Raw genomic sequence first — 57,671 nt, 5'->3', positions numbered from 1 at the left:
TAATCATACCGCAATCCTGCCAACACATTCCACTTTTCCGATATCGCATATTCCATCTGACCAAAGAATGCCAGTCCGCGGTTGTTCGCTTCGGAGGTAGTGATGGAAGAAAAATTAGTCATAGGCGCTCCGATCAATCCGGCATCTTCTCCAAAATAAGTAGCCTGTTTAACCGGCGCCTGCTGGGAAAACAGGTAGGCTCCTGCAGTCCAGTTCAATCGGGATGCAGCAGGTGTATTAGTTAACCTGAACTCCTGGGTCCACACGCTAACCTTGTTATATGCTTTGCCATAATCATTGATGATGGAAACCGCATCCAGGGGAGAAAAATCACCATCCAGCGGAGAATTATAGTACCGATAGTTTTTCTGAAAGGCAGTTTGTGAACTGAATAACAGTTTATCAGAACGATGTTGCACAGCCAGGCTCGCATTCTGGGTATTATCAATCATTTTACCCACCGCATTCTGGCTTAGTTTATAAAGTTCTTCCAATGCCGTTTCCACCCCGTTTACGAGGGGGAAAGCGCCCCAGTTGCGGTTATTCTGATGTTTAAAATTCGCAGTAACAGACCAATGCTGATTCACGCGGTATTTGAGAAAATAATTTCCGCTGATAGTTTGCTGTTCATCAAAACTTTTGTTGTTGAACTCGTTGGTATAATACCCATCCCTACCCTGGATCAAAGCTGTTGCTCCAAAATACAAACGATCTTTGACAACCGGTGTCTGAACACCTGCCGTATACCTGAACTGATCATAATTGCCATTGGTCAGTTCTACAAAAGCCCTTGTTTTGTTCGAAGGCTTTTTGGTAATAATATTGATCACACCGCCCATCGCATTACGACCGTACAACGTTCCCTGCGGCCCGCGCAACACTTCAATTCGCTCCACGTCATTGAGTTGGGGGATATAAGTATCCAGGCTGAACTGATTGACGCCATCCACGTACACTGCTACAGCAGGATCATAGGATGTTGTGGTGATTCCACGTATGCCCACTACATTTCTTTCATCACCGGAATGCCCCGCAAAATAATTGGGTATAATACCCGTGAGCTCCCTCGTATTCCATAACCGATACTGATTGATTTCTTTCGCAGATAAAGTGCTGATGCTATACGGAATAGTAGTCAGTCGCTGCTCCTTTTTCTCAGCACTCACAATCACTTCATCCAGTTGCTCAACCGATTCTGTTAACTGAATAGTCAGGTCTGTAACTGCTTGTTTTACCTGTACTTCTTTGGTTGCGATAGCATATCCAATAGCGGTAACTTCCAACAGGTAGTTGCCTGGCGCTAATTGCCGGAACTCAAACTGGCCGGAGGCATCAGTACTTTGGATTTCATCACTGTTCAATAACCGAACAGTTGCCCTGGCAATAGTTCGGTTATTGATATCAGTTATACGTCCGCTCAATGTAAAAGACTGTTGAGCCTGAACAATTGAAGCAAATAATAGAAATGCGGATAAAATCAAAAAGCCAACTCGTTTCATATCGTATCGGATCAAATAATTAATTACCTGTTAATGTCAATCCCTGCAAAGCCAGGGTTGTAAAGCTGCCTTCTCCGGAAGGCTTGCTCACTATGTAAAGTTTATGAATTTTTCCATCAGTTACTGGTTCCAGTTTTCCTGAAAGCATAGTACCGCCAAAACTTCCTGGTTTTACAGCCGGATGACCTGTGGTTCCAAGCTGTATTGTTCCCAGTAATTTACCATCCGGTGCATCCAGCCTTACTTCAAAACCAATCGCCTGCTTCGGTGTTTCCTGCCAGCCTGCTGTAAGCTGTATACCTTTCACTCCTGTCAGATCAATATCAGGAATTGCAAAATGACCAACACCATTCGGAACAATCATCAGCGTCATTCCATTATAATTCATAACCGAATAATCCTTCATATCAGCAGCTTCTGCAAAATTCAGTATAGGATGCCTGAGTGCTGCCTGTGCAGAGGAAGAAAGCGAACGCAAACCAGGTCCGCCTTTATCTGAATATGTGGCAGAGATTACCAAAGCTCCGTTTGGTTTCACCGGCTTTCCTAATGTCGGCTGCAGGCTTCCGGAAACCGGAAGGGATTTCTGTTTGTTTCCGGCATTCAGGGATTGAATCCAGTTTACAATTTTAGCCGCATCTCCGGGCTTCAGATCCGGATGCGCAGGCATTGCTACCTCTCCCCATACGCCTGCGCCACCTTTGATCATCTTGTTGATCAGGTAACTGGCGGCATCCGCCTGGCCAGCATATTTTTTAGCTACTTCAAAATAAGCCGGACCAATCGACTTTTCATTTTCCTTGTGACAGGATTTACAATCCAGCGACTGAATCAGGCTCTTACCAATGATTACATCTGAAACAACCTGGTGACCAAGATTAGCGCCAGCCTTATCAAAACCTTCCACGTAATCTGCAGATATGTATAAGTCTGTTAGATCCTTACCTGCATTCGGATCGTCCGCATCCTTCACCTGCACTTCATACTGCACAGGAATTCCGGGGAAATAAAAGCGTTGATTTCCGGTAAGCATCACCGTTACCTCAGGAGCAATATTGCCGGCATAGAGGGCCGCACCGGCAGATTTGCTGCTTGCTTTTGCAGGATCACTTACTTCTACTGTTATTTCATAGTCGCCTGCTTTTTCATAGGTATGTGTTATAGTAGGCTCCGTTGTTTCCTTGATAACGCCATTACCCAGGTTCCACTTATAGCTTATTTTATCTTTCTCGGGATCTTTCGCCTCCACAGTAGCCTTTACCGTAAGCGGAAGTTTGCCAGAGGTTTTATCAAGTGTAATAGTTCCCACTTTGGGGGCGCGATTGCCTCCATTGTAGTCGATCCGGCCAAGACCCGCATCCGGGTTCTTGCTGAACCAGCCACTTCCATATTCAATGAAATAGAGTTTGCCATCCGGACCAACTTCCATATCTATCATGCTGTTAAAGCGGATATTGGAGAGGAAAGGTTCCATCTTGTCAAAATCTCCATTGGGTAACATGGTCACCGCTTTTACCCAGCCCCTGATCCAGTCGTAAATAATGAGTTTACCATTATAATAATCCGGCAACCTGGTTTCAGCTGGAAAACGATCGGTGTAATATACAGGACCCGCCATTGCATTTCTTCCGCCAGTCATCACTTGCGGGAATTCCGCAGATGCACCATAAGGATACCAGATAAATGCAGACTGGGGAACCGGCAGTTCTTTAATACCTGTATTGTTGCGGGAATTGTTTAACGGCTTATTTACATCAAACTTTACACCGGTAGTTCCCGAACCATAATCATACTCATAGTAGGGTTTGTTATCGGCAATAAAGAAAGGCCATCCGAAATGACCGGCTTTCCTGGCCTGGTTTACTTCATCGTATCCTCTTGGACCACGAGTATCGAAACTGTCCACCCCCGCATCCGGCCCAACTTCACCCCAGTACAGATAACCTGTTTTCTGATCTACAGAAATCCGATAGGGATTGCGGTTACCCTGAACATAAATTTCGGGTCTTGTACCCGGCGTTCCTTTCGGATAAAGATTGCCATCCGGAATTTCATAACTACCATCCTCTTTTACCCAGATACGCAGAATTTTGCCCCGGAGATCATTGGCATTACCGGAAGTTCGACGTGCATCGTATTGCTGATGTCCGGGACGATCATCCAGGGGCGCATAACCATGGCTTACATAGGGTTGTTTGGGTTCATCAAAAGGTGTAGCGTTATCACCAGTTGAAACATAAAGTAATCCATCTTTGTCAAACGCAATGGAGCCACCTGTATGACAGCAGATATTACGATCAGAATGAAACTCCAGCACTACTTTTTCATTTATCAGCGTGTCTTTTTCAAAAGTGAAGCGGGATAAGCGGTTTACGGAAGCTTCGGCCGGACTGTAAAAAATAAACACGTGTTTATTCTTTTCAAAATTAGGATCAGCCTGTAATCCAAGTACTCCTTCTTCTGCGTTTACTCCCGGTGTTTCCGTTTTCCAGTAAGCATTCAGAAAGAGTGCCTGCTTAACAGTTGAATCGCCGGACTTATAATATAGGATTTCGCCCCTTCGTTGTGCAATCAGGATATCCAGGTTAGGCAACACCGTTAGTTCGGTAGGTTCGAAGAATGTGCCATTTACCAGCATGGTTTTAGTAAAGCGATCTTCATCCGGCACCATGGCTGTTTTTGCTTTGGAGTAATCGAGTTTTTTATTTTTTCCAATAGCATATTGTATGCCTCCGAGTAAATGTTTCAGGAAAGCTTCTTCGCCAAAGGATTCTTTGGTATGGCCCAGCGCAGTATAAAAAGCGCGGCCCCCATCATATTCATGATACCAGGACATCGGGTGATCATCACCGTTTTTACCGCCATTATATGTCTTCTCATCAATCTTCATGATTACGGAGACATCTTTATTCATTTTTTTATAGCTATAGAACTCATCCGTTCGTTTCCAGTCGGCAGGCAGGTGTTTGGTTGCTGCATGGTTATTGTCAACCACTTTCAGCACACCTTCCTGCACGTTGGGAAACGTATCAGTAATTCCGGGATGGTCCAGAAAATATCCTCCAACCATTCTGCCGTACCAACCCCAATCATATTCAGTATCAGCAGCAGCATGCACACCCACATAACCACCACCCGCCTGAATATAACGTTCGAAGGCCGCCTCCTGGTAATGGTTTAATACATCACCGGTAGTGCTTAAAAAAACTACAGCGGAATAATTACGAAGACTATCTTCATTAAAATAAGCAGCGTCTCTTGTGGTATCCACATCAAAACCATTTTCTGCACCCAATTTTTGAATGGCAGCCATTCCATCAGGAATGGAATTGTGATAAAATCCGGCTGTTTTACTGAAAACAAGAATTTTCGGTTTACCGGGACGGGAATTACAAGAGGGAAGAAAAATCAGACCTGATACTACCAAAACCAGGATTCCGGCGAAGAATCGTTGCATGCTGTTAAATTAAATTTGTTAAAGCTACCGAATTGATACAGTATTTATTTATACTTTCTAATTGATTAAATCTATTTTTTTAACTTGTTTGCCCTACCATGACATCTGACAATATTTACAGATATATCCAGATTGATGATCGGTCTGTAACACCCAAATACCAGCAACTCATCAGTTCGCTGCTTAAGGCAGTTGAATCAGGAGGCATTACAACCGATTATCCCCTACCGTCCATTAATGAATTAAGTTATGAGCTGGATATTTCCCGAGATACAGCTGAAAAAGCCTACCGGCATCTAAAGCAAATGGGCGTTATCGGCTCTGTGCCCGGAAAGGGTTATTTCATAATCAAAACGGATATTTCCCAAACCATCCGGGTTTTCCTCTTATTCAACAAACTCAGCGCACATAAAAAAATCATCTACGATTCAATAGTATCCATGCTGGGCGAAAAAGCTGCAATTGATTTTTATATCTACAACAACGATTATAGTCTGTTTAAACAACTCCTTCGCAATCTCAAAACAGATTACACACATTGTGTGATCATACCACATTTTCTGGAGGGCGGCGAACTGGCTTACCAGGAAATCAATGCAATAGAAAATGCTCAACTTATCCTTCTTGACAAAAAGATCCAGGGTATTAACCGTCCTTTCGGTGCAGTCTATGAAAATTTTGAACGCGATATTTTTTCCGCCCTCGTGGAAGCGCTTCCTGCTCTCCAGCGTTATGATACCATTAAAATTATTTTTCCTTCCTACACGTATTTTCCGGATGAAATACTAAAAGGATTTCTTCATTTCTGCAGGGAATATGCTTTCCAGTATAAAGTGGTCGCCAACATCCAGGAAGAGACCATTTCAAAAGGAGAGGTGTATATCAACCTGATGGAAGAAGACCTTGTGGTATTATTGGATAAAATTCAGCAAATGCAATGGCAACCCGGGCAGGATGTAGGTATCATCTCCTACAATGAAACACCTCTTAAACGATTTATACTGAACGGCATTACAACTATCTCTACTGATTTCAAAGCAATGGGCGAAGCAACTGCCAGAATGATTATAGACAATCAACTGAGTGAAATTGAAGTACCCTTTAAACTCACCCTGCGTCCATCACTTTGATTATTTCCTCTTCATCGCTTCAGCAATACCTTTTTCTAGAAGGGGTTCCATGATTTGGTATCCGGCTTCCGTAGGATGAATGCCATCTTTTGCCAGGTGAACCGAAAGTCCCTTGCGTTCATCTGCCATCGCAGCAAAATAATCCACATATACCAGTCCCTGTTTTTTGGCATACTCTTTCAACAGTGCATTCAAAGCAACTACTTTACCCGCAGGCTCCTTGCCCGGGCTCCAGGGAAAATCATAGGCCGGTAGCACCGAACAAAGCACCACTTTGATATTGTTTGCTTTCGCTATCTCTGCCATGGAAACAATATTATCAAAGGTCTGTTCAATTGTCATAGGCCCGGTATTTCCCGCAATATCATTTATCCCTGCCAGGATCACTACTACTTTTGGTTTGAGGTTGACAACATCCGGTTTGAAACGTAACAACATCTGTGGTGTGGTTTGTCCGCTTATACCACGGTTGATATAAGGGCGACCTGAAAAGAAACCGGGGCGACTGTTTTTCCATCCTTCCGTAATGGAGTTGCCCATGAACACGACCCGCTGCTCACCAGCTTTTGGTGCACCAATTGCTTCATTGTCTTTCGCAAACCTTCGGAAATTGGCCCAATCATTTTTATTTAAAAGTTCCTGTTCCATGCTGTTCTTTTTCCAACCTTTATAGTCGATATTGGCTTTCCATCCGGTAGGATTTACAGGCCATAGCCAGCCATGCTCTCCCATCCAGTCAGCTACCCTTTCTATCCAGGTATCGGTATGCAGGTTCTGTTTACGCATTCCGAATCCATGTCCGCCTGTTTCATACATATGCAACTCCACCGGCTGTTTTGCTGCCAGCCATTTGTTGTAGATGTCTACACTATGCGGAGCCAGTCCCAGGTTGTCATTCGAAGCTGCAATAACAAATGCCGGCATTGGAACGGATGGCACAGTTGTTTTACCTGGTAATCTTCCTGTGTACGCATAAACCGGAACAATAAAGTCAGGGCGGTTTTTTTCTTCTGCGTTATACGCAACCGACATTGTAACATTACCTCCTGCAGAGAAGCCCATAAAACCAATCCGGTTTTTCGCAATATTGAACTCATCAGCATGCGCACGAACATATTCCACTGCTTTTAGTCCGTCCTCCATAGTCATTGGAAGTACCGTTGCATAATCGTATTTGTCAGCGCCATTCCCTGAAATAGCTTTCCCCATTTCAATGGTAGGTTCATCGGTAAGGCTTTTGACCAATCTATACTTCAATACAAAGGCAGTAACTCCCTTTGTATTTAACCATTTGGCAACATCAATACCTTCACTGTTAATCGAAAGAGCATGAAAGCCTCCGCCTGGAGCTATAATCACCGCCGTGTTGGTGTTATTCCCCGCAGGTGCCGGATATACCGTGATACTGGGTTCCGTAACATTATAAACCACCGGTGTTTGCCAGGAACTATTTTCGAGGTATTTCTCTTCCCAGTTCCAATTTTCAGAACCGGGAGCTCTCCCACTGTATAATTTTATTACCTGCTGCGCATATCCTATACTGTTAGTACATACAAGTATCAGCAGCAAAACAATCAATCGTTGCATAGTGCTAGTGTATTTTGGCACCTAAATATACTTTAAGTTTGACCGTCAACCGGAATTCAATTTCTGCATTCAAACCAGTACCTGCCGGATCCTATGCGAACCGGTATAGTACTGCCGACAGCACTCAATGGTTCCAGATCTGTCCGACCCAATAAAGACTTGCCGGATTCCGAAATGTCTGCAGCAGAAGTAGCCGGACAAAATACAGTAGCAATTGTGTTAGGAGGTACCACTATTTCCATAATGAAGCGGTCTTCTTCATGCTTCCACCCTGCTGCCAATTCTCCATATGCAGTTTGTAAACTCCCTTTAGCGTGAGTTAGCTTTCCACCCGGATGAGGCCTAACAAAAAACTGCTTAAAGCCAGGATGAGCAGGATCAGCCTGGATTCCGGTTATGTGTTCATACATCCATTCCCCAATCGCGCCATAGGCATAATGATTAAAGGAATTCATACCTGCATTCTGAAAACTGCTATCGGGCTTTTGTCCGTCCCAACGCTCCCAAATAGTAGTTGCACCCATCTTTACAGGGTATAACCAGGAAGGATAAGTTTCCTGCAGTAATAAGGTAAAAGCAAGGTCTTCATGCCCGAAACGGGACAATACTTTACACAGGTAAGGAGCGCCAAGAAAACCGGTAGTAAGGTGATTGTCATACGATTTCACATTTTCTGCCAGTCGGTTGGCTGCTTGCTGTCGCATGGATTCGGGTAACATATCAAACTGAAGTGCCAGCACATAAGCAGTTTGGGAGGAAGATACCAGGCGACCGTTGGGTGTTACATATTCCTGCTGAAAAGCTCTTTTGATTTCGTTTAAGAGTGCCCGGTAGTTGGCGGCATCTTCCTTTTTTCCTAATACTTCAGCCGCCTGCATAGTAAGTTGGGTGCTGTATGCGTAGAAACATTGTGCGATCAGGTATTTATCCGTAATAGCTGCACGACCGTCGGTATCATCATCCGGACGATAAAAAAGCCAGTCGCCAAAATGGAAACCTGTATTCCATAAATTTTTATTGCTCTTACTGCTCATGAATTTAATCCAGGCCTGCATGCTTGCGTACTGTTCAGTCAGTGTACGCAGATCGCCATACACTACCCATTGCTGCCAGGGAATGATGGTTGCCGCATCTGCCCATCCTGCAGAGCCAACAGCCCCTTCACCCAGTACATTGGGAACTACAAAAGGAACCGCGCCATTGGAAAGCTGATCCAGTGAAAGATCTTTCAGCCATTTGGAGAAGAAGGCGCGTACATCAAAGTTGAAAGTGGCGGTGCGATAAAAGGCCTGTGCATCGCCCGTCCAGCCAAGTCGCTCATCCCGCTGCGGGCAATCAGTAGGAACATCCAGAAAATTACCCCGCTGACCCCATTGAATATTTTTTTGCAACTGATTGATCAACGGATTCGAGGTTTCAAATTCCCCGGTTTTTTGCATATCGGAGTATAAAACATAGGCAGTATAATCTGCGGGATCAGGATCCTTCGACAAGCCATCAATCTTTATATAACGAAAACCCTGAAACGTAAACTTGGGTTCAAATTCCTCCAAACCATTACCCGATAATACAAACTGATTTAACTGTTTGGCGGAACGCAGATTCTCGGTATAGAAATTTCCTTTTTTATCCAACACTTCAGCGTGATAAATGGAGATAGTGTCACCTTTGTTACCGCGAACTTTCACACGCACCCAGCCCACCATGTTCTGACCAAAATCCAGCACTTTCTCCCCTTTGGGAGTGGTTATAAATTTCACCGGCTGAAATACTTCTCTTTTTCTGATCGGCTCATTCTGGGTAGCAACCAGTGCTTTGGTATATCCTGGCATTAATTTTACCGGCGCCCAATTATGATCATCAAATCCAGGAGCAGCCCATCCTTTCAGCATTCTGTTATTATCAATGATTTCACCATGATAAATTTCAGAGGAACGAACTTCCGCAGTGGAGCTTTTCCATTTTTCGTCGGACAGGATCCAGTCAGTACTGCCATCGCTATAGGTAATTTTCAACTGGTAGAGCAGAGCCAGTTCTTTGCCATAGAAATTATTTTGTCCGGCAAAACCGATATAACTTCTGTACCAGCCGCTACCCAAACTAACACCGGTTACATTTTCGCCGGGCTGCAATAATTCACTCACTTCGTATACCTGGTACTGCAGGCGTTTATCGTAGCTGGTCCAGCCGGGAGATAAATAAGCATCCCCAATTCGTTTACCATTTAATTGCGCTTCATACATACCCAGGGAGGTAATGTATAAATGAGCGGACCTTATTTTTTTCTTTGCCGTACTAAAGGAACGACGAAGAACAGGACTTGGCTTGCCCTCCTCTTCCTTTACAACACCGATCCATTTCGCTTTCCAGAAGCCTGGATCAAAAGCGCCGGTATGCCAGTAAGCCCAATCGCTCCATTTACTTGTTTTGTTTTGCTGATCCCAAACCCTGACTCTCCAGAAATAGGTTTCGCCGGAATTCAATGCCGCTCCTTTATAGGCAACCAGCACCGAACTATCAGAAGCTTGTTTTCCCGATTGCCAAACCTGTTTACCATTGGTAGCACCCTGCCGAACTTCCAGTTCATAGGCAGATTGACGGATTCCCCGTTGTGTGCCTGTTAATTGCCAGCTAAAACGGGGCTGCGGATGATCCACTCCCAGCGGATTGGTAAGGCTTTCTGTCTTAAGATTTGTAATGGCTACCTGTGAAAAAACAGAGGTGCAAAGAAGGAGTAACAGGAAACTCCCTGGTATTCTGGCAATCATATTCAATCGTTGGCTGATTAATTGGCCTAAGTAACAGGGAAAGCGGCAATTTACCGTCCTGAGCTGTGCTGACTACTATTATTTTTCAGCCCAGTAATCGATCACCAATACCTTTTCCAGATGAGGTTTCAATATAGCGCCAAATGCTTTATGATCGGGATGGGGTAAGTAAATTTCGCGGTCCTTTTCCGAATTAAATGTCAGGAAGAAACAATGTGTAAAGCCTTGAGCTAATCCTTCCGGACTATTATTCGTACCCCACTCAAAACCTTTGATTTCCGGTATTTTAGAAGGAAGGGTCCGAAATGCATCTTCCACTTTTTTTATATCAGCCGCGCTGCTACCCGGCTTAAAAGAGAACAGCACCACATGACGAAGTTGCCTGTGATGCTGTTGTTTCGTTTGTGCCTGTATGTTGGTGTTCATTAATACACTGATCAAAAACAGCGTGATTAGTTTATACATATCGGTTTAATTAGGCATAACTGATGCTTACTCCACCGTCCTTCTCATCTTTCAGTAAGATACCTAATTCCTGTAACTGGTTGCGGATTTTATCAGAAGTTGCGAAATCTTTTTTTGATTTGGCCTCTTTCCGGATATCGATCAGCAATTGCAACACACCATCCAGTTTGCCATCCTGTCCGGCTGCGGCCTGTTCATCCTGCAATCCGAAAATATCTTCCAGGTACACTTTAAACGCCTTTTGCATTTTTTCAATGGTGGCTTTAGAAAGTGCATCAGCCGAAACATGTTTATCCTTCATACCGTTGATTACGGGTACCAGTTCAAACATATTAGCCAGGACTTTGGCAGTATTGATATCATCGTTCATGAATTCATCAAATTCATCTACCAGTTTATTGGCTTTTGAATCCAGATCCGCATCGGTTGCTGATGCGCCTCCGGTTGTAAAGCCACTCAATACCTGGTAGGCATCCCATAAGCGGCGCATGCCTTTCTGAGCTGCCTGCAGGGCTTCATTGCCGAAATCAAGTGTACTTCTGTAATGGGTCTGCAGGATAAAGAAACGAACCGTCATCGGGTGATAAGCCTGTTCCAGAAGGGGATGTGTACCGCTGAAAAGTTCGGTCAGTTTGATTACATTGTTATAGCTCTTACCCATTTTCCGGCCATTAATGGTGATCATGTTATTGTGCATCCAGTAACGGGCAGGAACGTGTTTGTTACATATAGTACTTTGAGCTATTTCACTTTCATGATGCGGGAATTGCAAATCCATTCCACCACCATGGATGTCAAACTCTTTGCCCAGGTATTTGGTAGCCATGGCAGAGCATTCGATATGCCAGCCGGGAAAACCTTCACCCCAGGGACTGGCCCAACGCATGATATGCTCAGGCGGAGCAGCCTTCCAAAGAGCGAAATCCTGTTTGTTTTGTTTTTCATCCTGGCCTTCCAGTTCCCGGGTGGTTTCCAGTAGATCTTCCATCACCCGTCCGCTAAGCTTACCATAGGGATACTGCTCTGCATATTTTTTTACATCAAAATAGACAGAACCATTCCGCTCATAGGCGTACCCTTCCGCGATGATCTTTTTAATCATTTCAATCTGCTCCACGATATGTCCGGTTGCTGTTGGCTCTATGGATGGATCGAGCGTATTGAACTGTTTCATCGCCCAGTGGAAGAGATTGGTATACTTGGTGACCAGTTCCATCGGTTCCAGCTTTTCGATCTGGGCCTTGGTTGAGATCTTATCCTCGGCTTCCCGGCCTTCTTCCTCAAAATGGCCGGCATCTGTAATATTCCTTACATAACGTACTTTATATCCCAGGTGAACCAGGTAGCGGTTCAATACATCAAATGTGATATAGGGTCGTGCATGGCCCAGATGGCTTTCACCGCTTACGGTTGGACCGCAGACATACATCCCAACATAACCCGGTACAATGGGCTCAAATACTTCTTTCTGTCTTGTGTAGGAGTTGTAAACTTTCAATTCAGCCATGATCTTATGGATTGCTTGCAAAAATAAAGGGATAACGCTCTTAGGTGGTAAAAGATTATATATTGGGAATTATTTCACTTTGATAACCAGGTGGAATCCGGAAGACGAAAATCCGTAATCAGAGGGAAATGATCTGAGAGCTGGGGATGCGGATTGCGGCACTGGACAATCTCAAATGCCTGATCAAGCAGGGTATAATCGATACGGAGCGTAGGAGAAATAGAAGAATAGGTTCGTCCCACTCCAAACCCCTTTTTAGTAAATGCATCCTGAAAATCTCCCTTTACCCGATTGTACACATAGGAGTGTGGTAGATCGTTAAAGTCGCCTGTAATAATAGCCGGATAGGGGCTCTTATCCAGTTCCTTCCTTACTTTATTTGCCTGATCCTGCCTGAAACCGTATGCCTGCCTGAATTTCCGGAATATACCAACTGATTTAACAAGGGTACTGTCATCCCCTTTTTTTATGTCTTCCAGGCTTTGAAATTCCGTACCAGTAAAAAGCAGGGATTGCAGGTGGGTGGTCATTATACGGACCATCTGGCCATGTATATTCAAATCAGCATAGATATAACTCTCATTTGCCTTCTTTTCTTTAGGCCCATCAAACTTTCCCCGGAAGGTCTTTTTAATGGGAAATTTGGAAAAGATCGCGACCCCATGTTCATAAGCTGTATCCGGCCGGCGATGATCCATTGCATAATAGAAATACCGGAAACCCAGGCTATCGCGGAAAAAAGGGATGTTTTCAGGGAAGCGTTCCGGATCATTTGATTCAAAAAACTCCTGCATACAGAGGATATCCGGATCCTGGATACGGATATAGGCAAAAATCTGCTTGCGTAGGGTCCGGTTGCGTTTGGTGCCAGGTCTCATCTGGCCAAATCGTTCCACATTCCATTGCATAATCCGAACGGTACCCTCCTGTTTCGTTATAACTGAAGGCGCCATCAGGTGAAAAGCAAAAAAAGCATTGATGGATTTCCAGCTAACCACAAGTACAAGCAGGGGAAGGATAAACCATTTGCTCCGTACAACAATCCAGAAAATCAGAATACCAAATAAAACGAGCAGCAGGAAAGCATAGCCAACTCCAAGCAATGCGATATACCAGTATTTCGAAGGAGGCAGAAAGGCGGAGATACAGGCCAGTCCATAGAGCAGGCTTATTATAAACGTCAGCGCTACCAACAGCTTTTTCGAAATTCTGCGCAATGGGAATGGCATTTCCGAAATTACAATTCCTCTTCGTTTGCCGCCCTTTTCAGAATATCTTTTTCTTCGTCGGTTAACATATGATAGCCCTCCTGGTTGATCTTATCCAGTATCTGGTCTATTCGTTGTTGGGTGATATGAGGATATTTTTTAAAGGGTGCCTGACCACTTACTTTGTAGAAGAAATTATCCTTTTTCTTTTTTGTTTTGCGGGAAGGTTTTTCCGGATTAAAGAGATTTTCAAACCAATCGAAAAACTGGTTGATCCAGGTGCTCCAGTCGCGGCCCCGCCGCATTTGGTAGATAAACATAAAACCTGTTGCGCCTCCCGCAATCTGTGCCAGGTAAATCTCTGGCCTGGAAACCGGCATACCCGCAAAGTTTACAATGATATACACTGCAGTAATTATCCAAAGCGGTATTCCTCCGTTGATCATGGGAAAGATGCGGTAATCAGGAGCTACTGAAGTAGTGGCAACTGCCACGGCAAGAATGGAAGCATTGGCTCCCATCATGGTTATACCTGCCATTTGTCCGGCAGGGTGTGGAACAAGGTAATGGGAGATAACAAAAACAATTCCTCCAACCCAGCCACCCAGCAGATATACCGGAACCAGTTTCCGGTTACCAGTCATATCCTGGAGAATGTAACCAAACATCCATAGCCAGAGCATATTGGCCAGTATATGGAAAACATCCACATGTGTAAACATGAAGGTCAGCAGGGTCCAGGGACGGGTGGCCAGTTTTTCAACAGCAGCAGGCATCCTGAACCAATCCAGAACAGTTGGTTCAAAGGAATTCATATTCATCCCGCTCAACTGGTAGATGACATAAATAAATTTGAGCAGCACAAACAGTACTGCGTTTACCACCACCAGGTTCACCAGTGCATTTCCATCAGCTCCCAGCAGCATTCTTCTGCTGCTTCTTTGTTCCTGCAAATTCATCGATTACCCCCCTCTTAATAAAACGTATTACGATTTGTTTTGTTCCAGATCAAGACCAATATAAAACCAGCCAGCGCCCCGCCCAGGTGGGCCCAGTGCGCCACATTATCACCATCCACCCGTGCAAACGCACCAAACAGATCCAATGCCATAAACCCGGGAATCAGGTATTTAGCTTTAATTGGAACCGGTATAAACATCAGCATCAGTTCCGTGTTGGGAAACAGGTAAGCAAATGCAGCCATAATTCCCATGATCGCACCCGATGCGCCAACAGCCAAATTAAAATTCGGATCAATAAACAGTTGCGCTACGCCGGCAGCAATTCCACAGATGATGTAAAAATTAAAAAATCGTTTTGCTCCCCACAAATTTTCCAGGATTGGTCCGAAAATAAACAGGGAAAACATGTTGAAAAAGATATGCATCAGTCCGCCATGCAGAAACATATAGGTTACCAGCTGCCAGATCTTAAAAAAGGGTGATCCTAACGGGAAGAGCGCCCCGTATCGCTCAATCAGATAACCCTGGCCCTGGAAAAGGTATTGCGCTATAAAGACCAGCACATTTGCTATGATGATATTTTTTACTACAGGTGATAATTGCCTCATACTAGTTTCTCCTTTTTAACTGAACTACATTTTCAATATGGTGCGTATGCGGAAACATATCCACCGGTTGCACTTTTGTTACAATATATCCTTCATCCAGCAAACTCAGATCACGTGCCTGGGTGGCGGGATTACAACTCACATATACCACTGTTGGAGCTCCCATTTCCAGGATTTTCTGTACCAGTTTTTCATGCATGCCTGCCCTGGGTGGATCCGTGATGATCACATCCGGTTGACCTTGTGCCTGAAAAAAAGCATCGTTGCAAATATCCACTACATCGCCGGCAAAAAAGGCAGCATGGTGGATTTGATTGAGCGCGGCATTTTCTTTTGCATCCGCGATGGCATCCTCAATTACCTCAACACCAATCACTTTGGCAGCATTCCGGCTAAGAAAAATGCCGATACTGCCGGTACCGCAATACAGGTCATAAACAGTTTCTTTCCCGGATAGTTCGGCGAAATCCCGGGTCACCTGATAGAGCCGTTCCCCTTGCCGGGTATTGGTCTGGAAAAAAGACTTCGGACTGATCTTAAACTGAAAATCCTCGAGTTGTTCCATCGCATACCCTTTGCCGTGGTACACAATCGGCTCCTGGTCGTGTAAGCTATCGTTGAATTTGGTATTTATCGTATACAACAGGGTGGTTATTCCAGGAACCTGCTGCAAGAGGTGGTTCAGCAGCGCTTCACGCTTTTTTTTCTCTTCCCGGCCGAAAACTAAATTTACCATTACTTCCCCGGTCGTAAGTACTCTTATCAGGAGGGTACGCAGAAATCCTTTATGTTCCCGGATATCATAATATTCAAGCTGGTGAGCCGCAGCATAATCTCGGATGGTATTCTTAATGGCATTTGTAGGTTCCGCCATCAGGTGGCAGGTCTTGATATCAATCACTTTATCAAAAAGCCTGGGAACATGAAAACCGAGGGCATTTTCAGGCAGGATCTCTTCCCGGGTGCGTATTTCCTCCGCACTCAGATAACGCCGGTTGCTGGCAGTAAACTCAAGTTTATTCCGGTAATACCGGGTTTGATAACAGCCCAGAATCGGTGCGATCTCAGGAATAGCTACCTTTCCAATCCTCCTTAATTGCTGCTCAACTTCCTGCTGCTTATATAAAAGTTGTTTTTCATATGGCAACATTTGCCATTTACATCCGCCACAAATCCCAAAATGCTCACAGAAGGGCTCTACCCGGTCGGAAGAGAAGCTGTGAAAATGTTCAGCACGTCCCTCTGCCCAGTCTTTTTTGTTTTTACTCAGGCGCACATCAACCACATCGCCGGGCACAGCCCCTTCAATAAATACCACTTTCCCCTCCACCCGGCTCAATGATTTCCCTCCGGCTGCATAGTCTTCAACTGTTAATTTTTCCAGTCGCAGGTTCTTTTTACGCATGCGGCAAAAGTAAACACAATATTATTGTGGCCAATTCGTGAAATTAGCAGTCAATGAAACCAATGAAAAACTGGATCCTGTGCTTCTGTCTGGGAATTTGCGGACAAGCCCTCGCACAATCGGGCAATGCTACCGCTTATGAAATCAAGGTAAGCCTCAATGCCTACCAGAATCAATACCTCTACCTGGCCTATCATTATGGCAAAACCAAGGCCCTGGCGGATTCTGCCCTGGTGCAGGCCAATGGTACCGCAGTATTTAAAGGGAACAAAGCACTGCCTGGGGGTATATACATCATGGTATCTCCCAAAAAAGAATTTCTTTTTGAATTGCTGGTGGACAAAGAACAAAAGTTTGCCGTTCAGGCTGATACGGCCCGATTGCACGATGTAAAATTTACCGGAAGCATTGACAACAATGAGTTCCTGGCTTATACCGGTTTTATCCAAAACCGGGGAAAGGAAATCTTCGCCCTGCAAAAACAGCTGGCTGCTGCTCCTAACAAGAAGGATTCTCTTACGCTGCAAAAGCAGATCGCAGAATTGAATTCGGCTATTCATCAATATCGGTCAAATTATATCAGTAAATCACCCGAAAGTTTTTTAAGCGCTTTGTTTGCGGCGCTCCAGGAACCGGTTATACCACCAGCCGCCCAGCATCCGAAAGGTGTTTACGATACGGCCTGGGCCTATCAGTATTTTAAAGATCATTACTGGGACAATATTAGCTTTAGCGATGAGCGCCTGGTTCGGACACCGTTTTTTGAAGGCCGACTGGAGCGCTATTACCGTAACCTGGTATCACCCGAGCCCGATTCCATCAAAAAGGAAATTGATTATATGCTGCTGTATGCAAGGAGCAGTAAAGACATGTACCGCTTTCTGCTGACCCATTTTGTTCAGAAATATATTCAACCGGAATTCATGGGCCAGGATGCGGTATATGTCCATCTTTTTGAAAAATACATCAATGAAAAACCGGAAGTAGACTGGTTTACGGAGAAATACCGGAAGCACATGACCGACCGTGCCTATTCACTCATGGCCAACCTGATCGGCAACCCGGCCTGGGACCTCCCCCTGGTGGATAGCACTGGTAAACTCAGACCACTATATGAAGTAAAAGCAAGTTACACAGTAATCTGTTTTTGGGATCCAACCTGTGGGCATTGCAAGGAGCTGGTACCCAAACTCGATTCCATGTACCAGGCTAAATGGAAAAGCCAGGGTATCAAAATCTATGGAGTAATGACAGAAGGGGGCAAAGAAAACTGGACAAAGTTTATAAAAGAGCACAAACTGAACGACTGGATCCATGTGTACCAGACACCTGAGCAACGAAAAGAAGAACAGGACGCAGGCAAGCCCAATTACCGCCAGTTGTACGATGTTTACCAGACCCCGGTTTTATACCTGCTGGATGATCAGAAGAGAATCATCGCTAAAAAGCTCACTTACCAACAGTTGGATGAGGTAATCTCGATGAAACAACAAAAGCAAGCTTCCAAATGACCTGGAAAAAATGTTTTTTGCTGCTAACAACTGTTTTGTTGCTGATGCCTGCTATCTCGCACGCACAAACGCTTTTTAGTTACGGAGGTAATGAAGTTCCCAGTCAGGAGTTCCTGGAAGCTTTCAGGAAAAATAATCCAGAAAAAAAAGCGAGCCGCCAGGAATTGGAAGAATACCTGGAACTCTATATCCGGTACCGGTTGAAAGTTCAATGGGCCTACCAGGCTCAATTGGATACGCTACCATCCATACAGATGGAGTGGGAACGATTTCGTAACCAGGTTGCCGGACAGTACGTGACCGACGACAGCACCTTACAGGAATTGATTGATGAGGCTTTAAAACGATCAGCCACTGAACGGTTAATCTCACATATCTATGTTGCGGCCGGCAATGATTCAACTGCTGCGGCAGCTAAAATCAATGCAGCGAAAGCAGCTTTAACCAGGGGGGAACCATTCGAAAAAGTGGCGCTTCAATTCAGTGAAGATCCTTCCGTGCAACAAAATAAAGGATTGATCGGCTGGATTAGTGTGTTTACACTCCCTTATGAGCTGGAAAACCTTGCCTATACTACTTTGTTAAATCAGGTAAGTCCGGTTTATCGTTCTGCATCCGCCTTTCACCTGTTTTACGTACAGAACAGCAGGCCTTCCACCGGAAAAACCAGTATTGCCCAGCTTTTTCTGGAAATCCCGGAAAACGCAGAAGAGGTTATTCGAAAAAAAGCGGATTCGCTCTACCAGCTACTAAAAGCCGGTGCTGATTTTGCGCAACTGGCCTATCAGTTCAGCAATGATAATGCAAGTTATCAGAATGGTGGAGAGCTGTTACCATTCCAGGCGGGAACCTATGACCCGGCATTCGAAGCGGTTGTGTCGAAGCTGGATAAACCCGGTGCGATCAGTGCCCCCTATCGAAGCAGCCAGGGCTTTCATATTATAAAACTATTATCCCGGGAAGCACTACCTGAAAGTACAAACGAAGCATTCAGGGAAGATATCAGAAACAGGGTGCTGGCATCGGATCGCTATCAGAAAGCGAATGAAGCTGCTTACCTGAAAGCAAGAAAGTTGACGGGCTTAAAGATGCTACCGGTAAAGGGCACGCGAAATGCATCCAGTCCTATTGCATCTATCGGCAAGCGGATACTGACCGAAGGTGAGTTTCAGTTATACCGGCAAGACCAGTCGGGCTTAGGTTCTTCCGGTCAAAAACTGCCATCAGAGGAAACGCAAAGAGAGAATTTTATAAGACAACAAGTCATGCAGGAATACCTGCGTAACCTGGAGATGTATCGTCCTGACTTTGCAGCACAGTTAAATGAATTTCGGGAAGGCACCCTCATATTTGAAGCGATGCAGCAGCAAATTTGGGATAAGGCGGCAACCGATGAAAAAGGATTACAGGCTTATTTTACACAACATGCAGCTCGTTACAAATGGAAGGAAAGTTTCCGGGGAGTATTGTTTACCTGTTCTGATCAGGCCACTGCAACCACTCTGTATAATCAGATTAAATTGCAGCCACAGCAATGGAATACCATTTTACCCCGCTTCAGAAATACCGTGCTCGCAGACACTGGTCGTTATGAGTACGATCAGCTACCCTTTCACCTGGATACTATGAAACTGGCAGTCGGTGGGCTTTCCAATCCGCAGCAAATTGAAGATTCGGAACAGTTCGGGTTTGTTTATTGCATAGAAAAATTACCAGCCAATCTGCCCCGCGACTTTGAAAATGCCAGGGGCTATGTACTTAACGATTATCAATTACAACTGGAAGAAGATTGGATTCAGGAACTGAAAAAGACCTATCCGGTAAAAATCAACAAATCGGTTTTGAATAGTCTTAACAGGTAATGGCATGGTTTCTGCGTTTATGCCTAATCGTTAACTTTGACACCCATAAATCAAACACTATCATGAAGAAAATGATTTTAGTGATGGCAGTAGGAGCCATCACAACCGCAGTGAAAGCACAGGACAATAAACTCTATCTGAAAGGCGGTTACAACCTCGCCAATGTAACTGTAACAGGTGATGGCGCAGTAGATGATGCACGGGCGCTTTCCAGTTTCCATGCCGGTTTAATGGTAGATCTTCCCATTGGTGCGGGATTGCTTTCCCTTCAGCCAGGCATTCTTTATACCGGCAAGGGTACTAAAGTAGAGAATGGAAAAAGTACCGATGCAAGCTATTTCAAAGCAACGGCCAATCCCCAGTATATTGAAATCCCGATGAACCTGGTGGTGAACCTTCCTTTGGCTGACAAGGAATCCAAATTCTTTGTAGGTGCAGGTCCTTATGCCGCTATGGGCATCGGAGGGAAGAATAAAGTAGAAGGTAAAGTTTTTGGAGTAGGATTCAAATCTGAGGAAAAAATTGAATTCAGCAATGATGATCCCACTACAACAGGAACCGAAGAAGGTGCCGGAGTTGGCTACATGAAGCGTTTTGACTTTGGCGTAAATGGCACAGCCGGATTCGCTTTTAAAAATGTCTTACTCTCCATCAATTATGGACATGGACTTACAAAAATAAATTCCGGCAGCGATAACGGCGCGGATGATAAACTGAAAAACAGAGTTTGGAGTTTGTCTTTGGGCGTTAGCCTGTAAGGATGTGAGACGTCAGAAGTGAGACGTCTGACGTCTCACATTACACCAGCTCTTTCACCACATTCCAGATCACTTTAGGCTTTCCAAGTGTATAATAATGCAGGACAGGAACGCCTGCTTTTTTTAATTCACGGCTTTGGTTAAGCAGCCATTCGGTACCTACCAGTTCAACATCTGCATCCGATTTACACTTCATAATTTCAGCAGAGAGGTCATCCGGAAGATCCACGTGGAAGGTCCGGGGTAAAATGGTCATCTGCTTTTTGTTGGTAATTGGTTTTAACCCTGGAATAATGGGCACATTGATACCGGCAGCGCGGCAACTCTGAACAAAATCAAAGTATTTCTGGTTGTCAAAGAACATCTGGGTAACCACATATTCGGCACCCGCTTCCACTTTTGCTTTCAGGTAAGCGATATCGGTAGCCTTATTAGGCGCTTCAAAATGTTTTTCGGGATAGCCGGCCACACCCACACAAAAAGTACCTTTTCCAGGATCCTTCACCTCTTCCTCCAGGTAAATGCCATGGTTCAGATCAATAACCTGCTTCAGCAAATCAATTGCATAGCGGTTACCCCCTGGTTCAGGCTCGAAAAAGGTTTCGTTCTTTGCTGCATCCCCTCTTAACACCAGCACATTATCGATTCCCAGGAAGGCGAGGTCAATCAATGCATTCTCCGTTTCTTCCCTGGTAAAACCGCCGCAAATCAGATGTGGTACAGGATCTACATTGTAATGCTGCATGATAGCCGCACAGATACCAACGGTACCGGGGCGTTTTCTCACTTCAATTTTATTAAAACTACCATCCGCCTGCTTTTTGAACATCGTCTCACTTCGATGGTACGTTACATTGATGAATGAAGGTTTGAATTCCATCAGTGGATCAAGGTGGTTGTAAATCGCATTGATGCCCTTTCCCTTCAACGGCGGAAGCACCTCGAATGAAATCAATGTATCTTTCGCCTGGTTTATATGTTCGATTACCTTCATGATTACGCTTGCCTGTTAATAAACTATCTGCAAACTTAGGATGCCGTTAGGATATAACAAGGTATTTTTGCCAAAAGCAGGATCCCTTGAGTTTAGTTATCACCACCAATGAACTGGTAAAGCGATATGCCAGCCGGACTGTTGTAAATCATGTTTCCGTTTCGGTTAAACAGGGCGAAATCGTAGGACTGCTCGGGCCAAACGGTGCCGGCAAAACCACTACCTTTTACATGGTAGTAGGACTGATCAAGCCTGATGAGGGGCGTGTATACCTTGATCAGCGGGATATAACAGAGCTTCCCATGTATAAAAGAGCACAGTTGGGAATCGGCTATCTGCCGCAGGAAGCTTCTGTATTCCGATCCCTTTCTGTGGAAGATAATATCCGCTCAGTACTGGAAATGACTAAACTTACCCGCCAGCAACAAAAGCAAAAACTGGAAGAATTACTGGACGAATTCAGGTTGCACCATGTTCGGAAAAACAATGGCGACAGCCTGAGCGGGGGTGAACGAAGAAGAACGGAGATCGCGCGGGCATTGGCGGTGGATCCGAAATTTATCCTTTTGGATGAACCCTTTGCTGGGGTGGATCCGATCGCGGTAGAAGATATTCAGACGGTGGTAGCCCGTTTAAAGTATAAAAATATTGGCATCCTGATAACCGATCACAATGTAAATGAAACCCTTTCCATCTGTGACCGTGCCTACCTCCTGATTGACGGAAAAATTTTCAAACATGGTACCGCAGAGGAGCTGGCAGAAGACGAACAGGTACGCCGATTGTACTTGGGGCGCAACTTCGAACTCAAACGAAAAGACTATTTGCACGAAGAAGTGATGAAGGGCATCAGCGATTTACCCAAGTTTGAAGACTAATTTTCGTATTTTGCCGCCAGCAGTATGAAACTGATCTCGCCAGCCATATCGAGACTTGCCCGGCTGAGGCTTTGGCAAATTGAGCAGTGGGTTGCCAACCCGGTAGCCGCTCAGCGCGAGGTATTGCAGGAATTAGTGACCTCCGCGCAATACACCGAAATCGGCCGCCAATACGGGTTCAACCGCCTGTTTAACGTCAGGGAATTCAAAAGAACTGTGCCTGTTCATGAGTATGATGACCTGAAGCCTTTCATTGAACGCATGTTGCAGGGAGAAGAAAATCTGCTATGGAATACCCCCATCCGATGGTTTGCAAAAAGCAGTGGTACCACCAGCGATAAAAGCAAATTCATTCCTGTAAGTGATGAAAGCCTGGAAGAAAATCATTACCAGGGCGCCAAAGATGTTTTGACCCTTTATTATGGGCATAATCCCGATTCCGAATTACTTAGCGGTAAAGGATTGGTCATTGGAGGATCCCACCAGGTAAGCCAGGCAACAGAAGAAATCAGTTATGGCGATTTGAGCGCTGTGCTCCTGCAGAATTCACCCTTTTGGGGTCATTGGTTGAGAACTCCCGACTTATCCATTGCTTTAATGGATGAGTGGGAACATAAGATTGAGCAACTGGCGCTCAATACCATTCCTGAAAATGTTACTTCGATTTCAGGAGTTCCTACCTGGACCCTGGTTCTGATGAAGCGCATACTCGAGATGACAGGCAAATCCTGCATCGCAGAAGTTTGGCCCAACCTTGAATTATATATGCACGGCGGAGTTTCATTTGTGCCATACCGTGAGCAATTCAGACAGCTGATCGGAAAAGATATTCAATACCTGGAAATGTACAACGCCAGCGAAGGCTTTTTCGCAGCACAGGATAGTCCGGATGCAGATGGCATGTTATTGTTCACGCGTCACGGAATTTTTTATGAATTCATGCCAATTGAAGAATATGGTAAGAAGTTCCCAAACACGGTTGGATTGAATAAAGTTGAACTGGGCAAGCAATATGCGCCCGTGATCAGTACTACCGGCGGACTCTGGCGATACATCATTGGGGATACCATCCAGTTCAGTTCCCTTGCTCCCTACCGAATCAAGGTAAGTGGAAGACTCAAACACTTTATCAATGCATTTGGTGAAGAAGTGATTGTGGACAATACTGATAAAGCCATTTCCTCGGCCTGCGAAAAAACCGGTGCTTCAGTAAATGACTATACCGCTGCTCCCATCTATTTCAGTCAGCATGGCAACGGTGCCCACGAATGGCTGGTAGAGTTTGAAAAAGAACCGGAAGACCTGGCCCTGTTTGCCTATGAGCTGGATTCGGCACTCAAGAATCTGAACAGCGATTACGAAGCAAAAAGACAAAAAGACATTGCATTACGGATGCCAGTTGTAAAGGCTGTGAAAAAAGGCCTCTTCAACGAATGGCTCCGTTCGCGCGGTAAGCTGGGGGGGCAACATAAAGTTCCCCGTCTTAGTAATGACCGTACCATCCTGGATTCCATCCTTAGTTTTTTGTAGAACCAAATTTGAGGTAAAGGTTTCGCATAATGTAGTAGGGCAATGTGAAATAATTACTGGATACTTTTTTTACTCCTCCAAAATCCAGTTTGAACTGCAACAAACTATCAATTACATCCTTGCTATTGGGCGGTGAATACCCGCCGAAATCATAAACCTCAATTCCTTCATCTTTGAATGCCAGCATATCACGGTAGTGCAGATACTTGTTGGCGCGTCCTATTTTATTACGATCAAAGTTTTCATCAAATCGTTTGGAAGCCGAGTGCATCTGCCTGACAATTTTCTGTTCAGGGTCATATACGTAGGTATGTGCGGCTAAAATTTGTCCGTTTAATTCTGCATAACTAATCCGCAGGGCATCGCCAAAGTAAGCAATCCGTTCATTTGTTTCCGGAGAGAGCCCTTTACTTTTTGCAAACTCATTAAAAAATGCAACAAACTTCGGAATGTTGTTATCGAAATAGCAGATCACCCCATCTTCTTCTGATTTACGAACCTGGGCTTTTACCGTTCGGGCAAAATCATCTAAAATTTTCTCTTTCGATTTGGTCAGATCCAATTCAACCGTATAATTAGCTTCTTTGATCAGGAAGGGATGCCATTTGTCTTCTCTAACATGGTTAAAAGAGTGAATCAAAAATTTGTTCAGTATTCCCGGACGAATGGAAAACCAGTTATCATGCACATTTAGTCCGTAAAATTTTCTAGAGTACCAGACCATGGGTTGTAATTAGGTTTAAGGTTTATTCGATTTAAAAATAGCCAAATTCATAAAACTACCTATTTTCACAGCTAATTTTTAGACGAATGAAACTTCTGGAGAATAAGATCGCAATTGTAACCGGCGCTGCCCGGGGAATTGGAGAAGCCATCGCCCTGAAACTGGCTGAGCAGGGTGCACATATCGCCTTTACGTATGTTAGTGAAAGCAGTGCGGAAAAAGCTGCTGCCCTGGAACAAAAACTGGTCGGATTAGGTGTGAAAGCGAAGGCCTATCGCAGTAATGCGGGCAAATTCGAAGATTGCGAAACCCTGGTAAATGATGTTATAACACAGTTTGGCGGAATTGATATCTGTGTAAACAATGCCGGTATTTCGAAGGATAATCTTTTGCTCAGAATGACTCCTGATCAATGGGATGATGTAATCAATACCAACCTGAAATCGGTTTACAATATGACCAAGCAGGTGATTCGTCCGATGATGAAAGCAAAATCCGGCAGCATTATCAATATGAGCTCTATTATCGGGATGAAGGGAAATGCCGGACAGGCAAGTTATGCTGCCTCCAAAGCCGGGATAATCGGATTTACCAAATCAATTGCGCAGGAATTGGGCAGCCGGAATATTCGTTGTAATGCCATCGCTCCCGGTTTTGTAGAAACAGATATGACGCACTATCTGAAAGAAGGCAGCGGAGCCGATGAATACCTTAAGCAAATACCACTGGGCCGCTTTGGTTCAGCTGAAGAAATTGCCAATGTTACCCTCTTCCTGGCCAGCCCGATGAGTTCTTATGTAACCGGCCAGGTAATCAGCGCCTGCGGTGGTCTCTATCAATAAACTTCTTCACCGGTCGGGTGAAAACCGCCATAGGCAGTTGCCACCCGACCGGTGAAAGGCTTAATCCAACAAAGCGGGTACTGATTTCAACTTATACCCCTTTTGCTGTAACCAATCGATCAATTCTTCCAAACGGCTCCAGGAGGGATCGGGCCTGTCCGGACCAGTGCCAATATGCAATAGCAGCAGGAACCCATTTAAGCCGGATCTGGTCTCCAGATCTTTTATTGAAGTAAAAATTGTTTCAGTGGTTCTGTAATTTTTATCTTGTATACGGGTATAATCTGCCTGACTCAGGGTGCCTGAAGTATTGTTAACCAGGTGACGGCCTAATTGCTTTGTCCACCAAACGATACTATCATTGTACCATTCATAGGAAGGCATGAAGTAAACTGATTGTGAGGGATTAATACCAATCGCCCGCATCGCTTCCTCATTGTTTCGAATATCATTCTGGTACATCTCTTTTGATATCAATAGGCTGTCGCGGTTGGACCAGTCGCAGCACAAGAGGTGCTTATCTCCATGTCCACCCATATAATGTCCGTCTGCTTTTAACTCCCGGATCAGTTTCTGGTGTTTCGGGTTCCGGTAAAAATCACCCGTCAGAAAAAAGGAGGCTTTCACTCCTTTCTTCTTTAGTACCCGCCGGATAGTTGCAGCACCTTCCCCATATTCATGCCCGGTAAAAACCAGTGCCAACTCCTTTCGTGTGCTGTCGCCCCTGGTGATTGCTCCACCCGTCCGGTGGCACCGGACGGGTGGCACCGGACGGGTGGAGTGGAGGAGGATTTCACCAATCTCGCGGAAGAAAGGATAACCGATGGAATCGTATTCATAACGGTTATCATTCAAGATGCCATCACTGTTCACGTAGATCACCCCACTCAACATAAACTCACGGTTGTGGGACTTGTCCAGGATATAGGCCACATCAATCAGGTAACCGTAAGACCAGCCGGTTTTATTGTAGATCCGGATATGATCCGGTACTTTCCTTTTCCCATCGCGGTACAAAAAGAACTTGGAATAACTGTCGAAGAATTCAGTGGTATCAAAAACGGGAAACCTGGATTCCGATGGCAATTCACTGATCGCATCCAGCATTAATTTTCGCGTTTCATCAGATAAACGAAAACGCTGGCGTTCAGGAACGCTGGAAGGAAAGAGAAAGGACTGCAAAACCTGCTGCATATCCCGCAGGGGCATACGATTATGCGTAGTAAAATCAAAAGGCTCCTGCACCAGTGAATCCGACCAGTTGTAATGCGCATTGCCCACCAGTATCCTGCGACTGAAATCAAAAGGGAAAGCACTTTTTCTTGCTGGCTGTTCCATTAGTAAACGGCCATCACTGGTTAACAACTGAACCGCTTCTGTAACACGATGTTGCTCCGGTGTCAATGGTATAAAGCGTCGTGTGATCCGACTACCAGTATAACCCATCTCCTGCAGGCGCAGATTGATCGCCTCCTGCCCCAGGAATTGAAACAATTTATTGTAAGCCAAATTGTCACTAACAATCATCGCTTCCCTAACCAGCTCCAGGAAAGATTTCGTCGCTGAACTATCTGTTTTTAACAAAGTCAGCGGATTTATACCAATAGACTTCAGCGAATCCATCTTTTCCATAGCCATCAATGCCACTGGAAATTTAACCATAGAGGCCGGATTGAAATACAATGAATCACTAACATTCAGATACTGATGTCTGAAAACCGGCTGATTCGAGCTATTTCTGGAAATCTCGGTATAAATCAGTTGATATTGGTAGATCTCAGGATGATCCAATACGTTTTTCAAAACCGGACTGGCAGCTGCCCGGATGCGTTGTTCCAGTGCCACATCGTGCAATCGTTGCTGGGCTTTTATTCCAACACCCAGCAAGCTCATTATCGCGATCATTCCAATCCGGAATTTGAACAGATCCATATTAATTCAAGACTTGATTAAACAGGAAGATAATTATTCCTGTTATTTTTGACCCTTTCTAAGCTTGCTAAAACAGTACACATGAAATTGGTTTCCTACCTAGTAGAAGGACATGATCAGTTGGGTATTTATATTGACGGATACATTTATGCGATGGAAACCCTCCACCCCGAGCTGCCCGGGTCAATGGGTATGTTCCTGCAATATTGGGAGGACTCATACTCGCTTGCATTGAAAGCTGAGGAAATGGTGAAGATGGGACGAATCCCCAAAGAAAGAGGCATTCCCTATGATGCAGCTTATCTCCTTGCACCGGTTCCCTTCCCCACCAGCTGTCGCGACGGCTATGCTTTTCGCCAGCATGTGGCTTCTGCACGCCGGAACAGGAACGTACCTATGATTCCCGAGTTCGATCAATATCCAATCTTTTATTTCACCAATCATACCAGCATCCAGGGTCCAGGTGATATTGTATGTATGCCCGATCATTTTGAACAACTGGATTTTGAACTGGAAGCAGCCATCGTTGTTTGCAAAGCAGGAAGAAACATAAAAGCGGAAGAAGCAGACCAATACATTGGGGGACTAATGATCATGAATGATATGAGTGCACGTCGCCTGCAAATGGAAGAAATGCTGCTTAACCTGGGGCCTGCAAAAGGAAAAGATTTTTCTACGGTGATCGGTCCCTGGCTGGTAACACTCGACGAACTGGAGCCTTTTGAAATTGCGCCAAAACCTGGTCATACCGGCAAGAACTGGAACCTGCGCATGCAATGTCACGTGAATGGCATACAGGTGAGCGATGGAAACCTCGGTGATATGGACTGGACCTTCGCTGAAATCATAGAACGTTGTTCCTATGGAGTGACCTTACATCCCGGTGATGTGATCGGAAGTGGCACCGTTGGAACCGGTTGTTTCCTGGAATTAAACGGAACCGGAAAACTGAATGATCCTAATTATGTAGCACAGTGGCTGAAAGATGGTGATAAAGTGGAGCTAACGATCGACCAGCTTGGTGTATTGAGTAATACCATTGTATCAGAACCCACTGATTATTCTATTCTGGCAAGAAAAAAAACCGGTCATGCAGATTGATTTCAACACACTCACAGCCCCCCAAAAACAACAGTGGCTCCAACATGCAATCGGACCCAGGCCCATTTGTTTTGCCTCTACCATTAGTGCCAAAGGGGAAGTAAATCTGAGTCCCTTTTCCTTTTTTAATATGTTTTCATCCAATCCGCCAATACTGATTTTTTCCCCATCCAGGCGGGTGCGAGATACTACTACCAAACACACACTGCAAAATGTGTTGGAGGTTCCGGAGGTCGTGATCAATATTGTGGACTACAATATAGTACAACAGATGTCGCTTGCAAGTTGTGAATACCCGAAAGGAACCAACGAATTCATCAAGGCAGGCTTTACACCTGAAGCCTCCAGCCTGGTGAAACCTCCAAGAGTGAAGGAAAGTAAGGTGCAACTGGAATGCAAAGTGCTTGAAACAAAAGAACTGGGAACAGAAGGAGGAGCGGGATGCCTGGTCATTTGTGAAGTACTTCGCATGCACGTCGCCGATAGTATACTGAATGAGGCTGGCACCATGATCGATCAGCGAAAACTGGAACTGACAGCCCGCCTGGGCGGCAACTGGTATTGCAAGGTGGATGCTTCCAATTTATTCGAAGTAGAGAAACCCAATACGGAATTGGGTATTGGCGTGGATACACTACCTGCACCCATCCGTAATAGCAGTATTTTGACGGGCAATAATCTCGGGCAATTGGCTAATGTAAGAGCCATTCCGGATGTGGATCCTTCCTTCCATGATGAGCGACTTAAAAATATCTTTCAATATTACTCAGTCACTCCCGATGAAATGGAACTGGAACTGCATCGATATGCCAAAGAATTACTGGATCAGCAAAAAGTTACGGAAGCCTGGCAGGTACTGCTGGCACTGAGTTAACCAAGCATCAAATCCGGGTACAGCAATTCCAGTGAAACACCTTTTGAAGGATAATTATCCATCAGGTAACCGAGAATTTCCGGGATATTATTGCTGTATTGAAGCTCAGTTCTCTGCTCTGTACCAATCCATTTCAAAAATTGGGAACTGAAAGTGTTATCAATTTTATTCAGCACCGGAATACCAACTGTTTCAAGTGCCGCCGCATTACAAAACTGCTCATATTGCCCTTGTATGGGAATCACCATCAATTTCTTACCCAGGTGTAATACTTCCGCAGGTGTTTCAAATCCGGCACCTGTAATTACTCCAAAAGAGTTGATCATACTTTCATTAAAAAGGCGCTGGTTTACCGGCAGCAGCTTTACGTTTTTATGTTCTTCAGGGCGACTTACCTGCCTGGAGAAGACTTCAAACTTAAAGGCGCTGAGTTGCTGAAAAAGCGGTATCAGTGATTGATCACTGTAAGCAGAAAGATATACGGTGATATGTCCCATATTACGGGGACTTGCCTGTAAAATATCCTTTTTAATTACGGGTTCAAAAATAAAGTTGTCATACTTTTTGAAGTGCAGCCCGATATACTGTGAGGCTCTAGCATAATTTTTTAAAAGCCACTCTCCTAAGAAATCCTGCTTAGCAGGTCGCGGTGCCAGATCTGACTGAAAAGCCGCCTGGTGTCCAAGATTCACGGAGGGAACCTTTTTATACAGGCATGCCATCGCCGTAATTGATTCAAAATCATTAATCACTACATCGTAGTTTTCAACCGCCAGGTCTCTAACTTCTTTCCATAACCGAAGTGGATTCAATTGGGAAGCAATTCGATTGTATTGTAAGCCCCCGTTTGTATTGTAAAAAAGACTCAGTCCCTTGCTCCTGTACCGAACCGGTAACTCATTCTGAAGCTGGGCGTTTGCTCCGCTCAGGAACACATCCACTTTTCCATAGCGTTGCAGGTAAGGTAACAATTGTACAGCCCGGCTGATATGACCGTTTCCTGTTGCCTGAACTGCATAAAAAATCTTCATCTGTGTTTTTTTAGGGTTTATATCGCCAGCGATTGCACATAAAAATTCACTTCATCGGTGACGACATTGAGTTCTGTTTTTTCAATTTCCAGTTTACTGTTGGCAAATTGTTTTTCATCGTAGGTATAGATATGCCAGTCGTTCTGGTAAAATTCAAGCGATGTCATATGCTCCACCCAATCGCCACTATTCAGATACATTACTTTCCCTGCTTCCGTTTCCACCAGGCGTTTCTGCGGTTGATGGATATGTCCGCAGATGACAAAATCATATTTTTTCTCAATAGCGATCTCGGCGGCCGTCATTTCAAAATCGTTGATACGGATCACCGCTTTGTTCACACCGGCCATGATGGATTTAGATAAACTGATCCGGTCGCGTCCCAACAGTTTCATTACCGAATTGATCCCCCGATTGAGCAACATCAGAAATCCATATCCATTACTCCCCAGTTTGGCCCAGAATTTCGCTGCGCCACGGGTGGTATTGTCAAATACATCACCGTGAAAGATCCAGGTCATTTTGGAATTGATTTCGATGACCAGTTTGTCGGTAAGTTGGAAATTGCCCATTTCAATTCCGGAATACCGCCGCATGATCTCATCATGGTTTCCGGTTATATAAATCACCCGCGTGCCTTTCGCCATCATGCAGAAAATTTCCTTCACCACCGCCATATGGCTGGCCGGGAAATAATGTTTGCTGAACTGCCAGGCATCAATAATATCACCGTTCAGGATCAGGATCTGGGGGGCAATACTTTTCAGGTAGTTCAGCACTTCCTTTGCTTTAGCTCCGTAAGTGCCCAGGTGGAGATCGGATAATATGGCTACATCAAGGGGACGTCTTTCCATAATGGGTTGTTTATCAAAATTGCTCCATACATATTACCCCCATGTAAACCATGTATTAAAGAATTGTAATGTCTGGCTTTGCAGTGGATGCGTTATTTTTGCGCTTCAAATTTTGGCAGCATGCATTTATCTGAACAAGAACTGATCCGGAGAGAGAAACTGAACCAGTTACAGGAATTGGGTATTGATCCCTATCCTGCTCCCCTTTACCCTGTCAATACCAACGCAGCATATATTAAGAAACATTATAAAGGCGAAGAGAATAAAGCTGATTTCACTGAAGTATGCCTGGCGGGCCGCATCATGAGTGTGCGGGATATGGGAAAAGCCAGTTTTGCAGTTTTGCAGGACAGCACCGGCCGGATCCAGATTTATGTGAGGCGTGATGATATTTGTCCGGGTGAGGATAAGTCCCTTTATGATAAGGTTTGGAAACATCTCACTGACCTTGGGGATATATTTGGCGTGAAAGGATTTGTTTTCACTACCAAAACCGGGGAAACATCCGTACATGTGACAGAGCTCACTATGTTGACCAAATCGCTGAAACCGCTGCCGGTAGTGAAAGAAGCAGATGGCCAAACTTTCGACGAGGTTACGGATCCGGAGTTCAAATACCGCCAGCGATACGCTGATCTGGTGATCAATCCGCAGGTGCGTGATACGTTTGTGAAACGCAGCAAGATGATCAATACCATCCGCGATTTTCTGAATGATCGTGGAGCATTGGAAGTGGATACGCCGGTATTGCAGGCGATTCCCGGTGGTGCAGCGGCACGCCCCTTTATCACACATCACAATGCGTTGGATGTTCCTTTTTATCTGCGTATTGCCAATGAATTATACCTGAAGCGTTGCATCGTTGGAGGGTTCGACTGGGTGTATGAATTCAGCCGGAACTTCCGCAATGAGGGAATGGATCGCACCCATAATCCTGAGTTCACCATCCTGGAATGGTACACTGCCTATAAGGATTACAACTGGATGATGGAAACAACTGAGCAATTACTTGAGCAGGTTGCGATTGCCTTGCATGGTACCACGGAAATTCCGGTGGGTGAAAAAACCATCAGCTTCAAAGCGCCGTTCAAACGCATTTCCATTTTTGATGCTATCAAGGAGAATACAGGAATCGATATCAGTGAAAAGGATGAAGCTGGTTTACGGGAAGTATGTAAACAACTGAAAATTGATGTAGCTCCAACCATAGGAAAAGGCAAACTGATTGATGAGATTTTTGGCGAAACTAGTGAGCACACATATATACAGCCTACTTTTATCATTGATTACCCGGTGGAGATGAGTCCGCTTACCAAAAAACATCGCAGCAAACCCGGACTGGTAGAGCGTTTCGAGCTGATGATCAATGGAAAAGAAATTGCGAATGCCTATTCTGAACTGAATGATCCGATTGATCAGCGGGAACGTTTTGAAGAGCAGGTCAAATTGATGGAGCGGGGTGACGATGAGGCGATGTTCATTGATCAGGATTTTCTCCGTGCACTTGAATATGGCATGCCTCCAACTGCAGGAATAGGCATTGGTATTGATCGACTGTGTATGTTACTGACCAACCAGCCGTCGATTCAGGATGTGCTGTTGTTCCCGCAGATGAGGCCGGAAGGGATAAGTGAAAGGTGAAACGTGAGAGGTGAAAGGATGTTCTCTTCTTTCACGTTTCACCTTTCACCTTTCACGTTGTCATACAAACAAATCATTCATCAGCTTCTGATTCGGATTCACGGCATATTTGGCGAAATCCGTGATGCCTTCCGCGGAAAGGACTTCTTCGTCAATGAAGAAATTTCCAGTGCACTCGAAGGAAGGGCGTTGCAGAATGTAATAAGCAGCATCCGCTACAATTTCAGGAGTGCGGCTCCTTTGCATCAGAAAATCACCTCCCAACAGGTTTTCAACCGCAGCTGTTGCAATCGTGGTTTTAGGCCAGAGGGCGTTTGCGGCAATGCGATGAGGCTTTAATTCTTCTGCCAATCCGAATACCACCATGCTCATTCCATATTTGCTCATCGTGTACGCAAGATGGGGAGCAAACCAGCGGGGATCCATGTTAAGTGGTGGCGAGAGGTTCAGGATATGCGGGTTGTGCGATTTCTTCAGGTGAGGTATACAGGCTTTGGACACGAGGAAGGTTCCCCGTACATTGATCCCATGCATCAGGTCCCAGCGCTTGGCCTCCGTTTGTTCTGTTGGAGTCAGGCTGATCGCACTGGCATTGTTAATAAGGATATCAATGCCGCCGAATTCGGTAACTGTAGACTGAACCGCCTGTTCAATACTCTCTTCAAAACGGATATCCGCTTGCAGGGGAAGTACTTTTCCCGCACCCGCAGCCTTTATTTCTTCAGCAGCCGTAAAAATGGTTCCTTCCAGTTTGGGATGCGGTTCTGCGGTTTTTGCGGCAATTGCAATATTGGCTCCATCTGCGGCTAATCGCATGGCGATGGCCTTTCCAATACCCCTGGAACCGCCCGTAATCAAGATGTTTTTATTCTTAAATGACATGACAAATCGTTTATTTTCAAGATACTAACGAAAGTTAGGTGAGTTCTACCAGATTTCCTTTCGTAATTCTACGAAATCTCCAGTAAATCATGAAGCAGGCAAATTCAGCAATAGCCCTCTTGTGCAGGTTGTGGGTGGTTTATACTTTTGTTATGTCAGTGATCGATATCAAATCACCCAAATCCTAAAGAAAAACCAGACCGATGTAAATCGGACTTCCAAGATCCAAAAAAAACCAAGTATCCAAGATCCTAAAGGCGAAAGCCGAAAAACCAAGAGCATCACAATATCCAAGAAAAGACCAAGTATCCAATTATCCGGTAGAAAGACCAAGAAAAAACCAATGTTCCGAAGAAAGACCAAGTGATTCGATCTCGTTGACCTGACAAAGTAGTAAGTTTTTAGAATCCAGTATCAAATCCAATTCCTAAAGAATGACCACGTCCTGAAAAAAATTTGTACCTATCGATGGCCGAGACCCGTTGGTTCTGAACGTACAAAGAATTAAAAGCCCGATGCAGTCCATTGCATCGGGTTTTTTATTTGCTCACCCGTCCGGTGGCACCGGACGGGTGGATTATGCGAGGTTGAGGAAGGGCTTATTTCCCATGATTTCGTCAATTTTTGCGAGTACTTCCGGAGTCAATAATGGTAACACATCCAGCGCTTTCAGGTTATCGACCAGCTGTTCTTTGCGGGTGGCTCCAAGTATGGCAGTAGTTGTATTCGGGTTGGCCAGGGTCCAGGCGATCGCAAGGTTACCAATGGAAACTCCCAATTCACCTGCCAGTTCATTCAATTTTTTCAGTTTCGCGATTTTTTCCTCCTGCAGCCAGCGATCCCGAAGCCATTCAAATCCTTCCAGCCCCAGTCGGCTGCCTTCGGGTGTACCCTGCAGGTATTTTCCTGTGAGGAAACCCGCCGCCAGCGGACTCCAGATCGTAGTTCCCATTCCTACATTCTGAAACACAGGCAGGTAATCCTGTTCCATCTTCATACGCTCAAAGAGGTTATACTGAGGTTGCTCCACAACCGGACCGATCAGCCGGTATTGCTGTGCTACCCTATGCGCCTCCATGATTTCCGCACCACTCCACATGCTTGTACCCCAATAGAGTATCTTACCCTGGGTAATCAGGTTGTGCATGGTCCAAACCACTTCTTCAATAGGAACAGCCGGGTCCGGACGGTGACAGAAATAAAGATCCAGGTAATCGGTCTGGAGTCGGTCCATGGCCTCGTGACAGGCTTCCACAATATGTTTTCGGCTCAGGCCCGTTTGATTGGGTTTATTCTCTTTACGCCATCCAAAAAATACTTTGCTGGACAACACATAAGAACTACGATCCCAATCTTTGGTTTTAAGTACCCGACCCATCATTTTTTCACTCTCACCAAGCGCATATCCCTCTGCATTATCAAAGAAATTAATTCCCTGTTCGTAGGCAATGCTCATCAGTTCATCGGCAGTAGCATCCCCAATTTGCTTGTGAAAACTTACCCAGCTACCAAAACTGAGTGCACTGAGTTGAAGGCCGGTTCGGCCCATGCGACGGTATATCATGAATTGCGATTTAATTTTCTTTTTTTGGCAGAACCGATGGTGTTGGTTCAGCCACCGGAGGGGTGGGCGATTGACCCGTCGGGCGGGCAGGTGCAACATTCAGGGAATCGGTGGCAACGCCGGTTGAGTCTGTCAGGGTTGCGGGGCCGAATCCTCCTTTAGGTACCATCACCTGACCCGTGATTTGTTTGATCAGGTACCAGTTGAACGACTGATCCGCCTCCAGTCCTTTCCCAAAGATAATTTTATCCGGCTGGTGGATCTGAACATCTTTATCCGTGTAGAACATTTCTTTGTTCTGATCCCACCATAGTTCCTCACATTTCAACGTGTCTTTACGGTTATTGAACACCAGCACACTATCACGTAAAAAAACTTTCTCTTCGGTCTCCCGGTAGCGGCCATACTTGGAAAACAGTTCACTTTGAACCTGGATACTATCGTTATAAAAATCCACGTGTAAACTGTTGGGAAATTCGATATAAGGAGAATCGGTCTGATACCGGTTCATGACAGGTGCCGTTAATTTAGCTTTCATCTTTCCTCCCTGGCTCAGATAACTTTCAATGAATTTGGCTTCTTCAACAGCAATCCGACTTTTGGAAAGTGCTGCCAGTTCTTCCTGGCTGTTTTCACAGGCTGTCAGCAGCAGGCCAAAAAAAAGACAGCACCCTAACAGTGCTGTTAATTTTGACTTGCTTATATCGTGAAAAAAATTAGTCATATTTCCGCTTCACGAACCAGAGATCACTAAGGGTAGCGCCAAGTGAGATCCGGAACATATTTTCCTGGAGGCGTGTTTCAGGGGTACCCCTCCTTCCAAATTCAACACCCAGGTTCAACATGGTATACTGATTACTGAATCGGTTTGGCCGAACGGGAAAACCAAATCCCATGGTTACTGTGTATTGTTTCAACTCTTCACCTCCATACCGGATATAATCGGTCCCGAGATTAAAGCCGGCCCGGTAAGTTACCCTTCCCCAATAATTTGAACCATAGGCACTCGGAATGAACTGCCCGCCAATACGAAACATATAAGTTGAACCAACCGAATCTTTGGCATCATAGAGCCGGAAGTCATCCCATGAAGTGGTGGAATACTCCGCACCCATCATCCATTTGTCCTGTCGTTCAATGGTGAAACCACCGGAATAAGTAGTAGGAAAAATAACGGTACCCTGCACACCTTCTTCGCGGTAAACAGAATCCCGGATAAAAGTTCCTCCGGAAGCATCATATTCGAAGGTTTCCCGGATGATATCTCTGTTCGCGTTGTATTCACTGGAGAAAGTGGCCGTTGCTCCCAATACCAATCTTATATCCTTACTGAGTTTAGCCCGGTACTGAATACCCGTATTAATTGACAATCCACCAAAATTGATCTTGGTCTGGTAATTCCCCTTGTAATAAACCACACTGTCATTTATAAAGGATTTCCGGGTTCCGAAGTCCTTGGTACCGAAGAAATAACCCAGGTTGGCTCCAATACTGAAATTTCCAAAGCCTTTACCCAATCCCATATAAGCCTGATAAGATCCGCCCTTACCCTGGTAAAGCGTTAAGGTTGAATCAATACTGTTTCCAGTTTCAGGATTGATTTCACGTCCGTACGACTGAATCTGGTAGTTGATCCTGCTGATGGGTCTGAGTCCCAAAACCATAGAAAAATTCCGTTTCCGACTGATTGGTACCCCTAACTGGAGGTAGGATATATTGGCAAAGGTGGCTTTGTATTTTTCGATAACATTCCGCTCCTGTAATACCTGGTTTTCCACTTCAAAGCCTATATCGAAGGAGGTAGTTCTCAGTCGCGCATAGGAAGCGGGGTTCAGAAAGTTGATGGATTGGGGTTTGAGGTAGCGGGGAACACCCTGTTTTACATCATAACGTTCATCAAAATCAACATAACCGGTGGTAAGACCGCCCATTCCTCTGGTCACGATCGGGGTGGATGGTACCAGGTTACCCCAGCCATAACGGGAGTACGGAGAGTTTTCCTGGGCATTGGTCACCATCCCACAAAACAGCAGTACGGTTAAGAGCAGAAGGTTTATTGGTTGTTTAATTACACTCACTGATCGCATACAGTCCTTTAAAGATTAAATTCTGGTCGGCAAATATCTTGTTTTTTAGGTGGGGGACAAAATAGGCCGAATTACCCCCGGTTAACAGCACGTTAAAGTTCCCATACCTTTCTTTGTAGGCATCAATGAAGCCATCGATCTCTTTGGCCATGCCCAGAATCACGCCGCTGGTGATATTGGTGACCGTATCATAACCCACCAGGGGGAAATTCCAGTCTTCCTTAACCAGTGGCAGAAGGGCCGTATAATCTTTCAGGCTGCGAAACCGCATTTCCATACCGGGAGAAATACCTCCGCCCAGGAATTCATAGTTCCGGTTTACAAAATTGTAGGTAATGGCCGTGCCAAGGGCGATGGCCAGGTTGTTTTTTCCAGGGAAAAGATTAACGGAGGCAGCCACCAATGCAAGACGGTCTGCTCCGATTGTTTCTGGTTTTCCAACCGGTGTGGTAAAAGGCAGCCTTGTAAGGTGGGAAAGCTTATGAAAATGAGCCTTTTCTGCGAAAAGAACCTCCAACGAAGGCGGATGATTCATGACAGAAGAGAGAATGATTTTCTCAGCGGGAAATTCCTCCAGCAGGGGTGCAATCGCAGCAGGTTCAAGACTTTCCAATAAACGGACACCTGAAAATTCACCATTGGTGAAAATGGCCATTTTCTGGCGGGTATTTCCAAAATCAAAACAAAGCGTAATGCGCGCCATAAGGGTGTTCGCTGGATTTACAACTCAAAATCGAGCGAAGATAGGTTTTTAAAATGGCCGTTGAGTTTAACTTTTTCCTTGAGCTGTTCCATCTCCGCCAGTACCGGTAATACCTTGGCAAGGTGGCGCTTTAGGTATTCCTGTCGCTGCAATTCATGCAGCAGACTGAGTAATTCATATTCTTCCTGTACGGAAAGTCCGGCATGATGCGCCACATCATAACTAACCAATAGCTCATCCGGCTTATTAAATTTTTTATCCAGTTTAAGAACCTGATGCAATTCCCGGATACTGCTGATCAATTTTCGCATCAGCTCGGGATTACCCCTACCCTCTACGTTTTGGGGATAATGAACGATGGCGCCGCTATACAGTTTATCGGGAATGGATTTCACCACTTCCAGCACTTTAAAAACGGTGAGTCCTTCCGTTTCAATATCCATTTCTCCGTTGTCGTATAACTTGCTGACCTTTTTCACTCTGACCAGGGTTCCCCATTCACCAAGTTGATTATTAAGCACGGTTGGAATGCCAAACAATTTATTGTCGGCCACACATTCCTGGATCAGCTGTTTATAGCGAGGTTCAAAAATATGGAGGTTCAATTGTTCACCCGGAAACACCACGATACCAAGGGGAAATATCGGAACAAAATTGGTCATAAGCGTAAAGCAAACAATATTAAGAACAAAAGGCGATTCAAACCCGGATTCTGCAAGATTATCTACCTTCATCCTATGTGGGATCAACTTTTGTCAAAGATTTTACACGGCGATATTAAAAGCATTGCACGCTGCATTTCACTGATCGAAAATGAAGTTCCCGGTTATGAAGAATTACTGAAAGCATTACCGCACCATACCACTCCGATTATAGGAATAACCGGACCTCCGGGAGCCGGAAAATCAACCCTCGTGGATGCCCTGATCGGAGCACTGGTGAAGGAGGAAAAATCAGTAGCTGTTTTGTGTGTGGACCCCTCCTCCCCCTTCCATCTGGGTGCTGTACTCGGTGACCGGATCCGGATGAGCAGCTGGTACAATCATCCATCGGTTTTTATCCGATCGCTCGCTACACGGGGTTCATTGGGAGGACTCCATCCCCATATAATTGAGATCACCGAACTGCTGAAAGTAACTCCGTTTGATTATATACTGGTGGAGACAGTAGGGGTAGGACAAAGTGAAATCGAAATAGTCGGATTGGCAGATTGTACCACTGTCGTATTGGTTCCGGAAGCCGGTGATGAAATCCAGACCATGAAAGCAGGGCTCATGGAAATTGCAGATATTTTTATTGTAAATAAAGCAGACCGGCCGGATGCGGATTTGTTCCTTCGCAATCTCCGCAGCATGCTTGCACCCAGTTTCAGCAGGCACTCCACGGAAGTACCAATAATCAAAACAATTGCATCTCAAAAGCAGGGCATATCCGACTGGCTGCAGGCTATCGAAGCACATCTTGCCAAACACAAGGAACCAGATAAGCGTGCCTGGCTACTTGCTGAACGAGCCTATCATCTCATAGAACGCAACCGCATGAAAGATGTAAATAAACAACGTCTGAAAGAAGCCATTGAAGACTTACAAAGGCGGCATGCGTTCAATTTGTATCAGTTTGTGCAGCAATTCTAAAACGTGAAAGGTGAAAAGTGAAAGGTGAAAGTATGTGAAAGGTGAGAAGTGAGAAGTGAGAAGCAAGAGGGTTCCCTCTTTCACCTTTCACCTTTCACCTTTCACTTCCTCATTCGCATCCTATAGGTGCCCCGGGAGGTATCACCGCATGCTGCGTAGGTTTTGCTTTATCCGGGGCTTTCATTCGTTCCAGTGTGTAATTATAATGGGCTTTTAAAGACGGATCCGTTGTGTTTTTTAAGGAAGATTCCAGCCATTCTTTTAAGTCCCTGACTACTGCAGCACCCCGGGCTCGCGCCGGAATGGATAAGGATTCATTGACCGACCAGTTTAGCAGGTAGGTAAGTAATACCTGTTCTGTTTGTTGCTGGATCATTGCCTCTATTCCAGATCTGCGGTTAGCCTTGAACGTTAGCTCAATTAATTTCGTTGCCATTTCTCCTGCGGAAAGTCCTCCCTGTTGTCCCTGGATTTCCATTCGATTGATGCGATCCGGATGAAAAAGAAATGAAAATGGCAGATCAGCCGCCGTTTCTGCAGGTGCGAGCGGATCGAAATTTAGTCCACTTCGCTTGGTAAATAATTCGCGCGAGGCACTATACCCCGCCGGCCTTGGTGGAATCAATTGCAAAATCTTATCAGGTATTCTCAGTGCTGCAGGATCAATGGTTTGCGCGATGGCATCCAGTGCTTTTAGTTGCTCTTCTTTTGTTACCATCTTCATGGCCGGAGAACCATCCCCTTTAACAGCATAACTATAATAAACACCCCCCAGCAATTTGGTGGCAGCCTCCACCTGGTACCGATGATAAAAATATACCGGTACCAAAACATCTTCCAGCATGGCCATGGGAGTACCATTTTGGATGGAATTGGATCCAAATGCATCCAGTGCTTTTGCCCTGACCTTCATCACTTCATTCAGTTCAGTTACAGCATCGGTTCCATTATCCCACAAATGCGCCTGCGGATGCGAACCACCGGGTGCTCTGGCATCGCGGTCGGCGATGAACAGCAGTCCTTTTGCTGAACCATCCCGTAAAATTTTATCAAGGGCTGTATTTTCATTGGTATTATCTGCAAACTGCGAATATCCATAAGCGATAGCAAGCTTATCCCATTCGCCAATTTTGGTATCATAGACTTCACTCATGTCAATCGTACCTTTGGCAGTTAACCGGATGAGCGGATGTGGGTAATCCATCACACTGGCCCTGTTGTTGACACTGGAGGCATAGTTGTGCATGATTCCCAGTGTATGTCCCACTTCATGCGCCGCTAATTGTCTTAATCTGGCCAGTGCCATTGACAACATTTTATCATCAGCAGGTGCTCCCTTTTCAAAAGGAGCCAGCAATCCCTGGGCAATCAGATAATCCTGTCGGACCCTCAACGAACCTAGGGTAACATTGCCTTTGATAATTTCTCCCGTACGGGGATCCGTAACCGATGCGCCATAACTCCAGCCGCGGGTAGAACGATGCACCCAATTGATCATGTTATAACGGAGATCCATAGGGTCTGCACCTTCCGGAAGCAGTTCCACCCGGAATGCATTTTTGAATCCGGCTGCCTCAAAAGCTTCATTCCACCAGCGGGCACCATCCAGTAATGCGGAGCGGATTGGTTCGGGTGTGCCATTATCCAGGTAATAAACGATTGGCTTTACGGGCTCACTGATGGCTGCTTTGGGATTCTTTTTTTGCAGACGGTGTCGCCTGATAAAGTATTTTTCAATGGGTTCCGAAACAGGAGAACTGTAATCATAATAGGAAATCGGAAAATAACCTGCACGCGGATCAAAGGCTCTTGGCTTGTAACCTTCATCCGGCAATTCAACAAAAGAATGATGCATGCGAAGGGTTATGGCATCCGGGTTGGCAGCTACAGACCGCACATGGGATCCCACTTCACCATCATTATTAACGAGTGTTACAGTTGCTTCCAGTTCTGTGTTTTTCGGAAAGTTCTTTACCGCTTCGAAAAAAATACCGCTCCGGGTTTTATCTGTAATAAATGTTCCCTGTTTGGCAGAGCGTATACGGGTACCTGCTTTCATGGCATCCCGTAACAGAAAATCAGTAGCATCCACCAGGTAGGTATTGCCTGTTGCTGCTTCTATAGGGAAGCCCCATACGATTGATGAAGCAAAGGATTCTTCTACCGCTTTTCGTTCCAGCGCATCTTTACTAGTTGCACGGTAGTCATAGTTGGGTTGATATAAAAACAATTTTTTCCCATTCCGCTTAAAACGGATTAGATGCTGAGAACCAAGCAGCCCACGATCCAGCCCGATATCATTGGATCCCAATCCGGCTGGTAACGAAACGCAGTAAAGAATTTCCTGATCTCGTTCCGTTATTTCCAGCCAGATTTTTCCATTGTCTTTATCTATATAAAAGGGGATAAACCCTGCGGCTTTGTCAAGACCTTTTGTTTTTTCTTCGATGGAGGGAAGAGCCTGTCCCAATGAAAACAATGGAATCAGCAGCAGCAAAAAAATGCGCATGAGGGTGTGTGTTTTACTAAAATTAAGGAAACAAGGAGACAAAGGAGGCAAGGAAGAAAGGAGAAAGGAAGGGGGAGGTATGGGAAAGGAATCGCGGGAGCAGTAGAGGGAGGGGGCGGGAGGCAGGGAAGAAAGGGGGAATGGAAGACGGAGGAAAGGAAGATGACGCAAGTATCAGAACATATCACGATTGGATTTCCACCAACGATAACCAATGAAACCCATCAGTGCAAGAGGGGTAGCAGCCAGGTAAATGATCCCGGAGTTAAGAGCTTTAGCTGGCTTTTCGCCCATTTGCTGGGCTGTTTTTGTACAAATAGAGCACTGTGCTTCAGCTACATTGGAAAGCACTACCACCAAGTAGAGTATCATTATCCATCTCACCAATCGCATAACACAAATTTTAGCAAATTTAGGGAAGCTTTTCCAATGGCCGATTATTTGCTTAACACCGGAGCGTTAAACACCGCATTCATCTTCATAAAATTGGTGTTTTCTTTCATCAGGGTTGAATTTACTGTGTAAGTTCCATTTTCAGTTACACTGTATTGAAGCAGCAGATCCGTAGCCGGGAATTGACCTGGATCAATCACATGTAAAAATTTTACCTGCGAACTGGACACCAGTTCCACCGGTTTTTCGAGTGCCTGTTGCAGTATCTCCTGAACCAGTTGAATCATACATACACCTGGCACTACCGGCTGCCCGGGAAAATGACCCTGAAAAATGGGATGTGTTGCATTCCATAATAGTCCGGCTTTAACCATCCCATCCCCTTTTTCCAGAGCATGTATGGTGAAAAATTCACCTGTGAGTATCATCGCTCGAGTTTTTTGAGTGCTATATTGAATGAAAAATTCAGATGTCTTATCTGTATTGAGTCCGGATTGCCAATACCCCGGTAGAAATAATTCAATCGCACTAATGGTTTTCTTGTAGAAGATAACTCTGCACCTACCAAATGTTGACAATTTTTATCCGTCAAATACCAGGCCTGTTTTTTGCCTTTTGAATATCCGTGATAAAGATAGTTTCCGTGTTCAAGGATTCTTTCGGGTATTTTTCCCCTCTCCTGCATAAGCAGGATTTCAAAATCCTGTCGCAATGCGGATATCACAGGTTTTCTGTTTAATTTTTTGAGGATAGCAACGACTTTAAATTCACCATTTTCCCTGAATTCAAAATCAAAAAACTTCACACCCATTTCTGTAGAAAAAACGATCCTGGTGGAAGTATCCGGCATCTTTTTAATCAGTAATAATCCACCCAGTGATCTACCGGTGATGTCTACCTGCGCTTTGTATAACTCGTTCTGGAAATGGGGACCCAGTTCCATCAAACAATTCTCTTTCGCAGAAACTGGCGTATAACTGTTGTAGATTGAACGGCAACTACTCATGACCGTTACAAGCATTATCAGCAAAAACAACTTATTTGTACTGAAAAACCGCATCGGGGATCACCTGGTTGATTACCTTGTTCTGAAAACTGATCAGGGTATTATCGCCCCCCTTTTCTATCATATTGATACTGGCCACCGAGTAATCTTTCCGATCAATCGTTACCAATATGGTTGAAAAAAAATCCTGCATATCCCTGGTTACGGGAACCATTTCCACCAGGTACTGCGATTTGTTTTCGAATGCCTTCACATTGAAATCAGGATTCGTAAAAACCGTACCCTGCACACAATCAATTGTTAATTGATTGATTTTCTGAAATAGCTTATTGGAACGGGCTGACACTTTGTTTTCCTTTTGCCCGTCTTTAATATAAATATTCTTACCATTTATAATCATCAGGTATTGAAAAGGATGTTGGTATTCCATGCGTACCTGCGTTTCCTTTCGAAACCAGAATTTACCCTTCGAAATAATTTTTTCTGCCAGAAGACTCAGATTTTTCTCCTGCGTGAAATCAGCCTGGATCGAATTTACCTGGGCCGACTTAGCCGAAAAAGCGGATTTAAACGATCCAAGATCCGGTATGGCTGTATACCCTTTATGCTGAGCATTCACCGTAGTTGCTGTGACAACCAGTATGAATAGAATTAATTTACGCATACACATCTTCGTTAATCAGTTGATCAATTGGTACAATTTCATAACCCCTTGCTCTTACACCCTGTAGAAATTCCGGAAGAATCGCTGCAGTTATTGCCATGGTATCGTGAAACAATAGGATGGCACCCGGCCTAAGTTCCTTCCACAATTTTTCCAATAATTTCTTCTCATCTTTCGCTACCGTATCCAAAGACCGGATATTCCAGCCAATGGTTGTCATACCCGTTTTTTTTACTGCCTTCGCAAGATTAGGATTGGTTACTCCATAAGGCGGACGAAAATAGGCTGGCTTGCTTTTCGTGGCAGCGTAAATCAGCCTGTTGGTTTGCTCCAGTTCTTCCTTCATGCGTGCCGACGAATACAGATCAAACAAGGCATGATGGCTGTAACTGTGATTCCCGATGGTATGCCCCTGTTCCACGATCCTACTGGCCAGATCGGGATACTGTTCCACCCTTTTTCCGATACAGAAAAAACAGGCTGGCACATTGGCGACAGCCAGGCTATCCAGAATAGCTGCTGTATACTCCGGCAACGGACCGTCATCAAAACTGATAGCAATTTGCCTGCCTTCAGTTTTTCCACTGCAAATTGCCGGCATGTAGAATTGTGAAGATATCCGGATACTGCCCCAAACCAACCCGCCTATATAGACAAATATTACTACAACCCCTACCCATACCGGTAGCCCGATTAACCAAATCGCTAACAAGGCAAGTAACACCAGTGCCGAACTTCTTTTAAAGGTCAGCATGCGGACAGTAAAATAAATGAATGATAACCGGATGGATCTGCCTGGTAAACAAGTATCCTCCTGGGCGAAAGAAGCTGCCATCCTTCAACTTCCACTTTGCCAGCTTTCAACCACCAGGCTGCCAGCCAGGTTGCAAATGCAGTGGCGGTAGGATAGACCCCACAATATTTTTTATAACGAATTACAGACAGACCTCCTCCCAATATAGATGAAACTTTCGCATATTGATCCGCGTTATAATCCATCTCTTCCTCCCCGGATAGCAATACATCAATTTGTCCGGATGCCTCTTGCTCCAAAGTTGTAGCTAGTTCCTGAAGCTCTTGAGGACCAGGATCAAATAGTGTATAAACCCGATCAACCCTGGCCCAGCTTTTCTCTGACGCGGTATCCGTTACCAGATAATAGGCAGCACCTTCTCCTCCCGCCTGGTGACGATACAGGCCAAATCGTTCCAGGAGCCCGTAACTGTAATCGGTCAGTTCGTCTGCGGCACCAACCAAAACCGATGAACCCGGATGTTCGGTTAACCATAACCGTGCATCCTGGAGCGATCGTTCAAATGATTGCGCACGTTGAACATAGGTGTTATTATAGGCATGGCATTTCAGCAACAATGCCACCTGCGCGCCTACTGTATTATGCGTAGACTGTATAAACGCTGTAGGCGTCAGCATTTCCTCTCCGTTTTCAACCAGTCGTTTCAAAAAAATACCCGTGTCTTCCAGGCAGCCATAGGCAGTGCCGGTTATGATGGCATCGGGATTGGATACATCAGCCTGACGGAGGGCATCCATTGCGGTAGCTACCCCCATCCTGATAACACGGCTCATCCGTCTGATTAGCTTAGGATCAATCAGGTTATTATATGCTGGTTCGGTAGCTGTCAGTCGGTTGCCTTCGCCGGGAATAAAAGAAATACCCGATGCCATTGCATCAAATACCGGAAGGGGTGATATGGCGGAAGCTCCATTTATATACATGAGTACCTCAGTGAGAATAATAAAGATGAACAATTACCACCAAAACCAAAGGAATTGGACAATACATGCTGTAAACCGCTTACAGTGCGGAGTTCGGTTACTACCACACCCGGAGTTTCTATAACCGGATGCTGTATGCGCAAACAGGGAAACAAGAGTTGTTGTTCCAATGAAAAACAGGAGTAAATAGCTTCCAATCCACCACAGGCTGCCAGCGTATGTCCGGTGTATCCCTTTGTAGTGCTCATAGCAGGATACCGGTTTCCAAATACTCTTTCAATTGCAATGCTTTCGGAGGAATCATTGTTCTGTGTACCGGTTCCATGCAGATTGATATAGCCAACCTGATCCGGAGCAATTCCTGCCATTTCCAGCGCCCCTTTCATAGCAAGAAAGGAGCCGGTACCGTCTGGTGATGAGGCTGTTTGGTGATGTGCGTCATTGGCATTGGCATATCCCGCCACACGAACCCGATAGTTACCTCCCAGGAGTTCCGCCGCTTTTTCACCGACCAGCACCAGGAATCCCGCCCCTTCACCCAGATTGAGTCCCCGGCGATTCTGATCAAAAGGTTGGCAAAGCTGTTGATCCAGGATCATCAGTGTATTAAATCCATTCAGGGTAAACTTACTAAGGGCATCCGTTCCTCCCGCTATCACCACATCCAGTTCTCCCGCCTTCAGTAAACGTGCTCCCAGCAGGATGGCATTGGCCGAAGAAGAACAGGCGGTACTGATTGTATTTACATAATCTCTTATACCGAGTGCCTGCGCAATTCGTTCAGTAGTTGCTCCTCCTTCATGCTGACGAACCATCCGGAGTTTACCAGCCTTTCGGTTTTCCAGAAAAGCAGGGAAAAAATTCTCTGTAAGGTCCATACCTGCAACGGTTGTGGAAGATATCAGGCCGATTTTCAGTCGCTTTCCACTAACGGTATGGCGTACCTTGTTTCCCTCCATCAATCCCGCCTCCTGTAAGGCTTCGCGGGCAGCAATAAAACCAAGCAGGGAACTCCTGCTATTAGTGCCCGTCCAGCCGGCTATTTTACTTAGCTCTTCATTATCTGCCTTCACCTCCCCTGCCGGGAACAGGCCTGCATGGACTGTTGAAAGGTATCGGATAGAACCAATCCCGGTTTCACCCTTTTTCAATGCCTCCAGGTTTTCTTTCCGGTTTTTACCAATTGCCGAGATTGCACCCCTGCCCGCTATATAAACCGCCTGCTGCATATCAGCCTGCCTGTGGAGTTTGGTTGGCAAGAATGAAATCAGCCATCGTATCTACCGACTGAAATATTTTCGGTCCGTCTTCCGCATTCGCCAGTTTGATGCGGTATTTCTGCTGCATCAACACAATTAGCTCTAATGCATCGATGGAGTCAAGTCCCAGCCCTTCATTGAACAAGGGATCACTGGCTACAATATCAGCCGGTTGCACCTGTAAATTTAATTGCTCAATGATCTGCTGTTTTAATTCTTCAACTAACTGCTCCCTGTTCATGATCAAAATATTGATATACGTTTTTACTTGTAAATGGTATTGAATGTACTGAATCCTCCTGAACACCGGATACACTGTAGAGCGTTGCATTGTACTGCTCACCCAGGATATCTACCCAGCCAAATAAACAGGTATGGGTGTTTCCTTCTTCAAAAAGTGTCTGGACATAATTCACCATAAAGTCCACCGGACAAAGATCGTCTATAAAAAATGCCTGCTCTCCCTTAAACCCATGGCGGATGCTGATTTCGCCGGTTACAATATTGGGAAGGGTGTAAACAAACACTGCGGGACTTGGAATTTCCTTTAGTTGTTCCACAAATTTCCGATCTGTATCCAGGCTAGAGTGCCGGTTAGCCAAAACAATGGCCGAGCCAAACGGATCTGCCAGATTACCACCCGGCCTACCCAATACCAGTTCAGCAGCCAGCATGCCCAGTTTGGACAAGCGGTCCATCTTGAACCATTTCGGATATTCCATACCGATCTCCCGGTACAATGCCACAAGAAATTCATCCGTGGTGAGTTCCGGTTTTTCCAGCAGGATTTGCTGGTTCTGAAAAGCCCGGTTCGAACCGATTTTCACAGCTTTGTTTATCCAATAATTGCCTGACAATTCCTTACTCATTCCTATCCTCTTCCAGTATTTGTTTCAACGTCAGTGTTCTTGCCAGTTTTTTTACCTGTCGGTTGTGTTCTCTGACAAAAGGATTTTCCTTGTCCCATACATAACCGGCCAGTACCGAACAGATCATGTTCTTGATTTCCGGCTGCTGGTTTTTTGAAAAGAAAATGGTATCCAGGGTACCATCGTACCAGCTATTCACATAGGTGCGGAAGGTGTTAACTCCCTGCATCATATGATCCATGTATTCTGTTTCCCAATCCACTTCCTCTCCTTTCAATTTCCGTATCACCAGATGAGCAGCGGTTTGGCTGGACACCGTAGCAAGGGTTACGCCGGAAGAAAAGATGGGATCCAGGAATTCGGTCACATTACCGGTTAACACAAATCCTTCGCCGTAAAATTTATCACAGGTGGCAGACCAGGATTCTAGCACCCTTACTTCAAACTGCTTCTCAGCGCCACGGAATCGTTCAGCCAGGTAAGGTTCGTCTTCCAGCAGTGCATTGTACACTTCTTCATTCGTACCACTATAATTTGCAAAGAAAGAAGGATCACCCACATAGCCAACCGAAGTAATACCAGACGCGAAAGGAATCACCCAGATCCAGACACCCGGTTTGTGCGTTACGATAGTGATCCGGTTGGGTTCATGTACAGTCTGCCTTTTTTCATCCTTCATATGGCAGAAAAGCGCTTTTCTGCCCGGCAGAGAGGATGGCCTGTCCAACCCAAACAATTTGGGGATAACCCGTCCATAACCACTACCATCCACAATAAATCTTGCACCAATGGTTGACGCTTCTCCATTTTTGTCCACTACTGTTGTAATGGAGTCGGATCCATTAAAGCGTATGTCCGTAACCGTTGTTTCATAATGCAGTGGGATATCCATTGCTTCGCAACAATCGGCAAGGGTTTTATCAAATTCGGCTCTTGGCACCTGCCAGGTCCAGCTCCATCCTTTGGTGAACTGATCGGCAAAGGAATAGTCACAAATCATACCATCCTTCACGAATTTCGCCCCGTTCTTTTGCTGAAAGGATTTTGCTTTGACTGCCTCCAGGAAGCCTGCCTCCTCCAAAGCTTCCATACATCGGGGTAAAAGGCTCTCCCCGATTACAAAGCGGGGAAATTTCATTTTTTCAACCATGATTACGTTGTACCCGGCCTGCTTGATGATGGATGCAGCCACGGAACCGGAAGGACCGGCGCCAATTACCAGGACATCTGTTTGTACATGTTTCACGTCGATTGTTTTAGGATTGAAATACTGGCTGTTGTTGGGTTATGCTTTACGGCAGATCAGCAGGGTATGCCCGCCTTCGCCGATATGATCGATCTGTTCTTCGATTCGAAGTCCCGCATCATAAATACATTTCTTGAATACCTTCGAATCGTACATCTGGCTGTTTCCGTTGGCAAGTGCAGTAAAATACAGACTTGTCATCTGAACACTAAATGCTGCTCCCTCAAAACGCTGGCAATCCCAGAAATTTTCAAGAATAAACACATATCCATTTTCATCGATGGCTTCATAACAGCGTTTAAGGATCGACGTTATCTCTGCATCAGAAAAGCAATCCAGGAACTGGCTCATCCAGATACCATCATGCCCTTTTGGGAATTGCTGATTCTCATCCAGGATATTCACCGGATGAAAATGTATGCGGTCTTCCAGTCCAAGCTCCCTGATTTTTGCCTGCGCCATCGATACCTGCCCTGGCAAATCCATGATGGTTACATAAATATCCGGTGCATACTGAGCGCAGGAAATAGACCATTTCCCGGTATTTCCACCGATATCAATGATCTTCTTTACCCCGGTTGCAAATACCATGGGCAGCACCAGCGGGAAAGATCCATCCGAATAATAATGGTCAAATTCAAACCAGCTTTTCTGCACCTGTGGCGGAAGTTTGGAAAGTGCTTCATAAATCGTATTCCACTCGCCAAATACCTTTAGTCCTACAGGCTTGCCGGTTGCAATACTTTCTTCCAATGATGCCAGTCCGTCATAACATACATCATCAATAAAATTCATATTCACATTCGTCAACGGATCAGAGAGGAGAAAGAACCCCATTTTGGTGATGGTATATTTGTCTTCATTCAACAGAAACGCGCCCATTCCAAGTCCGGCTTCCATCAGTACTCTTGCCCCGTAGTGCGATAAACCCGACCGGGAAGCCGCTTCTTCTATGGTAATACCTGCTTTTCCAGCATCACGAATTACCTGTAATAATCCATTCTTACGCATGGCCTGTGCCGCCTGAAACATAACGGGACCAAAGGCGACCCGCTGTGCAGCTTCTTTTGCTTCAACTGCTGTTAATCTGTCTTTAGAAAAATGATTCATGTTGGATACTACTATTGTGTTGTTGTTTTCGAAAAGACAAGGGCGGCATTACATCCTCCAAATCCCGAGCCTGTTTTTATAAAATGTTGAAGGGATACATCCTTCATTAAGTTTTTTGATATGGTCACCGGTACACTAACACCATGACTGGAATACCCTACTGATGGCAGGATCCAGCCACGCTGAAAAGCCTCCATTGAAATGGCTGATTCGATAAGTCCGGCTGCACCGAGGGTATGTCCGAAACTGGCTTTCAGACTGAAAGCAGGTACATTTTCAAGTTCCGCCTGCAGAAATGCTTTCGACTCCATTTCATCATTGTAGGGCGTAGCAGTACCATGAGCCGAGATAAATCCGATTTCATTTGAAGAAACCCCCGCCTGCTTCATAGCATTTTTAATTGCATTTGCCATTTCCGCACCGGTTCGCGATGGACCTGAAATATGATTGGCATCATTGGTTGTTGAACCGCCACTTACGGCCAGGTAACTACCGGCGGGTTCGGTACTTAACAAAACAGTTGCCGCGCCTTCACCCAGGTTCAGCCCATTCCGCTCTTTATCAAATGGTTTGCATACGGATGTACTAAGGGCCTGGAAGGATTTGAAACCGGCTATTATAAAGGGGCTGATAGAATCAGCTCCAGCTACTACTGCACGTTTATATTGGCCCGACTGTAACAATCGTTTTGCAACTAGTACCGCAGTCATCCCCGATATACAGGCATTGGAAACAATCAGCGGGCGACTGTGATAATTCAACAGCAATCCCAGTTTTTTTGCCGATTCATGTAATCCGACAGCCTCAGCTGCTGCTTCGTTTCCCTCCTGTAATTCCCCGATATTTCCCTTGGTAGAAGCCAGAATTAAAACGGTTGACGGGTCATTCAGGGTAAAGTTGGAAGTTGCAATTGCAGCCTCGATAGAATGTAATAAAAGCGCTTCGAAATGGGTAATATCATCATCATAGGGTGCCCTGATTTGCTTCCATTGCTCCTCACTGAACAGGGCCCCGCAAATACCCTGACCCTGGAAAACCTGGTAAAGATTATCAGTAACTGCCGTTTTACCGGAAGCAATAGCGTCCAGGTTGGCAGCAGTGCCGCTTCCCAATGGAGTTACCATATGATGAGCTACGATATATGCGGGACGCGTTTTCATTTCTAGCCGGCACCTACATGTTTTTGCTTCCACGCTTCGAAAAAAGGCGGATTGATAAGTTGCAGATTGTTTTCTGGGTGATCCAGAAATACCTGTGTGGTGGAACCTTTCGCTACCAACTCCTTTGTAACGGCATTGTATAACCGATAAATGAATTGCAACTTGGCAGCATGACAGGGAACGAATTCCGTTTCAATTATTACACGGTCGCCATACTTAAGTGATTTCTTATAATCCAGGTCAATCTTAACTACAGGAACTGAATATCCATGTTTGTAAATATCCAGGTAACTTAGTCCGAATGCCTGACCAAAAGCTTCACGCCCGTCTTCAAAATAACGAACATAATGACCGTGCCAAACAATGCCAAGCGGATCAGCTTCATTAAAGCGTACAGTAATTTCTCGGGTAAACGAAAGGGCTCCTTTATTCATAAATGATAGCTCAGGACCCGAAGCTGGAGCGCCAGGACTTGAGTTTTGATTTTTTGATGGTTTGCATGGCTTTATAAATCGTACTGGCATAATAGTTCCGGAAGCCAAAGCCACCAGCTTTTTCAACCATACGCTCTGTATACAATACTTTTTTGGTAGCCATGTCGATAAATGTAATATACATGGATGCTGCCTCGGATGGTTTACTGAGTGATTCCATGATTACCACAAGGCCTACACCTTTTTTGCCTGAAAGATCATATTTGTTCACCATTCCCTGGATATCCGACTCTTTCAGATGTGTTTCGTCTGCAGTAGAAGTGCTGCTGATATCTTTTTCGTCCACTTTTTCATTGATGGCAGTAACAGCAGCGATATCATTGGTGATGTTTCCGCGATCCAGGTATTTGGGCCAGTCGAATTTCTTTGGTTCAGCAATGATTACCTGGTTGATGCCAGCGAAATGACGGTTCTTAATATCTGAAGCAGTAGCAGCAAAGTCATTGATCACTTTTGTCCTGGAAAAATCTACCCCAAGGTAGGTCATCGGTGTAGCTTCATTCAGTATATCTGCTTTTTTCTGTGCGTACAATGAATTGCCAGCCAACAAAAAGATACCGCATAAAAGGAACAAGAGATTTTTTTTCATGGTTGTAGTATTAATGGTTATGATTTGGGTTCCTGTAGAAAAATTTTCATTTCACAGGAGGCCAGCAGTTGATCATCCCGGTACACCGTTCCTTCCACAATCGATACATTAAAAACTGCATTGACCTGCCTGGTAGTTGTTTTCAATTGGGCTCCCACTTCGGGTAATGAATGGATTTCCAGGTTTTTAATAGCTCCAATAAAACCCACTAAAACCGGTCCATTTCCGTGCAACGCTTTATATCCAGCCCCTGCTGCTGCTGTTTGGGCGATATTTTCAACCAATAAGGCAGCAGTCGCTTTTCCATTCTGGGTCAGGATATTGGAAGGTAGGATTTCAAAACTTGTTTCAGTAGAGACAGGATCATCTGCAACCAGCGCGTCTATCATCACAAATGGAGGTCGCTGTGGTAAAATAGAGGCCAGTTGATCTTTGCTTAGTAATATCATGCTTTCCAGAAATCGTAAAAATTAAACCATTGGGTTGGATAAAGACTGACTTTTTTCTCCGTCTCCATCACAAAATCCTGCAGCGCTTTCAATATTCTTTCCTGCTTTGCACCTTCTCTGTACAAGACAGGTGGACTGGCAAAAAAATGATAGTGCCTGTTAGATTCCTTAAAAGCGTACACAAAACTAACCGGAACCTGCAGGCTGGCCGCCAGTAAAAAGGGACCAGCCGGAAAATTAGCGGTTTTCCCCAGGAATTGGGTGGATATTGTTTTATTTCCCTCCAGAAAACGATCGGCATGCATACATACCAGTTCATTTCTTTGAAGGGCTTCATTGATTGCAAAAATATGGCCGAGATCCTCCCGGATGATAATCAGCTTCATGTTCCTGCCACCTGTTACTTTTTCCAGGTAGGCTTTGATCTGCTCCTGTTCCCCATCGTACATAACCACATTGATAGGTGCTTTCAGTCGCTTCAACAGGTGTCCTGCAATTTCCCAATTGCCCATGTGTGCACTGAGCAACAATCCGCCTTTACCATCTTTCACCATCTGGTGCAGCCATTCTTCACCATCAAAATCATACGTGAAGGGGGTATTTAACCCTGCCATCACAGCTACTTTATCAATCAGGGTCTGACCAAAATGATAATAGGTCTGGTATATAGCCCTGGTGGCCTTCCCACGGGAATAAGCAAGCCGCCCTTTAAAATAACTATTCAGCGCCCTGGTGGATTTCCTGGAAAACAGAAAATACCAGGCTGCAACAAATCGGAGAAGACCATAGGCGGGAGTTAATCCCAACCGCTTTAAAACCACAACGAAAATCCGGTAACCCAGCGGAAGGGCCTGGGATCTTCCCTGCCAGCTTGCCATTATACCAGTTCTTTAGTATGGATACGGCGAGCTGTATAATCGTAAAAATCCTGAATGGTTTCAATGGAAGTAAAATCCTCCGGTTTCACTTTGAATCCAAAATGATGTTCCAGCACTACCACCATATCGATATAATCAAGGCTGTCCAGCTCAAGGGTTGCTTTGAGGTTCGCTTCAGGGGTAATTTTTTCCGCGTCCACTTCAAATTCCTCTACCAGGAGGTAATTAATCTTCTCAATAAGTTGCTCCATTGTCATAGCGGCGAAATTAAGTCGGTTAAGGTTTTTTATATTCCAGAAAAGGATAAAACGTAGATAATCGGTGATTAATTGTCGTATTTCTTTACGATCAGCGATGAGTTGGTTCCACCGAAGCCGAAAGAATTGGACAGAAAACAACTGAATTCTGTATCGATTGTTTTGGTTACCAGGTTAATACGAGCCGAATCTTCATCGGGCTCTTCAAAATTTATATTGGGAGCAATAAAATTATGTTGCATCATCAGCATAGAATATACGATCTCACTGGCCCCTGCCATCCAGCACTCATGACCAGTCATGGATTTGGTAGAACTCACATAAGGACGCGTAGCTCCAAATACCTCATGGATCGCCTTTGCTTCACTGCTGTCTCCTGCGGGTGTTGAGGTTGCATGTGCATTTATGTAGAAGATATCCTTTGATTCTAGCCCTGCATCTTTCAACGCCATGGCCAGTGCTCTGACCGGACCATCCACTGTTGGGTTGGAAATATGTTCTCCATTGGACGAGAACCCATATCCCACCACTTCCGCCAAAATATTCGCACCCCTGGCCAGCGCTGAATCCAGGCTTTCTAGAATAACCGTTGCCGCTCCACCGGATGGTATCAATCCATCCCGGTTTTTATCAAATGGCCGGGAAGCTCTTGTAGGATCGTTCTCACGAATGGAGAAAGCAGAGAGCGCGTCAAAACTGCCCATTGAATAAATATTGATCTCCTGTGCACCACCACAGATCACTGCTTCCTGCAAACCTGATTTAATGAAATGATAACCCAACCCAATCGCATGACTGCCGCTTGCACAGGCTGCACTCACAGTAAAATTCACGCCTTTAAGCCGGAAGATAGTTGCCAGGTTCATGGTAACCGTGGAATTCATTACCTGGAATACAGAGCCGGAGCCTACCAGGGTGGTATCCTTTTTTTCCCGCATCAGATCGGTACCAGTTACTACCGGTTCAGCAGAACTGTCGTTACCATATAAAACACCAATGATCATGCGATCCAGCATTTCATCGGTTATACCTGCCTGTTGGAGTGCTTCTAAAGTAGCCATATACGCATACTCCCCCTGCTGTGGCAGCATGATACGCGCCCGCCTGTCAAGCAGTCCCTTCAGATTAGGCCGCTCCACAAAACCTGTTAAGCCGGAGCGATAGCCAAATTCCTTCCGGGCCGGATCCAGGATAATTCCAGATTTCCCTTCGTACAGGGATTGCTTCACCTCATCCTTATTCTTGCCGATACAGGAATAAATCCCCATGCCAGTAATCACTACTCTCTTCATGCCAGTTACGTATATAATCCTCCGTTGATTGATAAAACGGTGCCTGTAATATAACCAGAATCCGGCGAAGCCAAAAATGCGACGGCATGTGCCACTTCCTCGGGTTTTCCAAAGCGCTGTACAGGAATCATTGCTTTTAATTCCTGTTCATTTAGTCCTTCCGTCATATCCGTTTGAATGAATCCCGGCGCTACCGCATTAACCGTAACACCCCGCTTGGCAACTTCCTGCGCAAGGGCCTTGGTTGCACCGATCACACCGGCTTTCGCGGCAGAATAATTTGCTTGTCCTGGCATCCCTTTTAAGCCCGATAATGACACCACATTAATGATTCTTCCCATCCTTCTCATCAGCATTCCGCTCAGCACTTCACGGGTTACATAAAAAAATGCATCCAGGCTGGTAGCCCGAACCGATTCCCACTGCTCATCTTTCATCCACATCATCAGGGTATCGTCTTTAATGCCGGCATTGTTTACCAGCACATCAATCGGATTTTCTTTGTTGGCCTCGATCCATCCGCCCAGCACTGTTTTTATCTGCTCCTTATCTGCCACATCAAAAGCCAGCAACTCACCGGTACTACCGGCAGTTTTGATCGCTTCCAGGGTTTCTTCTGCCGCAGCTTTGTTTCCTTTATAGTTCACCAGTACATGATAGCCCAATCCGGCCATTTTAATACAGATGGCGCGACCAATACCACGGGATCCCCCGGTTACCAATGCAGATTTCATACGCGTTTTATTGTTGTTGACGGATGGCCTTACTCACAACCGGCTCTGATTTCTCAAAATAAGCCCTCACTTTAGCGATGGCTTTATACCTGGGCGCATCGTCCACAAAACTGGGGAAAATGGCATTTATTTCTTCATACAATCCTTTTGTAGCAGAAGCCATGCGATCCTGGCATTTCAGGTAATCTACGGCATGCAGCAGCGTGATCATCTGGATCACTAACACTTCAAAGGAGTTATTGATCACCCGACGGGTCAGCAGGGCTGCATTGGAACCCATGCTTACGATGTCCTGGTTATCATTGTTATTGGGGATGCTATGGATATACATCGGGTTGCTGAAGGTCTGGTTTTCCGCAACCGTTGAAGTGGCTGTAAACTGCATACCCTGGATACCAAAATTCAGGCCCAGTGTTCCCAGGTTCATGAAAGGCGGGAATTTTTCATTCAGCCGGGCATTCAGCAGGTAGTTCAATTGCCTTTCACTCAGCATGCTCAGTTTGGTGATCGCAATCTTCAGTTTGTCCATTTCCAGCGATACATAATCGCCATGGAAATTACCGCCATGGAAAATATTTGCATTCTCATGGTCAATGATCGGGTTATCATTTACGGAATTGAATTCCGCCACAATCACTTTTTCAGCCTGTTCAATGGTATCCAAAATCGGCCCGAGTACCTGCGTGATACAACGAAGTGAATAATACTCCTGCACCTTATCTTCAAACACATCCTGATCCATTTTATCTCCTTCGTACAGATGCTTTTTACGGCTGCGGATCATATGACTGTCGCCTAACAGGGAACGCATCATTTTGGCGATGGCCTGCTGACCGGGATGGTGTTTAACATGATTCAGCTCATGGGAGAAATGATCATCATAGGCTTCTACCACTTCATTGGTCATGGCTGATAAAAACACCGACCATTCCAGCAGTTTTTTCGCCTGCAGCAAATTCACCAGTGCAATGCCAGTCATGGCCGAAGTTCCATTGATCAGTGCCAGTCCCTCGCGCACATGAATTTT

General features: G+C 45.2%; 53 protein-coding genes (2 of these 53 running past the window's edge). 11 read left to right on the top strand and 42 right to left on the bottom strand.

All coding sequences use genetic code 11. The annotated features are described in order from the left end of the window. Positions 1–1,499, bottom strand: the 5' portion of a protein-coding gene (locus MD536_RS12780) for a TonB-dependent receptor (protein ID WP_239600332.1). 868 nt of this gene lie to the left of the window's left edge; the window shows 1,499 of its 2,367 coding nt (coding positions 1–1,499); the start codon lies at positions 1,497–1,499; its stop codon lies beyond the left edge, outside the window. Positions 1,500–1,518: 19 nt separating this feature from the next. Beyond that, positions 1,519–4,956, bottom strand: a complete 3,438-nt coding sequence (locus tag MD536_RS12775) for a ThuA domain-containing protein (RefSeq protein WP_239600330.1) — start codon at positions 4,954–4,956, stop codon at positions 1,519–1,521. 98 nt (positions 4,957–5,054) lie between these two features. Here MD536_RS12775 and MD536_RS12770 point away from each other — a divergent pair, with 98 nt between their 5' ends. Continuing rightward, complete coding sequence (locus MD536_RS12770) at positions 5,055–6,086, top strand: GntR family transcriptional regulator (protein WP_239600324.1); 1,032 nt, start codon at positions 5,055–5,057, stop codon at positions 6,084–6,086. On the opposite strand, the gene MD536_RS12765 is transcribed toward MD536_RS12770, so the two are convergent. The 8 genes from MD536_RS12765 to rlmD form a co-directional block, all read right to left on the bottom strand. Beyond that, entirely contained in the window at positions 6,087–7,673 is a 1,587-nt protein-coding gene (locus MD536_RS12765; RefSeq protein ID WP_239600313.1) for a GDSL-type esterase/lipase family protein, read from the bottom strand. A 56-nt stretch (positions 7,674–7,729) separates the two neighbouring features. Continuing rightward, positions 7,730–10,441: an alpha-L-rhamnosidase gene (locus MD536_RS12760; RefSeq protein ID WP_239600307.1), complete on the bottom strand. Its 2,712-nt coding sequence runs from the start codon at positions 10,439–10,441 to the stop codon at positions 7,730–7,732. A 78-nt stretch (positions 10,442–10,519) separates the two neighbouring features. Further along, positions 10,520–10,906 carry a Dabb family protein gene (locus tag MD536_RS12755; RefSeq protein ID WP_239600306.1) on the bottom strand — a complete coding sequence of 129 codons (387 nt, stop codon included), beginning with the start codon at positions 10,904–10,906 and terminating at the stop codon, positions 10,520–10,522. A 10-nt stretch (positions 10,907–10,916) separates the two neighbouring features. After that, complete coding sequence (gene cysS / locus MD536_RS12750) at positions 10,917–12,413, bottom strand: cysteine--tRNA ligase (protein ID WP_239600304.1); 1,497 nt, start codon at positions 12,411–12,413, stop codon at positions 10,917–10,919. A gap of 74 nt (positions 12,414–12,487) precedes the next feature. Continuing rightward, complete coding sequence (locus MD536_RS12745) at positions 12,488–13,642, bottom strand: endonuclease/exonuclease/phosphatase family protein (protein WP_239600302.1); 1,155 nt, start codon at positions 13,640–13,642, stop codon at positions 12,488–12,490. A gap of 8 nt (positions 13,643–13,650) precedes the next feature. After that, complete coding sequence (locus MD536_RS12740) at positions 13,651–14,574, bottom strand: rhomboid family intramembrane serine protease (protein ID WP_239600300.1); 924 nt, start codon at positions 14,572–14,574, stop codon at positions 13,651–13,653. Between the two features lie 20 nt (positions 14,575–14,594). Next, the gene (locus MD536_RS12735; protein WP_239600298.1) at positions 14,595–15,191 is read right to left on the bottom strand and encodes a rhomboid family intramembrane serine protease; all 597 of its coding nucleotides are present in this window, start codon (positions 15,189–15,191) and stop codon (positions 14,595–14,597) included. A gap of 1 nt (position 15,192) precedes the next feature. Then, positions 15,193–16,596, bottom strand: a complete 1,404-nt coding sequence (rlmD, locus tag MD536_RS12730) for a 23S rRNA (uracil(1939)-C(5))-methyltransferase RlmD (protein WP_239600296.1) — start codon at positions 16,594–16,596, stop codon at positions 15,193–15,195. Positions 16,597–16,649: 53 nt separating this feature from the next. Between rlmD and MD536_RS12725 the strand changes: the two genes are divergently transcribed. The 3 genes from MD536_RS12725 to MD536_RS12715 all read left to right on the top strand — a co-directional run bounded on the left by MD536_RS12725 (position 16,650) and on the right by MD536_RS12715 (position 20,727). Further along, positions 16,650–18,107, top strand: coding sequence for a TlpA family protein disulfide reductase (locus tag MD536_RS12725; RefSeq protein ID WP_239600290.1), 1,458 nt, complete (start codon positions 16,650–16,652; stop codon positions 18,105–18,107). Next, positions 18,104–19,969 (top strand): peptidylprolyl isomerase, encoded by a 1,866-nt coding sequence (locus MD536_RS12720; RefSeq protein WP_239600288.1) that lies wholly within the window; start codon positions 18,104–18,106, stop codon positions 19,967–19,969. Before MD536_RS12725 ends, MD536_RS12720 begins: the two co-directional genes overlap by 4 nt. Positions 19,970–20,031: 62 nt before the next feature. Next, a complete protein-coding gene (locus tag MD536_RS12715) occupies positions 20,032–20,727 on the top strand; it encodes a porin family protein (RefSeq protein ID WP_239600281.1) in 696 nt (231 codons plus the stop codon). Positions 20,728–20,767: 40 nt separating this feature from the next. Here MD536_RS12715 and metF read toward each other — a convergent pair whose 3' ends face one another. Next, entirely contained in the window at positions 20,768–21,721 is a 954-nt protein-coding gene (gene metF, locus MD536_RS12710; RefSeq protein WP_239600279.1) for a methylenetetrahydrofolate reductase [NAD(P)H], read from the bottom strand. A gap of 86 nt (positions 21,722–21,807) precedes the next feature. On the opposite strand from metF, the gene lptB reads away from it, so the two are divergent. Together lptB and MD536_RS12700 are read left to right on the top strand one after the other, a co-directional pair. Then, entirely contained in the window at positions 21,808–22,599 is a 792-nt protein-coding gene (lptB, locus tag MD536_RS12705) for an LPS export ABC transporter ATP-binding protein (protein WP_239600268.1), read from the top strand. A gap of 24 nt (positions 22,600–22,623) precedes the next feature. Further along, positions 22,624–24,129: a GH3 auxin-responsive promoter family protein gene (locus MD536_RS12700; protein ID WP_239600267.1), complete on the top strand. Its 1,506-nt coding sequence runs from the start codon at positions 22,624–22,626 to the stop codon at positions 24,127–24,129. Here the strand turns inward: MD536_RS12700 and MD536_RS12695 are convergent. Next, a complete protein-coding gene (locus tag MD536_RS12695; protein ID WP_239600253.1) occupies positions 24,116–24,853 on the bottom strand; it encodes a GNAT family N-acetyltransferase in 738 nt (245 codons plus the stop codon). The two genes, MD536_RS12700 and MD536_RS12695, sit on opposite strands and share 14 nt — an antisense overlap. A gap of 86 nt (positions 24,854–24,939) precedes the next feature. Here MD536_RS12695 and fabG point away from each other — a divergent pair, with 86 nt between their 5' ends. Further along, positions 24,940–25,695 carry a 3-oxoacyl-[acyl-carrier-protein] reductase gene (gene fabG, locus MD536_RS12690; RefSeq protein WP_239600251.1) on the top strand — a complete coding sequence of 252 codons (756 nt, stop codon included), beginning with the start codon at positions 24,940–24,942 and terminating at the stop codon, positions 25,693–25,695. Between the two features lie 60 nt (positions 25,696–25,755). Here fabG and MD536_RS12685 read toward each other — a convergent pair whose 3' ends face one another. Further along, complete coding sequence (locus MD536_RS12685; RefSeq protein ID WP_239600249.1) at positions 25,756–27,627, bottom strand: serine hydrolase; 1,872 nt, start codon at positions 27,625–27,627, stop codon at positions 25,756–25,758. 81 nt (positions 27,628–27,708) lie between these two features. Here MD536_RS12685 and MD536_RS12680 point away from each other — a divergent pair, with 81 nt between their 5' ends. Further along, the gene (locus MD536_RS12680; protein ID WP_239600244.1) at positions 27,709–28,728 is read left to right on the top strand and encodes a fumarylacetoacetate hydrolase family protein; all 1,020 of its coding nucleotides are present in this window, start codon (positions 27,709–27,711) and stop codon (positions 28,726–28,728) included. Continuing rightward, a complete protein-coding gene (locus MD536_RS12675) occupies positions 28,718–29,602 on the top strand; it encodes a flavin reductase family protein (protein ID WP_239600239.1) in 885 nt (294 codons plus the stop codon). The genes MD536_RS12680 and MD536_RS12675 overlap by 11 nt, the downstream gene beginning before the upstream one ends. On the opposite strand, the gene MD536_RS12670 is transcribed toward MD536_RS12675, so the two are convergent. Beyond that, on the bottom strand, positions 29,599–30,633 hold the full coding sequence (locus tag MD536_RS12670) for a glycosyltransferase family protein (RefSeq protein ID WP_239600238.1): 1,035 nt from the start codon (positions 30,631–30,633) through the stop codon (positions 29,599–29,601). The genes MD536_RS12675 and MD536_RS12670 overlap by 4 nt on opposite strands. Positions 30,634–30,650: 17 nt before the next feature. After that, positions 30,651–31,487 (bottom strand): UDP-2,3-diacylglucosamine diphosphatase, encoded by an 837-nt coding sequence (locus MD536_RS12665; protein ID WP_239600237.1) that lies wholly within the window; start codon positions 31,485–31,487, stop codon positions 30,651–30,653. 120 nt (positions 31,488–31,607) lie between these two features. Here MD536_RS12665 and lysS point away from each other — a divergent pair, with 120 nt between their 5' ends. Beyond that, positions 31,608–33,128: a lysine--tRNA ligase gene (lysS, locus tag MD536_RS12660; RefSeq protein ID WP_239600236.1), complete on the top strand. Its 1,521-nt coding sequence runs from the start codon at positions 31,608–31,610 to the stop codon at positions 33,126–33,128. 60 nt (positions 33,129–33,188) lie between these two features. Here the strand turns inward: lysS and MD536_RS12655 are convergent, their stop codons facing one another. From MD536_RS12655 to MD536_RS12630, 6 genes are all read right to left on the bottom strand, one after another. Further along, positions 33,189–34,010: an SDR family oxidoreductase gene (locus tag MD536_RS12655; protein ID WP_239600235.1), complete on the bottom strand. Its 822-nt coding sequence runs from the start codon at positions 34,008–34,010 to the stop codon at positions 33,189–33,191. 577 nt (positions 34,011–34,587) lie between these two features. Beyond that, complete coding sequence (locus MD536_RS12650; protein WP_239600228.1) at positions 34,588–35,574, bottom strand: aldo/keto reductase; 987 nt, start codon at positions 35,572–35,574, stop codon at positions 34,588–34,590. A 10-nt stretch (positions 35,575–35,584) separates the two neighbouring features. Further along, positions 35,585–36,298 carry an LPS export ABC transporter periplasmic protein LptC gene (gene lptC / locus MD536_RS12645; protein ID WP_239600225.1) on the bottom strand — a complete coding sequence of 238 codons (714 nt, stop codon included), beginning with the start codon at positions 36,296–36,298 and terminating at the stop codon, positions 35,585–35,587. Continuing rightward, a complete protein-coding gene (gene bamG / locus MD536_RS12640) occupies positions 36,291–37,661 on the bottom strand; it encodes a BamG family beta-barrel-assembly machinery protein (RefSeq protein ID WP_239600223.1) in 1,371 nt (456 codons plus the stop codon). The genes lptC and bamG overlap by 8 nt, the downstream gene beginning before the upstream one ends. Continuing rightward, the gene (locus MD536_RS12635; RefSeq protein ID WP_239600218.1) at positions 37,639–38,364 is read right to left on the bottom strand and encodes a type III pantothenate kinase; all 726 of its coding nucleotides are present in this window, start codon (positions 38,362–38,364) and stop codon (positions 37,639–37,641) included. Before MD536_RS12635 ends, bamG begins: the two co-directional genes overlap by 23 nt. A gap of 17 nt (positions 38,365–38,381) precedes the next feature. Continuing rightward, positions 38,382–39,098, bottom strand: coding sequence for an LON peptidase substrate-binding domain-containing protein (locus MD536_RS12630; protein ID WP_239600216.1), 717 nt, complete (start codon positions 39,096–39,098; stop codon positions 38,382–38,384). Positions 39,099–39,101: 3 nt separating this feature from the next. On the opposite strand from MD536_RS12630, the gene meaB reads away from it, so the two are divergent. Then, positions 39,102–39,998 carry a methylmalonyl Co-A mutase-associated GTPase MeaB gene (gene meaB, locus MD536_RS12625; protein ID WP_239600214.1) on the top strand — a complete coding sequence of 299 codons (897 nt, stop codon included), beginning with the start codon at positions 39,102–39,104 and terminating at the stop codon, positions 39,996–39,998. 109 nt (positions 39,999–40,107) lie between these two features. On the opposite strand, the gene MD536_RS12620 is transcribed toward meaB, so the two are convergent. The 21 genes from MD536_RS12620 to flxA all read right to left on the bottom strand — a co-directional run. Beyond that, positions 40,108–42,507 carry a zinc-dependent metalloprotease gene (locus tag MD536_RS12620; protein WP_239600212.1) on the bottom strand — a complete coding sequence of 800 codons (2,400 nt, stop codon included), beginning with the start codon at positions 42,505–42,507 and terminating at the stop codon, positions 40,108–40,110. A 174-nt stretch (positions 42,508–42,681) separates the two neighbouring features. Then, a complete protein-coding gene (locus MD536_RS12615) occupies positions 42,682–42,900 on the bottom strand; it encodes a hypothetical protein (RefSeq protein WP_239600210.1) in 219 nt (72 codons plus the stop codon). Between the two features lie 44 nt (positions 42,901–42,944). Then, a complete protein-coding gene (locus tag MD536_RS12610) occupies positions 42,945–43,328 on the bottom strand; it encodes an ApeI family dehydratase (RefSeq protein ID WP_239600209.1) in 384 nt (127 codons plus the stop codon). Continuing rightward, positions 43,325–43,921 (bottom strand): flexirubin biosynthesis protein LolB2, encoded by a 597-nt coding sequence (gene lolB2 / locus MD536_RS12605; RefSeq protein WP_498366313.1) that lies wholly within the window; start codon positions 43,919–43,921, stop codon positions 43,325–43,327. Before lolB2 ends, MD536_RS12610 begins: the two co-directional genes overlap by 4 nt. Before the next feature lie 16 nt (positions 43,922–43,937). Further along, positions 43,938–44,570, bottom strand: coding sequence for a flexirubin biosynthesis/transport protein LolA2 (lolA2, locus tag MD536_RS12600; protein ID WP_239600205.1), 633 nt, complete (start codon positions 44,568–44,570; stop codon positions 43,938–43,940). Continuing rightward, positions 44,563–45,324 (bottom strand): polysaccharide deacetylase family protein, encoded by a 762-nt coding sequence (locus MD536_RS12595; protein ID WP_239600203.1) that lies wholly within the window; start codon positions 45,322–45,324, stop codon positions 44,563–44,565. Before MD536_RS12595 ends, lolA2 begins: the two co-directional genes overlap by 8 nt. Next, the gene (locus tag MD536_RS12590; RefSeq protein ID WP_239600201.1) at positions 45,318–46,307 is read right to left on the bottom strand and encodes a beta-ketoacyl synthase chain length factor; all 990 of its coding nucleotides are present in this window, start codon (positions 46,305–46,307) and stop codon (positions 45,318–45,320) included. Before MD536_RS12590 ends, MD536_RS12595 begins: the two co-directional genes overlap by 7 nt. Further along, complete coding sequence (locus MD536_RS12585; protein ID WP_239600199.1) at positions 46,298–47,566, bottom strand: beta-ketoacyl-[acyl-carrier-protein] synthase family protein; 1,269 nt, start codon at positions 47,564–47,566, stop codon at positions 46,298–46,300. Before MD536_RS12585 ends, MD536_RS12590 begins: the two co-directional genes overlap by 10 nt. After that, on the bottom strand, positions 47,538–47,807 hold the full coding sequence (locus MD536_RS12580) for a phosphopantetheine-binding protein (protein WP_234866662.1): 270 nt from the start codon (positions 47,805–47,807) through the stop codon (positions 47,538–47,540). The genes MD536_RS12585 and MD536_RS12580 overlap by 29 nt, the downstream gene beginning before the upstream one ends. After that, positions 47,785–48,435 (bottom strand): hypothetical protein, encoded by a 651-nt coding sequence (locus tag MD536_RS12575; protein ID WP_239600197.1) that lies wholly within the window; start codon positions 48,433–48,435, stop codon positions 47,785–47,787. The genes MD536_RS12580 and MD536_RS12575 overlap by 23 nt, the downstream gene beginning before the upstream one ends. After that, positions 48,428–49,681, bottom strand: coding sequence for an NAD(P)/FAD-dependent oxidoreductase (locus MD536_RS12570; RefSeq protein WP_239600195.1), 1,254 nt, complete (start codon positions 49,679–49,681; stop codon positions 48,428–48,430). Before MD536_RS12570 ends, MD536_RS12575 begins: the two co-directional genes overlap by 8 nt. A 39-nt stretch (positions 49,682–49,720) precedes the next feature. After that, the gene (locus tag MD536_RS12565) at positions 49,721–50,791 is read right to left on the bottom strand and encodes a methyltransferase (protein ID WP_239600193.1); all 1,071 of its coding nucleotides are present in this window, start codon (positions 50,789–50,791) and stop codon (positions 49,721–49,723) included. A gap of 11 nt (positions 50,792–50,802) precedes the next feature. Then, on the bottom strand, positions 50,803–51,951 hold the full coding sequence (locus MD536_RS12560; protein ID WP_239600187.1) for a beta-ketoacyl-[acyl-carrier-protein] synthase family protein: 1,149 nt from the start codon (positions 51,949–51,951) through the stop codon (positions 50,803–50,805). A 2-nt stretch (positions 51,952–51,953) separates the two neighbouring features. Next, entirely contained in the window at positions 51,954–52,385 is a 432-nt protein-coding gene (locus MD536_RS12555) for an acyl-CoA thioesterase (protein WP_239600185.1), read from the bottom strand. A 10-nt stretch (positions 52,386–52,395) separates the two neighbouring features. Then, a complete protein-coding gene (locus MD536_RS12550; RefSeq protein WP_239600184.1) occupies positions 52,396–53,034 on the bottom strand; it encodes a hypothetical protein in 639 nt (212 codons plus the stop codon). Positions 53,035–53,051: 17 nt separating this feature from the next. Beyond that, positions 53,052–53,483, bottom strand: a complete 432-nt coding sequence (locus MD536_RS12545; RefSeq protein WP_239600178.1) for a hotdog family protein — start codon at positions 53,481–53,483, stop codon at positions 53,052–53,054. Beyond that, the gene (locus MD536_RS12540; RefSeq protein WP_239600177.1) at positions 53,480–54,361 is read right to left on the bottom strand and encodes a lysophospholipid acyltransferase family protein; all 882 of its coding nucleotides are present in this window, start codon (positions 54,359–54,361) and stop codon (positions 53,480–53,482) included. Before MD536_RS12540 ends, MD536_RS12545 begins: the two co-directional genes overlap by 4 nt. Beyond that, positions 54,361–54,612 carry an acyl carrier protein gene (locus tag MD536_RS12535; protein WP_239600175.1) on the bottom strand — a complete coding sequence of 84 codons (252 nt, stop codon included), beginning with the start codon at positions 54,610–54,612 and terminating at the stop codon, positions 54,361–54,363. The genes MD536_RS12540 and MD536_RS12535 overlap by 1 nt, the downstream gene beginning before the upstream one ends. A gap of 74 nt (positions 54,613–54,686) precedes the next feature. Further along, positions 54,687–55,910: a beta-ketoacyl-[acyl-carrier-protein] synthase family protein gene (locus MD536_RS12530; protein ID WP_239600174.1), complete on the bottom strand. Its 1,224-nt coding sequence runs from the start codon at positions 55,908–55,910 to the stop codon at positions 54,687–54,689. A 5-nt stretch (positions 55,911–55,915) separates the two neighbouring features. Then, positions 55,916–56,644: a flexirubin biosynthesis SDR family reductase FlxB gene (gene flxB, locus MD536_RS12525; protein WP_239600172.1), complete on the bottom strand. Its 729-nt coding sequence runs from the start codon at positions 56,642–56,644 to the stop codon at positions 55,916–55,918. Between the two features lie 7 nt (positions 56,645–56,651). Continuing rightward, on the bottom strand, positions 56,652–57,671 hold the 3' portion of the coding sequence (gene flxA / locus MD536_RS12520; protein ID WP_239600170.1) for a flexirubin biosynthesis tyrosine ammonia-lyase FlxA. Its footprint extends 546 nt past the window's final position; only the last 1,020 of its 1,566 coding nucleotides appear in the window; its start codon lies off the right edge, out of view; the stop codon is at positions 56,652–56,654.

This window comes from Flavihumibacter cheonanensis, assembly GCF_022352215.1.
In the GTDB taxonomy this organism is placed as follows: Bacteria; Bacteroidota; Bacteroidia; order Chitinophagales; family Chitinophagaceae; genus Flavihumibacter; species Flavihumibacter cheonanensis.
Note: the sequence above shows the minus strand (reverse complement) of the source record. Positions and strands in the feature narration are given on the sequence as shown.

Coding starts and splice junctions, on each gene's coding strand:
- MD536_RS12775 (WP_239600330.1), bottom strand. CDS start 4,956: ATGCAACGATTCTTCGCCGGAATCCTGGTTTTGGTAGTATCAGGTCTG.
- MD536_RS12770 (WP_239600324.1), top strand. CDS start 5,055: ATGACATCTGACAATATTTACAGATATATCCAGATTGATGATCGGTCT.
- MD536_RS12765 (WP_239600313.1), bottom strand. CDS start 7,673: ATGCAACGATTGATTGTTTTGCTGCTGATACTTGTATGTACTAACAGT.
- MD536_RS12760 (WP_239600307.1), bottom strand. CDS start 10,441: ATGATTGCCAGAATACCAGGGAGTTTCCTGTTACTCCTTCTTTGCACC.
- MD536_RS12755 (WP_239600306.1), bottom strand. CDS start 10,906: ATGTATAAACTAATCACGCTGTTTTTGATCAGTGTATTAATGAACACC.
- cysS (WP_239600304.1), bottom strand. CDS start 12,413: ATGGCTGAATTGAAAGTTTACAACTCCTACACAAGACAGAAAGAAGTA.
- MD536_RS12745 (WP_239600302.1), bottom strand. CDS start 13,642: ATGCCATTCCCATTGCGCAGAATTTCGAAAAAGCTGTTGGTAGCGCTG.
- MD536_RS12735 (WP_239600298.1), bottom strand. CDS start 15,191: ATGAGGCAATTATCACCTGTAGTAAAAAATATCATCATAGCAAATGTG.
- rlmD (WP_239600296.1), bottom strand. CDS start 16,596: ATGCGTAAAAAGAACCTGCGACTGGAAAAATTAACAGTTGAAGACTAT.
- MD536_RS12725 (WP_239600290.1), top strand. CDS start 16,650: ATGAAACCAATGAAAAACTGGATCCTGTGCTTCTGTCTGGGAATTTGC.
- MD536_RS12720 (WP_239600288.1), top strand. CDS start 18,104: ATGACCTGGAAAAAATGTTTTTTGCTGCTAACAACTGTTTTGTTGCTG.
- MD536_RS12715 (WP_239600281.1), top strand. CDS start 20,032: ATGAAGAAAATGATTTTAGTGATGGCAGTAGGAGCCATCACAACCGCA.
- metF (WP_239600279.1), bottom strand. CDS start 21,721: ATGAAGGTAATCGAACATATAAACCAGGCGAAAGATACATTGATTTCA.
- MD536_RS12700 (WP_239600267.1), top strand. CDS start 22,624: ATGAAACTGATCTCGCCAGCCATATCGAGACTTGCCCGGCTGAGGCTT.
- MD536_RS12695 (WP_239600253.1), bottom strand. CDS start 24,853: ATGGTCTGGTACTCTAGAAAATTTTACGGACTAAATGTGCATGATAAC.
- fabG (WP_239600251.1), top strand. CDS start 24,940: ATGAAACTTCTGGAGAATAAGATCGCAATTGTAACCGGCGCTGCCCGG.
- MD536_RS12685 (WP_239600249.1), bottom strand. CDS start 27,627: ATGGATCTGTTCAAATTCCGGATTGGAATGATCGCGATAATGAGCTTG.
- MD536_RS12680 (WP_239600244.1), top strand. CDS start 27,709: ATGAAATTGGTTTCCTACCTAGTAGAAGGACATGATCAGTTGGGTATT.
- MD536_RS12675 (WP_239600239.1), top strand. CDS start 28,718: ATGCAGATTGATTTCAACACACTCACAGCCCCCCAAAAACAACAGTGG.
- MD536_RS12670 (WP_239600238.1), bottom strand. CDS start 30,633: ATGAAGATTTTTTATGCAGTTCAGGCAACAGGAAACGGTCATATCAGC.
- MD536_RS12665 (WP_239600237.1), bottom strand. CDS start 31,487: ATGGAAAGACGTCCCCTTGATGTAGCCATATTATCCGATCTCCACCTG.
- lysS (WP_239600236.1), top strand. CDS start 31,608: ATGCATTTATCTGAACAAGAACTGATCCGGAGAGAGAAACTGAACCAG.
- MD536_RS12655 (WP_239600235.1), bottom strand. CDS start 34,010: ATGTCATTTAAGAATAAAAACATCTTGATTACGGGCGGTTCCAGGGGT.
- MD536_RS12650 (WP_239600228.1), bottom strand. CDS start 35,574: ATGATATACCGTCGCATGGGCCGAACCGGCCTTCAACTCAGTGCACTC.
- lptC (WP_239600225.1), bottom strand. CDS start 36,298: ATGACTAATTTTTTTCACGATATAAGCAAGTCAAAATTAACAGCACTG.
- bamG (WP_239600223.1), bottom strand. CDS start 37,661: ATGCGATCAGTGAGTGTAATTAAACAACCAATAAACCTTCTGCTCTTA.
- MD536_RS12635 (WP_239600218.1), bottom strand. CDS start 38,364: ATGGCGCGCATTACGCTTTGTTTTGATTTTGGAAATACCCGCCAGAAA.
- MD536_RS12630 (WP_239600216.1), bottom strand. CDS start 39,098: ATGAAGGTAGATAATCTTGCAGAATCCGGGTTTGAATCGCCTTTTGTT.
- meaB (WP_239600214.1), top strand. CDS start 39,102: ATGTGGGATCAACTTTTGTCAAAGATTTTACACGGCGATATTAAAAGC.
- MD536_RS12620 (WP_239600212.1), bottom strand. CDS start 42,507: ATGCGCATTTTTTTGCTGCTGCTGATTCCATTGTTTTCATTGGGACAG.
- MD536_RS12615 (WP_239600210.1), bottom strand. CDS start 42,900: ATGCGATTGGTGAGATGGATAATGATACTCTACTTGGTGGTAGTGCTT.
- MD536_RS12610 (WP_239600209.1), bottom strand. CDS start 43,328: ATGATACTCACAGGTGAATTTTTCACCATACATGCTCTGGAAAAAGGG.
- lolB2 (WP_498366313.1), bottom strand. CDS start 43,921: ATGCTTGTAACGGTCATGAGTAGTTGCCGTTCAATCTACAACAGTTAT.
- lolA2 (WP_239600205.1), bottom strand. CDS start 44,570: ATGCGTAAATTAATTCTATTCATACTGGTTGTCACAGCAACTACGGTG.
- MD536_RS12595 (WP_239600203.1), bottom strand. CDS start 45,324: ATGCTGACCTTTAAAAGAAGTTCGGCACTGGTGTTACTTGCCTTGTTA.
- MD536_RS12590 (WP_239600201.1), bottom strand. CDS start 46,307: ATGTATATAAATGGAGCTTCCGCCATATCACCCCTTCCGGTATTTGAT.
- MD536_RS12580 (WP_234866662.1), bottom strand. CDS start 47,807: ATGAACAGGGAGCAGTTAGTTGAAGAATTAAAACAGCAGATCATTGAG.
- MD536_RS12575 (WP_239600197.1), bottom strand. CDS start 48,435: ATGAGTAAGGAATTGTCAGGCAATTATTGGATAAACAAAGCTGTGAAA.
- MD536_RS12565 (WP_239600193.1), bottom strand. CDS start 50,791: ATGAATCATTTTTCTAAAGACAGATTAACAGCAGTTGAAGCAAAAGAA.
- MD536_RS12560 (WP_239600187.1), bottom strand. CDS start 51,951: ATGAAAACGCGTCCCGCATATATCGTAGCTCATCATATGGTAACTCCA.
- MD536_RS12555 (WP_239600185.1), bottom strand. CDS start 52,385: ATGAATAAAGGAGCCCTTTCGTTTACCCGAGAAATTACTGTACGCTTT.
- MD536_RS12550 (WP_239600184.1), bottom strand. CDS start 53,034: ATGAAAAAAAATCTCTTGTTCCTTTTATGCGGTATCTTTTTGTTGGCT.
- MD536_RS12545 (WP_239600178.1), bottom strand. CDS start 53,483: ATGATATTACTAAGCAAAGATCAACTGGCCTCTATTTTACCACAGCGA.
- MD536_RS12540 (WP_239600177.1), bottom strand. CDS start 54,361: ATGGCAAGCTGGCAGGGAAGATCCCAGGCCCTTCCGCTGGGTTACCGG.
- MD536_RS12535 (WP_239600175.1), bottom strand. CDS start 54,612: ATGGAGCAACTTATTGAGAAGATTAATTACCTCCTGGTAGAGGAATTT.
- MD536_RS12530 (WP_239600174.1), bottom strand. CDS start 55,910: ATGAAGAGAGTAGTGATTACTGGCATGGGGATTTATTCCTGTATCGGC.
- flxB (WP_239600172.1), bottom strand. CDS start 56,644: ATGAAATCTGCATTGGTAACCGGGGGATCCCGTGGTATTGGTCGCGCC.